The 53283-nt window shown below is 60.8% G+C and carries 50 protein-coding genes, 1 tRNA gene and 2 pseudogenes; 28 read left to right on the top strand and 25 right to left on the bottom strand.

Annotated elements, in window-relative coordinates; genetic code table 11:
* Positions 1-144: 144 nt before the first annotated feature.
* The 5 genes from QLG10_RS22270 to QLG10_RS22250 all read right to left on the bottom strand — a co-directional run bounded on the left by QLG10_RS22270 (position 145) and on the right by QLG10_RS22250 (position 5670).
* A complete protein-coding gene (locus QLG10_RS22270) occupies positions 145-1551 on the bottom strand; it encodes an ABC transporter substrate-binding protein (RefSeq protein WP_282488034.1) in 1407 nt (468 codons plus the stop codon).
* A 301-nt stretch (positions 1552-1852) separates the two neighbouring features.
* Positions 1853-2098, bottom strand: coding sequence for a ferredoxin family protein (locus QLG10_RS22265; RefSeq protein ID WP_008060065.1), 246 nt, complete (start codon positions 2096-2098; stop codon positions 1853-1855).
* 26 nt (positions 2099-2124) lie between these two features.
* On the bottom strand, positions 2125-3855 hold the full coding sequence (locus tag QLG10_RS22260) for a fumarate reductase/succinate dehydrogenase flavoprotein subunit (RefSeq protein WP_282488033.1): 1731 nt from the start codon (positions 3853-3855) through the stop codon (positions 2125-2127).
* A complete protein-coding gene (locus QLG10_RS22255; RefSeq protein WP_110753328.1) occupies positions 3852-4604 on the bottom strand; it encodes a GntR family transcriptional regulator in 753 nt (250 codons plus the stop codon). Before QLG10_RS22255 ends, QLG10_RS22260 begins: the two co-directional genes overlap by 4 nt.
* A 178-nt stretch (positions 4605-4782) precedes the next feature.
* The gene (locus QLG10_RS22250; protein ID WP_033042825.1) at positions 4783-5670 is read right to left on the bottom strand and encodes a Dyp-type peroxidase; all 888 of its coding nucleotides are present in this window, start codon (positions 5668-5670) and stop codon (positions 4783-4785) included.
* Between the two features lie 260 nt (positions 5671-5930).
* Here QLG10_RS22250 and QLG10_RS22245 point away from each other — a divergent pair, with 260 nt between their 5' ends.
* Entirely contained in the window at positions 5931-7556 is a 1626-nt protein-coding gene (locus QLG10_RS22245; protein ID WP_110753330.1) for an aldehyde dehydrogenase family protein, read from the top strand.
* Positions 7557-7660: 104 nt separating this feature from the next.
* Positions 7661-8623 carry an FUSC family protein gene (locus QLG10_RS22240; protein ID WP_110753332.1) on the top strand — a complete coding sequence of 321 codons (963 nt, stop codon included), beginning with the start codon at positions 7661-7663 and terminating at the stop codon, positions 8621-8623.
* A 6-nt stretch (positions 8624-8629) separates the two neighbouring features.
* Here QLG10_RS22240 and QLG10_RS22235 read toward each other — a convergent pair whose 3' ends face one another.
* Positions 8630-9523 carry a DMT family transporter gene (locus tag QLG10_RS22235; RefSeq protein WP_282488031.1) on the bottom strand — a complete coding sequence of 298 codons (894 nt, stop codon included), beginning with the start codon at positions 9521-9523 and terminating at the stop codon, positions 8630-8632.
* A 136-nt stretch (positions 9524-9659) separates the two neighbouring features.
* On the opposite strand from QLG10_RS22235, the gene QLG10_RS22230 reads away from it, so the two are divergent.
* Complete coding sequence (locus QLG10_RS22230) at positions 9660-10097, top strand: Lrp/AsnC family transcriptional regulator (protein ID WP_007987480.1); 438 nt, start codon at positions 9660-9662, stop codon at positions 10095-10097.
* Positions 10098-10162: 65 nt separating this feature from the next.
* On the opposite strand, the gene QLG10_RS22225 is transcribed toward QLG10_RS22230, so the two are convergent.
* Positions 10163-10834 carry a Bax inhibitor-1/YccA family protein gene (locus QLG10_RS22225; protein WP_110753333.1) on the bottom strand — a complete coding sequence of 224 codons (672 nt, stop codon included), beginning with the start codon at positions 10832-10834 and terminating at the stop codon, positions 10163-10165.
* 123 nt (positions 10835-10957) lie between these two features.
* Here QLG10_RS22225 and QLG10_RS22220 point away from each other — a divergent pair.
* The 4 genes from QLG10_RS22220 (at position 10958) to QLG10_RS22205 (ending at position 14344) form a co-directional block, all read left to right on the top strand.
* Positions 10958-11045: transfer RNA gene (locus QLG10_RS22220), tRNA-Ser, on the top strand.
* Between the two features lie 92 nt (positions 11046-11137).
* Complete coding sequence (locus QLG10_RS22215; RefSeq protein WP_282488030.1) at positions 11138-11803, top strand: DUF2807 domain-containing protein; 666 nt, start codon at positions 11138-11140, stop codon at positions 11801-11803.
* Between the two features lie 271 nt (positions 11804-12074).
* On the top strand, positions 12075-13934 hold the full coding sequence (locus QLG10_RS22210) for an ABC transporter ATP-binding protein (protein ID WP_110753426.1): 1860 nt from the start codon (positions 12075-12077) through the stop codon (positions 13932-13934).
* A 119-nt stretch (positions 13935-14053) separates the two neighbouring features.
* Positions 14054-14344 (top strand): hypothetical protein, encoded by a 291-nt coding sequence (locus QLG10_RS22205; protein WP_110753428.1) that lies wholly within the window; start codon positions 14054-14056, stop codon positions 14342-14344.
* A gap of 74 nt (positions 14345-14418) precedes the next feature.
* On the opposite strand, the gene QLG10_RS22200 is transcribed toward QLG10_RS22205, so the two are convergent.
* Positions 14419-14769 (bottom strand): stress protein, encoded by a 351-nt coding sequence (locus QLG10_RS22200; RefSeq protein WP_282488035.1) that lies wholly within the window; start codon positions 14767-14769, stop codon positions 14419-14421.
* A 260-nt stretch (positions 14770-15029) separates the two neighbouring features.
* Between QLG10_RS22200 and QLG10_RS22195 the strand changes: the two genes are divergently transcribed.
* From QLG10_RS22195 to QLG10_RS22170, 6 genes are all read left to right on the top strand, one after another.
* Complete coding sequence (locus QLG10_RS22195; protein WP_110753429.1) at positions 15030-15587, top strand: ATP-dependent Clp protease proteolytic subunit; 558 nt, start codon at positions 15030-15032, stop codon at positions 15585-15587.
* 81 nt (positions 15588-15668) lie between these two features.
* A complete protein-coding gene (locus QLG10_RS22190) occupies positions 15669-16016 on the top strand; it encodes a metalloregulator ArsR/SmtB family transcription factor (RefSeq protein WP_110753431.1) in 348 nt (115 codons plus the stop codon).
* A 23-nt stretch (positions 16017-16039) separates the two neighbouring features.
* Entirely contained in the window at positions 16040-17329 is a 1290-nt protein-coding gene (locus tag QLG10_RS22185) for an arsenic transporter (RefSeq protein WP_110753432.1), read from the top strand.
* 29 nt (positions 17330-17358) lie between these two features.
* Positions 17359-17829 carry an arsenate reductase ArsC gene (locus QLG10_RS22180; protein ID WP_282488029.1) on the top strand — a complete coding sequence of 157 codons (471 nt, stop codon included), beginning with the start codon at positions 17359-17361 and terminating at the stop codon, positions 17827-17829.
* 12 nt (positions 17830-17841) lie between these two features.
* Positions 17842-18543 (top strand): arsenical resistance protein ArsH, encoded by a 702-nt coding sequence (arsH, locus tag QLG10_RS22175; protein WP_282488028.1) that lies wholly within the window; start codon positions 17842-17844, stop codon positions 18541-18543.
* An 89-nt stretch (positions 18544-18632) separates the two neighbouring features.
* Positions 18633-19124, top strand: a complete 492-nt coding sequence (locus tag QLG10_RS22170; RefSeq protein ID WP_248678230.1) for a GNAT family N-acetyltransferase — start codon at positions 18633-18635, stop codon at positions 19122-19124.
* 12 nt (positions 19125-19136) lie between these two features.
* On the opposite strand, the pseudogene QLG10_RS22165 reads toward QLG10_RS22170, so the two are convergent.
* Positions 19137-19223: pseudogene (locus QLG10_RS22165) on the bottom strand (outer membrane lipoprotein carrier protein LolA); the annotation flags it as partial.
* Between the two features lie 528 nt (positions 19224-19751).
* On the opposite strand from QLG10_RS22165, the gene QLG10_RS22160 reads away from it, so the two are divergent.
* Positions 19752-20081 (top strand): hypothetical protein, encoded by a 330-nt coding sequence (locus tag QLG10_RS22160; protein ID WP_020800065.1) that lies wholly within the window; start codon positions 19752-19754, stop codon positions 20079-20081.
* Between the two features lie 58 nt (positions 20082-20139).
* Positions 20140-20793 (top strand): carbonic anhydrase, encoded by a 654-nt coding sequence (locus QLG10_RS22155; protein ID WP_282488027.1) that lies wholly within the window; start codon positions 20140-20142, stop codon positions 20791-20793.
* Positions 20794-20835: 42 nt separating this feature from the next.
* On the opposite strand, the gene QLG10_RS22150 is transcribed toward QLG10_RS22155, so the two are convergent.
* Positions 20836-22338, bottom strand: a complete 1503-nt coding sequence (locus QLG10_RS22150) for an aldehyde dehydrogenase family protein (protein ID WP_282488026.1) — start codon at positions 22336-22338, stop codon at positions 20836-20838.
* Between the two features lie 165 nt (positions 22339-22503).
* Between QLG10_RS22150 and QLG10_RS22145 the strand changes: the two genes are divergently transcribed.
* Positions 22504-23295 (top strand): N-acetylmuramidase domain-containing protein, encoded by a 792-nt coding sequence (locus QLG10_RS22145; protein ID WP_110753446.1) that lies wholly within the window; start codon positions 22504-22506, stop codon positions 23293-23295.
* A 213-nt stretch (positions 23296-23508) separates the two neighbouring features.
* Entirely contained in the window at positions 23509-24024 is a 516-nt protein-coding gene (locus QLG10_RS22140) for a DoxX family protein (RefSeq protein ID WP_110753447.1), read from the top strand.
* 48 nt (positions 24025-24072) lie between these two features.
* On the opposite strand, the gene QLG10_RS22135 is transcribed toward QLG10_RS22140, so the two are convergent.
* Together QLG10_RS22135 and QLG10_RS22130 are read right to left on the bottom strand one after the other, a co-directional pair.
* On the bottom strand, positions 24073-25035 hold the full coding sequence (locus QLG10_RS22135; RefSeq protein WP_110753449.1) for a Nit6803 family nitrilase: 963 nt from the start codon (positions 25033-25035) through the stop codon (positions 24073-24075).
* A gap of 94 nt (positions 25036-25129) precedes the next feature.
* On the bottom strand, positions 25130-26062 hold the full coding sequence (locus QLG10_RS22130; protein WP_248678233.1) for a GlxA family transcriptional regulator: 933 nt from the start codon (positions 26060-26062) through the stop codon (positions 25130-25132).
* Between the two features lie 203 nt (positions 26063-26265).
* On the opposite strand from QLG10_RS22130, the gene QLG10_RS22125 reads away from it, so the two are divergent.
* Positions 26266-29754, top strand: coding sequence for a hypothetical protein (locus tag QLG10_RS22125; RefSeq protein WP_188264939.1), 3489 nt, complete (start codon positions 26266-26268; stop codon positions 29752-29754).
* Positions 29755-30015: 261 nt separating this feature from the next.
* Here the strand turns inward: QLG10_RS22125 and QLG10_RS22120 are convergent, their stop codons facing one another.
* The 5 genes from QLG10_RS22120 to QLG10_RS22100 form a co-directional block, all read right to left on the bottom strand.
* Positions 30016-31551 (bottom strand): glycosyltransferase family 39 protein, encoded by a 1536-nt coding sequence (locus QLG10_RS22120; RefSeq protein ID WP_282488025.1) that lies wholly within the window; start codon positions 31549-31551, stop codon positions 30016-30018.
* Positions 31552-31554: 3 nt separating this feature from the next.
* Positions 31555-31833, bottom strand: a complete 279-nt coding sequence (locus QLG10_RS22115; protein ID WP_282488024.1) for a lipid-A-disaccharide synthase N-terminal domain-containing protein — start codon at positions 31831-31833, stop codon at positions 31555-31557.
* A complete protein-coding gene (locus tag QLG10_RS22110) occupies positions 31830-32570 on the bottom strand; it encodes a glycosyltransferase family 2 protein (RefSeq protein WP_282488023.1) in 741 nt (246 codons plus the stop codon). Before QLG10_RS22110 ends, QLG10_RS22115 begins: the two co-directional genes overlap by 4 nt.
* 46 nt (positions 32571-32616) lie before the next feature.
* A complete protein-coding gene (locus QLG10_RS22105; RefSeq protein ID WP_188264942.1) occupies positions 32617-33579 on the bottom strand; it encodes an NAD-dependent epimerase/dehydratase family protein in 963 nt (320 codons plus the stop codon).
* Between the two features lie 185 nt (positions 33580-33764).
* Positions 33765-34385 (bottom strand): cell wall hydrolase, encoded by a 621-nt coding sequence (locus QLG10_RS22100; protein WP_151142539.1) that lies wholly within the window; start codon positions 34383-34385, stop codon positions 33765-33767.
* A gap of 144 nt (positions 34386-34529) precedes the next feature.
* Here QLG10_RS22100 and QLG10_RS22095 point away from each other — a divergent pair, with 144 nt between their 5' ends.
* The 10 genes from QLG10_RS22095 to QLG10_RS22050 all read left to right on the top strand — a co-directional run bounded on the left by QLG10_RS22095 (position 34530) and on the right by QLG10_RS22050 (position 45665).
* Positions 34530-35381, top strand: a complete 852-nt coding sequence (locus tag QLG10_RS22095; protein WP_110753461.1) for a CAP domain-containing protein — start codon at positions 34530-34532, stop codon at positions 35379-35381.
* 184 nt (positions 35382-35565) lie between these two features.
* Entirely contained in the window at positions 35566-36465 is a 900-nt protein-coding gene (locus QLG10_RS22090; RefSeq protein ID WP_282488022.1) for a bestrophin family protein, read from the top strand.
* 78 nt (positions 36466-36543) lie between these two features.
* The gene (gene chrA / locus QLG10_RS22085; protein ID WP_110753465.1) at positions 36544-37896 is read left to right on the top strand and encodes a chromate efflux transporter; all 1353 of its coding nucleotides are present in this window, start codon (positions 36544-36546) and stop codon (positions 37894-37896) included.
* A 402-nt stretch (positions 37897-38298) separates the two neighbouring features.
* The gene (locus QLG10_RS22080; protein ID WP_110753467.1) at positions 38299-39663 is read left to right on the top strand and encodes a glutamine synthetase family protein; all 1365 of its coding nucleotides are present in this window, start codon (positions 38299-38301) and stop codon (positions 39661-39663) included.
* A 152-nt stretch (positions 39664-39815) separates the two neighbouring features.
* Positions 39816-41099, top strand: a complete 1284-nt coding sequence (locus QLG10_RS22075) for an FAD-binding oxidoreductase (RefSeq protein ID WP_282488021.1) — start codon at positions 39816-39818, stop codon at positions 41097-41099.
* Between the two features lie 501 nt (positions 41100-41600).
* The gene (napE, locus tag QLG10_RS22070; RefSeq protein WP_020799563.1) at positions 41601-41768 is read left to right on the top strand and encodes a periplasmic nitrate reductase, NapE protein; all 168 of its coding nucleotides are present in this window, start codon (positions 41601-41603) and stop codon (positions 41766-41768) included.
* Positions 41769-41800: 32 nt separating this feature from the next.
* A complete protein-coding gene (locus tag QLG10_RS22065; protein WP_110753470.1) occupies positions 41801-42061 on the top strand; it encodes a chaperone NapD in 261 nt (86 codons plus the stop codon).
* Positions 42058-44562, top strand: a complete 2505-nt coding sequence (gene napA / locus QLG10_RS22060) for a nitrate reductase catalytic subunit NapA (protein ID WP_188264944.1) — start codon at positions 42058-42060, stop codon at positions 44560-44562. The genes QLG10_RS22065 and napA overlap by 4 nt, the downstream gene beginning before the upstream one ends.
* Before the next feature lie 11 nt (positions 44563-44573).
* The gene (locus QLG10_RS22055) at positions 44574-45059 is read left to right on the top strand and encodes a nitrate reductase cytochrome c-type subunit (protein WP_020799566.1); all 486 of its coding nucleotides are present in this window, start codon (positions 44574-44576) and stop codon (positions 45057-45059) included.
* Between the two features lie 9 nt (positions 45060-45068).
* A complete protein-coding gene (locus QLG10_RS22050; protein WP_110753474.1) occupies positions 45069-45665 on the top strand; it encodes a cytochrome c3 family protein in 597 nt (198 codons plus the stop codon).
* 4 nt (positions 45666-45669) lie between these two features.
* Here QLG10_RS22050 and QLG10_RS22045 read toward each other — a convergent pair whose 3' ends face one another.
* The 8 genes and pseudogenes from QLG10_RS22045 to QLG10_RS22010 form a co-directional block, all read right to left on the bottom strand.
* Positions 45670-46338, bottom strand: coding sequence for an ATPase (locus QLG10_RS22045; RefSeq protein WP_110753476.1), 669 nt, complete (start codon positions 46336-46338; stop codon positions 45670-45672).
* Positions 46339-46446: 108 nt separating this feature from the next.
* Positions 46447-47634 (bottom strand): OmpA family protein, encoded by a 1188-nt coding sequence (locus QLG10_RS22040; RefSeq protein ID WP_282488020.1) that lies wholly within the window; start codon positions 47632-47634, stop codon positions 46447-46449.
* Positions 47635-47649: 15 nt separating this feature from the next.
* Positions 47650-48099 carry a type VI secretion system baseplate subunit TssE gene (gene tssE, locus QLG10_RS22035; protein ID WP_110753480.1) on the bottom strand — a complete coding sequence of 150 codons (450 nt, stop codon included), beginning with the start codon at positions 48097-48099 and terminating at the stop codon, positions 47650-47652.
* 3 nt (positions 48100-48102) lie between these two features.
* Positions 48103-48639: a type VI secretion system lipoprotein TssJ gene (tssJ, locus tag QLG10_RS22030; protein ID WP_282488019.1), complete on the bottom strand. Its 537-nt coding sequence runs from the start codon at positions 48637-48639 to the stop codon at positions 48103-48105.
* Positions 48620-49717, bottom strand: coding sequence for a type VI secretion system baseplate subunit TssG (gene tssG / locus QLG10_RS22025; protein ID WP_110753484.1), 1098 nt, complete (start codon positions 49715-49717; stop codon positions 48620-48622). Before tssG ends, tssJ begins: the two co-directional genes overlap by 20 nt.
* Positions 49681-51450 (bottom strand): type VI secretion system baseplate subunit TssF, encoded by a 1770-nt coding sequence (tssF, locus tag QLG10_RS22020; protein ID WP_110753486.1) that lies wholly within the window; start codon positions 51448-51450, stop codon positions 49681-49683. The genes tssG and tssF overlap by 37 nt, the downstream gene beginning before the upstream one ends.
* Positions 51451-51474: 24 nt before the next feature.
* Complete coding sequence (tssA, locus tag QLG10_RS22015) at positions 51475-53061, bottom strand: type VI secretion system protein TssA (RefSeq protein ID WP_110753488.1); 1587 nt, start codon at positions 53059-53061, stop codon at positions 51475-51477.
* Positions 53058-53283, bottom strand: a pseudogene (locus QLG10_RS22010) (hypothetical protein); the annotation flags it as partial. The gene tssA and the pseudogene QLG10_RS22010, both read right to left, overlap by 4 nt.

Raw genomic sequence — 53283 nt, 5'->3', positions numbered from 1 at the left:
CCTTGTCCCTCCTCCTCCCTTCAAGTCCTACCATACAAGCGAGCCTGCTCGCGAAAGCGGTGGGTCAGTCGACATCGATGGTGGATGTCAGTACGTATTCGCGAGCAGGCTCGCTCCCACAGGGGGATTGCGGGGCTCCAGAGGTTAGCGCGCGGCCACGGCTTGCGCCGTGGCATCGGTGAAATCGAACACCTTGCCGCCCTGGGCCGTGGCGAATTGCTGGGCCTGGCCCTTGAGCAGAAACGCGCTGAGGCGTCCTTTCGCATCGCTGGCAAACCACGCCTGGTCGGCCAGCAACTTGATCCCGCTGTCACTGGCCTGGGCATACACGGCGCGGATGTTCTTGCCTTCCTGCTTCAGCGCGGCCAGCGCGGTGAATGCCGCTTGCGCCGAGGCGTACTGACGGACTTTCGGCTCGCCGCGCACCCAGATCTCGGCCACCTGGCTGAAGTCGGTGATGGCCTGGCCACTGCCTGCATCGACGGCCTTGAGCGGCGTCTGCTCGTAATTCGCCAACTGCGCGCTGTAGTCCAGATTGGACGCCTTGAACGCGGCGCGAATGTATTGGTCGTCGATGAAGGTATTCAGGTCAAGACCGCGATCAGCCTTCTTCAATAGCTTGAGGGTGTCGATGGCGGTGCCGACGGCCTGGCGGTATTCCGGTTTCCAGGTCAGGTCGCGGGTCTGCACGCCGAGCGGGCCGTGGAACAGGTAGTTGACCTCGGCATCGACCCCGGTGACCTTGGCGATCAACTCGCTGTACTTCTCGGGCTCGGCGGCCAGCAGTTGGTTGGCTTCGATGCTCGCGCGCAGGTAGGCGACGACGATTTCCGGGTATTTTTTCGCATAGGCCTGGTCCACCAGCGCACCGTGGAAGGTCGGCGCGCCAGCCTGGGAACCGTCGTAGATCTTGCGTGCGAACCCCCGGCTCGGGAACAGTTCGGCGAACGGCACGAAGTCGGCATGGGCGTCGATCTTGCCGGCCTGCAACGCGGAACCGGCGACTTCCGGTGGCTGGGCAATGATGTTCACGTCCTTGAGCGGGTCCCAACCCTGGGCCGCCACAGCGCGCAGCAACATGCCATGGGCAGTGGACGCGAACGGAACGGAAATGGTCTTGCCCTTGAGCTCGGCCAGTGACTGCACGCCCGACGCGCTCGGCACCACGATGCCGTTGCCACTGCCCTGGGTGCTGCCCGACAGCACGCTGATGAACAGGCTGTGCTTGCCGGCGGTTTCAAACGCCACGCCGTTGAACGACCCGGGGAAATCGGCCATGGCGCCGAAGTCGAGCTTGCCGGCGACCATCTCATTGGTCAGCGGCGCGCCGCTGGTGAAGTTCTTCCACTGAACCTCGTACTTGGCGTCCTTGTACTGGCCATCGTGGGGCAGGTATTTGTCCAGCAGGCCCAGCTCGCGGATCAACAGGCCGCCCGCGGCGCAATTGATGGTGGTGTCCTGGGTGCCGATGGCGATGCGGATGGTTTCGGCTTGCGCCGACAAGGTGAATGAGGCCAGTACCAGACCGGCCAAAGCTGCGCGCAATATCATGAGTGTTTCCCCTCGAATCATTCATAGGATGTTCGTCTCCGCCACGATCAGGGCGTGGTGGGAAACGAGGGGTGTTTTTCAATTCAGCGTCCGGTGTTGCCGGATGGCATTTGGGTTGTCTTGGCAGGCCTCATCGCGGGCAAGCCCGGCTCCCACAGGTTTTCCGGTGTACAGAAGACTTGCGGCTGGCGTCGATCCACTGTAGGAGCCGGCTTGCTGGCGATGGCGGTCTGCCAGTCGATAAATCAGTTGCCTGATCCACCGCTATCGCCAGCAAGCCGGCTCCTACAGGTTCGGTGTTTCAGCGCAACAAATAGGGAATGTCTACTTTCACCGCCCCGGTCGGGCAATCCTTTTCGCACGGCATGCAGTACCAGCATTCATCGAAGGCCATGTAGGCTTTTTGCGTGGCCGGGTTGATCGCCAGCAAGTCCATCGGGCAGACGTCGACGCACACCGTGCAGCCCTTGTGGGCGATGCAAAGGTCCTCGTCGACGGTGACCGGTGCATTGGAGCGAAAGAATATTTCCTGGGGTTGGTAGGCCATTTCACGGTTTCTCTCTAGTGTCATGCTCAAGCCGCGTCGGCACCGACCCGCAACCGGTCGTAGGCCTGCATCTCGTCGGCGTCCAGCGGGATGATGTAAGGTTCGACGGCTTTCTTGAAACTGGTCATCACGCCGTTTTCGCCCTTCTTCAAGTGGCAATGGCAGAACCAGTCTCTGTCGTTGCGTTGCGGGTGGTCGACCCGATAGTGGTAAAGCCCCCAGCGACTTTCGGCGCGGAACAATGAAGCACGGGCAGCCATTTCGGCGCAGTCGCGAATCATGCTGACTTCCATGGCGCGCATCAGTTCGTGGGCGTTGTGGGCCTTGATCTGATCCAGGTCACGCTGGATGTCGCTGAAGCGTTGCAGGCCGATCTGCATCTTCTTCGTCACTTTCGGCGGCTGCAGGTAGTCGTTGACGAAGCGGCGCAGCTTGTACTCGACCTGGGCCGGTGGCAGGCCGTGTTCGCGGTCAAGGGGTGCGTAGACTCGCTGCTTTTCAATTGCGATCTGTTCGGCATCGAGCGCGGAAAACTCGCGTCCGGCGACAAAGTCCGCCGCGTTGGTGCCGGCAAACCAGCCATAGGTGAACGCACCGAGCATGTAGTTGTGCGGCACCGCGGCCATGTCACCGGCCGAATACAGGCCCTTGACCGAGGTCTCGGCCTTCTCGTTGACCCACACGCCCGACGCCGAGTGTCCGCTGCAAAAACCGATCTCGGAGATGTGCATCTCGACCATCTGCGTGCGGTAGTCGGTGCCGCGATTGGCGTGGAACTGACCGCGACTCGGGCGCTCGTTGCTGTGCAGGATCTCTTCGATGTTCTGGATGGTTTCTTCGGCCAGGTGATCAAGCTTGAGGAACACCGGGCCGTTGCCACTTTCCAGCTCCTGGTGGAACTCCCACATCATCTGGCCGCTCCAGTAGTCGCACTCGATGAAGCGCTCGCCCTTATTGTTGGCGGTGTAGCCACCCAAGGGACCGGTGACGTAGGCGCAGGCCGGGCCGTTGTAGTCCTTGATCAGCGGGTTGATCTGGAAGCATTCCAGGTTCGCCAGTTCGGCTCCGGCGTGGTAGGCCATGGCGTAACCGTCGCCGGCATTGGTCGGGTTTTCGTAGGTGCCCATCAGGTAACCCGAAGCCGGCAGGCCCAGGCGTCCGGCGGCACCGCAGGCGAGGATCACGGCCTTGGCCTTGATCACATGGAAGTCGGCCGTGCGGCAATCGAAGCCCATCACGCCGTTGACGGCGCCCTCTTCGTCCTTGAGCAAACGGGTGCAGACCAGGCGATTGGTAATGCTGACCCGCGCCCGCTTCAACTGGCGATACAGGACTTTCTTGATGTCGTGGCCTTCCGGCATCGGCAGCACGTAGGCGCCCATGTGGTGGACCTTTTTCACCGCGTAGTCGCCGGTCTCGTCTTTCTCGAACTTCACGCCCCAGCGGTCCAGCTGTGAGAGGGTCTCGAAACTGTGGGTCGCGTAGGCATACACCGCAGCCTGATTGACGATGCCGTCGTTGGCGATGGTGATTTCCTTGGTGTACTGCTCCGGCGTGGAGTGGCCGGGAATGATCGCGTTGTTGAGGCCGTCCATGCCCATGCTGATCGCGCCGCTGCGCTTGACGTTGGCCTTGTCGATCAACAATACCCGCAGATCGCGGTTGCGCTCCTTGGCCTTGATCGCCGCCATCGGCCCGGCCGTGCCGCCGCCGATCACCACGATGTCGTATTCCTGTTCGAGAGTCGTTCGGGTCATGCCTGCGCCCCTTTTTGCCGGTCGATCCGCAGGCGGTACTGGAAGGCATCGCCACGGTAGTAAAGGTGTTCGAAGTCCACTGGGCGGCCTTCGGCGTCGTGGGTCAGGCGCTCGATGCGCATGATCGGCGAGCCCGCCTCGACGTTCAGCGCCTGGGTCAGGTCGCTGTCGGCCAGTACTGCATCGATGGCCAGGTCGGCGTGACCGAGGGACAGTCCGCAGTCGTTTTCCAGGATCAGGAAAATGTCGCGGGTTACCAGATCGGCCTTCTCCAGACGCTCGCCAAGGGCTTTGGGCAGGTAAGTGATTTCCAGCGAAATCGGTTCGCGGTTGATCAGGCGAACCCGCTTGATCTGCGCCACGGTCTCGCCTTCGGCGACCTGCAAGCGATCGGCGACCAGCTTGTCGGCAGCGATGAACTTGAAGCTGCGCAGGCGGTTGATCACCTCATATCCGCGACCGGTCATGGACTCGGCCAGGCCTTGCAAGGTGCTGACGTTCTGGAAGGTTTTCGGCTTGGCGACGAAGGTGCCCTTGCCGTGGATCTTGAAGATCAGCCCTTCCTTCTGCAGATCGCCAAGGGCCTGGCGCACCGTGATGCGACTGACCTTGAACAGCGCACCGAGCTCGCTTTCGGAAGGCATCTGGCTGTCTTGCGGGTATTCACCGTCGAGGATGCGCGCACGCAACACATCGCGCAGTTGGGTGTGCAGCGGAACGCTACTAAGCGATAGAACGTTATCGGTCATGAAGATCACTTGTCATAACGAGTTATGACGTGATCTTAGAGTTCTAAGGAATGGCTGAGAAATACTGTTTGGGCATAAGGTTAGATGGAGATCAAAAGATCGCAGCCTTCGGCAGCTCCTACAGGTTTATGCGTTCCACCTGTAGGAGCTGCCGAAGGCTGCGATCTTTTGCTTTTACTCAGCCGATGCGCATGGCGCGCAGGTCCAAACGACCATCCTTCAGTGGCGGGCACCAGTAGTAGCCGCCGGTGATCGGCCGGCTGATGCGGTACAAGCCGTCAGTGATTCCGTCTTCCAGGCCGCTCATGCGGCGCAGCTGGACTTCGAAGGCGTCGAGGGAAAAACCGAAGGCCAGGAACATCAACCCGGCACGCTCGCCTTCGATCCACGGCATCGAGCGGCGAACCACGAACGCCTCAGGGGCAAAGCTCTCCTGGGCGGTGCGTTTGACGTGGGCCGAGATCGGTGCGTCGTCGAGTTCTTCGTTATCGCTCAGGCGACGGCCCATGATGTCATCCGTCTCATGGGACGCCATTGCACGAAAGCCCTTGAGGTCATGCTGCCATTGCTGGAGCGCGGCAAAGCTGCCGCCCACCATGCCTTCGGCGCCTTCACCCACCAGCGCGGCGGCCGCGGCAGCTTCGTCACGGGGGTTTTCAGTGCCGTCTTCGTAACCGGTCAGGTCATGGCCGTCACGGTGACGGAAACCCTCGGTCACTTGCACCAGGCGCAGGGCCGGGGCCAACGCTGCTTCGAAGGCGTGGCTGCGGTTGAGCAGTTCGCCACGGTCGGTACCGTGCAACCAGCACCAGAGCGCCTGTTGCGTCGACGGGTTGTCGACGCCGACACCGCTCAGCGCTGGAAACGCCCGCAAGCCTTCGACATGCCCGCCGAGGGCCTTGACCAGGGACTCACCGAAGCCGACCACCGCCGATTTGCCATCCACCAGTTGCGTCAGCTTGTCCAACGCAGCCGGCAGCGCCGCGGCCGATTCCAGGGCGAAGAACATGTGACGGGCGAGAGGCGGAACAGGGGTGGCAAGAATGCCCGGCTGGTAGTGACTCATGTGAACTCCTTATGAAAGAGCGCGGAGTTTAACCTCGGCACCAGCCATTGTGTGCTCCCAGGTCAAAAGATCGCGTTTCACCCCAACGCCGATTGCGGTCTACGCTTGAAGCACAATAATCACACCTTCACCCCTCTATTCTGCCCATCAGCGCTCGATTGCAGTTAAAAAAACTCATCAACAAGGCGTATAACCCTTGAACTGGATTCTTCAACGGCTAGCCATAAGCGCACGGCTGACATTACACACGGGGTAGCGACATGACGACCGCACAGATTCTTGGCAACCTGTTTCCCGACGCCGGCAGCATCCCGGAAAAATACCGTCTCGACGGCCAGACCGAACAACGCGAGTACCTGGTCGATGGCGTATTGAAAACCTGGCCAGGTCCACTCGCCCAGGTGCGCAGCCCGGTTTACCTGAGCGGCCCTGATGGCGATGAACAAGTCATCCTCGGCAGCACGCCGTTGCTGGATGCCGCCACCGCCTTGACCGCCCTCGACGCCGCCGTGCGTGCCTATGACCGCGGCCAGGGTTTGTGGCCGACCCTGCGCGTGGCCGAGCGCATCCAGCATGTCGAGACCTTCCTGGGGCGCATGCGTGAACAGCGCGAAGCGGTGGTGAAGCTGCTGATGTGGGAAATCGGCAAGAACCTCAAGGATTCGGAAAAAGAGTTCGACCGTACCTGCGATTACATCGTCGACACCATCAACGCCCTCAAGGAACTCGACCGCCGCTCCAGCCGCTTCGAACTGGAGCAGGACACTCTCGGTCAGATCCGTCGCGTACCGCTGGGCGTGGCGCTGTGCATGGGGCCCTACAACTACCCGCTGAACGAAACCTTCACCACGCTGATCCCGGCGCTGATCATGGGCAACACCGTAGTGTTCAAGCCGGCCAAGCTTGGCGTGCTGCTGATTCGCCCGTTGCTGGAGGCCTTCCGCGACAGCTTCCCGGCCGGGGTGATCAACGTGATCTACGGCAGCGGGCGTGAGACGGTCAGCGCGCTGATGGCCAGCGGTAACATCGATATCTTTGCCTTCATCGGCACCAACAAGGCCGCCAGCGACCTGAAGAAGTTGCACCCGCGCCCTCACCGCTTGCGCGCGGCATTGGGACTCGACGCGAAAAACCCCGGCATCGTCCTGCCGGAGGTGGACCTGGACAATGCGGTGACTGAAGCGCTCACCGGCTCCCTGTCATTCAACGGCCAGCGCTGCACCGCCCTGAAGATCCTGTTTGTCCACGAAGACGTGGTCGAGGCCTTCATCGAGAAATTCAACGCCAAACTGGCCACGCTCAAACCCGGCATGCCGTGGGACAGTGGCGTGGCGCTGACACCGTTGCCGGAGTCGGGCAAGGTCGATTACCTGCACTCGCTGGTGGCCGATGCCGTGGGCAAGGGCGCGAAAGTGGTCAACCCCAATGGCGGCGAGGCGCGCGCGTCGTTCTTCTACCCCGCCGTGCTGTACCCGGTGACGCCGCAGATGCGGGTCTACCAGGAAGAACAATTTGGCCCGGTGGTGCCGATCGTGCCCTATCGTCATCTGGACACGGTGATCGACTACGTCCTCGAATCGGACTTCGGCCAGCAACTGAGTATCTTCGGCACCAACCCGGTGGCGGTCGGTCGACTGGTCGACACCTTCGCCAACCAGGTCGGGCGCATCAACCTCAACGCCCAATGCCAGCGCGGCCCGGACACCTATCCGTTCAATGGCCGGAAAAACTCCGCCGAGGGCACGCTGTCGGTGCACGACGCCCTGCGGGTGTTTTCCATTCGCACGCTGGTGGCGACCAAATTCCAGGAGACCAACAAGGATCTCATCAGCGAGATCATCAGCGGCCGCAGTTCAAGCTTCCTGACCACTGACTACATCTTCTGAGGAGAGCCGACCTGAGCGCATCCACGGCTGTTCGCTTGCCACCGCTACTGCGCCAATTACTGCGTCCGCTATTGGACCCGTACCAGCGCTATCGCCACGCGCGGATGATCCATGCCGTGCGCGTGTCGCTCGGGTTGCTGGCGACGATCCTGCTGACCACCGGCATCCACCTGCCCCACGGCGAGTGGGCCTCGGTGACGATGCTGGTGGTGATCGGCGGCTTGCAGCACCATGGCAACATCGGCAAGAAAGCGGCCGAACGGGCCATCGGCACTCTGGTCGGGGCGGCTATCGGCCTGATCCTGGTGGTGCAACAGTCCTGGCTCGGGATGCCGTGGCTGACCTATTTCGCCATGGCGGTGGTGTGCGGATTCTTCTCGTACCATGCCATCGGCAAAGGCGGATACACTGCGTTGCTGGCTGGCATAACCGTATTCATCGTCGCCGGGCATGGTGACAATCCGGTCACTGACGGGTTGTGGCGTGGGGTGGATATCCTGATCGGTATTGCCCTGGCCCTGGCATTTTCCTTCGCCCTGCCGCTCTATGCGGTCTATTCCTGGCGGTACAACCTGGCAGATGCCCTGCGTGACTGCGCGGCGGTCTACGGTCGCATCATCACCGGCCAATCGGTGACTGGCGACGAACACCTAAGGCTGATGGGGCGACTGAACACCGTGATGGTACAACTGCGCTCCCTGATGCCATCGGTGTCCAAGGAGGTGAAGATTTCCATGAACGAGCTCGATGCCATTCAACGTCAGCTGCGCCTGTGTGTCAGCACCCTTGAGATACTGGGCAATACCCGACCGGATGCCAGCGACCTGCAATCGGCCTTGAAGGCAGAGCATCGACTGATTCGCGTGCAACTGATGGCCATGGCCCGGGCGCTGAAATCCGGTGGCACCCACCGGCTGGAGCGCCCCGTGGCGCTACCGATGGTCAGGCTCGATGTGCCGGTCTACAACGCCCTGGACGGTTACCGATTGTTGACTGAGCAACTGCTTGCCAACATTGGCGAGATGCGCCAGCGACTGGCCAGGACGGCGCCGCGCTGGAACATCTGAAACACCTTACGAGGTAACGGTGCGCCGCAACTTCAAGCTCCAGCCCTGCTGCATGCCGGCCGCGGCCAGCAGGATCGCGGCCACCCCGATCCATTGCAGCGGTTCCAGGCGATGGCCGAAGGCAAACCAGTCGACGAAAATCGCCGCGATCGGGTAGATGAACGACAGCGCGCCGGTCAATGCCGTCGGCAGTTTCTGGATCGCGCCGTACAACAGCACGTACATCACGCCAGTGTGCACGATGCCCAAGGTGACGAGGCTGCCCCAGGCACTCGGCTCCTGCGGCAGGGCCGAAAGGTGCGCGAATGGTGCTAGCAGCAATACGCCGGTGCTGACCTGGACCAATGCAATCAGATGGGGTGGCGTACCGGTCAGGCGCTTGATGATCAACGCGGCAATCGCATAGAGGAACGCGGCGCCCAAGGCCAGAACGATACCTATCAAGTACTCGTTACCGCTCTCGCCCTCCCCGCCATGTGCGCTGACGATCGCCAGCATGCCGAGAAACGAAACGCCCAGCCAGGCCAGTTTCTGCAGGGTGATTTTCTCGTTGAGAAACACCGCCGCCAGCCCCACCAGCATGAACGGCTGGACGTTATAGACCGCCGTACCGATGGCTATCGAGGCCCGGGAATAAGAGGCGAACAACAACACCCAGTTGCCGACGATCGCCACACCGCTGAGCACCGCCAACAGGAAAGTGGTACGGGTGAGGATACCAGGACGAAGAAAGCCGAACGCCGCACAAATCAGCAGCAGCGCACCGGCCCCGAACAGGCAGCGCCAGAACACCACGTCCAGCACCGGTTGCCCGGACACCAGCACGAACCAGCCGATGGTCCCGGAGATCAGCATGGCGGCGGTCATTTCGAACGAGCCGCGACGTATTGAGTTGTCCATCATCAGACTCCTGTGGTTGATGGGCAAAGTATGCCAATCGACCGGGGCGCTGCTCCAGCGCAAAAAGCAGGCTAAACTTCGAATTTGCCTTTTATGCGAAGGCGATTTTGCAAAACTGCCTAATAGAGGTTTCGCCATGACCGATGACATCGACCAGGTGCTGATCACCGCCTTGATGGAGGACTCACGACGTTCGCTCAAGGCCCTGGCGCAAATCAGCGGCCTGTCCTCACCCAGCGTTGCCGAGCGCCTGCGGCGTCTTGAAGAGCGCGGTGTGCTCAAGGGCTATACCGTGGAAATCGACCCGAAATGCTTCGGTTATCAGCTGCAGGCCATCGTGCGCATTCGCCCGCTGCCCGGCCAGTTGCAGGAAGTGGAACGGCAGATCATGGCGATTCCCGAGTTCACCGAGTGCGACAAGGTCACCGGTGACGACTGCTTCATCGCCCGCCTGCATGTACGCTCGATGGAACAACTGGACACCCTGCTCGACCGCCTCAACACCCACGCCGAAACCAACACCGCCATCGTCAAGAAAACCCCGGTCAAGCGGCGCCTGCCACCAATGGCCTAGCCGCCGGTACTGCGCCGGGCATAAAAAAACCCGCCGAAGCGGGTTTTTTCAATCATGGTAGGCGATCAATCATCGCGACCCATGATGCCAAACAGCTGCAACAAGCTGATGAACAGGTTGTAGATCGATACATACAGGCTGATGGTGGCCATGATGTAGTTGCGCTCGCCGCCGTGGATGATGGCGCTGGTCTGGAACAGGATGCAGACCGAGGAGAACAGCACGAAGCCCGCGCTGATCGCCAGTTGCAGGCCGCTGATCTGGAAGAAGAAGCTGGCAACCACCGCACCCAGCAACACGAAGAAACCCGCCGTGATGAAGCCACTGAGGAAACTCATGTCCTTGCGCGAGATCAGCACGTAGGCCGACAGGCCACCGAACACCAGGGCTGTCATGGCAAAGGCCGAGCTAACCACTTCGGCGCCGCCCTGCATGCCCAGGTAACGGTTGAGGATCGGGCCGAGCAGGAAACCCATGAAACCGGTCAGGGCAAAGGCCGATACCAGGCCCCAGGCGGAATCACGAAGCTTGTTGGTGAGGAAGAAAAGGCCGTAGAAGCCGATCAGCACCACGAAAATGTTCGGGTAGCCGACACGCATCTGCTGGGCAACGTAAGCCATCACACCACTGAAGGCCAGCGTCAGTGCCAGCAAGCCGTATGTGTTGCGCAGGACGCGGCTAACCTCTAGCTGCTCAGCCTGCACGCTGTTATTCACTGCGTAATCCTGTTCGCGCATGGCGACACTCCTGTTGGTTTGAAACGTTCAGTCGCAAAGATCATAACAGACGCCCTGTAACAAGCTATGCAGAGAGTTTGACAGTGTGTTTCATTCAGGTATTATGGCGCCCGCAACACAAACGGAGGTGTGGCCGAGTGGTTTAAGGCAACGGTCTTGAAAACCGTCGACTGTAACAGGTCCATGAGTTCGAATCCCATCGCCTCCGCCATCTTTATACGACAAAGCCCTGATTATTCAGGGCTTTGTCGTTTCCGGGATTTGGATTTCCCTTTCGGTGCTTCTGTGAAACAAGGAGGTTGCATGAACAACATGGACACGATAAAGCTGATGCTTGCGCTGCTGGCGATCACGACCAGTGGTGTTGTACTGGCCGCAGAAAAAACCTTTGCGCTGACCGCATTCAACAGCGTTGAGGCCCGACAGGGTGTGAACCTGTCGATCAAATGCGCTGCAGCGTCATCAATGGTGGTCTCAGGCTCTGCCGATACGCTGAACAAGCTTCAGGTGTCGACAGACAACAAGGCGTTATTGCTGGTGAATGACGCAGCGGAAAACGTTCGCGTCGTCTCCCCTACCCTGGATATCACGCTATATACCAGCGCGCCACTGACGGGGCTGACGGGAAAAGCAGGGGTTAAAATCGTGGCACCTGCCTGTGCCGTCGATCCGTCCAGGTTGACGGTGGCAGGCAGCAGGGGCACTGACATCCAGATCGAGGGCAAGACGGGTGAACTGGTCCTTGACCTGGCGATGGGCAGCACCTTTAACAAAAAACCGTTGCCCTTCACTGCGGATGTGGCGAATGTGCGCATGAGCATGGGGGCGGCCTCATCCCTGTGCCATATCCCCCGGATCAACAGTAGCCTGTCTGCCGGCGCACGGATGTCTGTCAGTCCATCGGCTCAGGTCGACAACAGCGCCGCAGGCGCCTACGCCAGCGAAATTTCAACCTCCGAGTGTATGTAAACGACAGGAATGAACAGGCCACTCTCCGCTTGATGGAAAACGGGACGAATTGTTCCGTTTGTGGCCCCCCTGCCTTTACCTCCTTTTACACTCCTTTACACCCTTCACAGCCTTACATCTGTAAAAGTTCAACCGAGCGCTTTGGACGCGGGCCCCCTGCATCCCCCGGCACCGTTAGTCTGGCGGTGGCGGATACGACGCCTGCCCGCAAACCCTCAAAGCAGCCACTCAATGGCAAAATCCGCTTACCCAGATCATTTCGGAGATCACAATGCTTCGCGTGTTTGAACGAAGGCTCGATCCATTCCCTCCCGACGAAGCACCGCCGCCGCCTGTCGGCCTGATGCGGTTCCTGTGGGCCTGCACGCGCGGCGCCCGCGGTTACATCCTTCTGCTTGCGCTGCTCAGCGCCAGTGTGTCGATCTACGAAGCCTGGTTGTTTTCCTTTCTTGGGCAGGTCGTGGACCTGCTCTCGACCTGGCAGGCCGGTGGCGATGCGAACGGGCAGGAAAGTTCTGTGCTGTGGGGTATCGCGATAGTGTTGCTCACCAGCATTGGGCTGGTGGCGCTTCGTACCATGGTGCAGCACCAGATATTGGCCATCAACCTGCCATTGCGGCTGCGCTGGGACTTCCATCGGCTGATGCTGCGGCAAAGCCTTTCGTTCTTTTCCGATGAGTTCTCCGGTCGGGTCACTACCAAGGTGATGCAGACTGCACTGGGCGTGCGCGAAGTCTTGTTCACCCTCATCGAAATCGCGCCCGGCATTGGCGTTTATTTCATTGCGATCATCGCACTGGCCGGCGGCTTCGCCCTGAAACTCATGCTGCCTTTTATTGCCTGGGTCGCGTTGTTCGGGCTGGCCATGCTGTACTTTGTGCCGCGCCTGGGGCGAGTCGGGCAGGAACAGGCCCATGCGCGATCGTCGATGACGGGGCGTATTTCAGATGCCTACAGCAACATCACCACCGTGAAACTGTTCTCGCACTCCAATCGTGAAGCACATTTTGCGCGCGCGGCGATGGAGGACTTCAAGCAAACCGGCTTCCGCCAGATGCGCCTGGTCAGCCAGTTCGAGATCGTCAACCAGGCGCTGGTGGTGATGTTGATCATGGCCGCTGGCGGCTATGCCCTGTGGCTCTGGCACCAGGGCGAGGTCGGCGCGGGAGCGGTGGCGGCAATCACGGCCATGGCGTTGCGGATCAATGGCATGTCGCACTGGATCATGTGGCAAATGGCTTCGCTGTTCGAAAGCATCGGCACCGTGCAGGATGGCATGGCAACCCTGACCCGTGGCCCCAAGGTGCAGGATGCACCGAACGCTGGCGTACTGGTGCCCTCTGGCGGCGCGGTGACCTTTGACAACGTGAGTTTCAACTACAACGGTGAACGCCAGGTGCTCGACGGATTGAGCCTGACCATCCACCCAGGCGAAAAAATCGGCCTGGTGGGCCGTTCCGGCGCAGGCAAATCGACGCTGATCAATCTGCTGCTGCGCTTCTATGACGTCGACAGCGGTGAGATTCGCATCGACGGGCAAAACATCGCTCAGGTGACACAAGACAGTCTGCGCGCCGCTATCGGCATGGTCACCCAGGACACGTCCCTGCTGCACCGCTCGATTCGCGACAACATCGCCTACGGTCGCCCGGACGCGACCGACGCCCAGGTGCGCAGTGCCGCGATCAATGCCCAAGCCGACGGGTTCATCAGCCAACTGAGCGATCGGCAAGGCCATAGTGGTTATGACACCCTGGTGGGTGAGCGCGGCATCAAGCTCTCGGGCGGCCAGCGCCAACGCATTGCCATCGCCCGGGTGATGCTCAAGAACGCCCCGATCCTGCTATTGGACGAGGCCACCAGTGCCCTGGACTCTGAAGTCGAGGTCGCCATCCAGGAAAGCCTCGATGAAATGATGCAGGGCAAGACCGTCATCGCCATCGCGCACCGGTTGTCGACGATTGCGGCCATGGATCGGCTCATCGTCATGGACGAGGGACGCATCATCGAGCAGGGTACCCATGCGCAATTGCTGGCAAAAAACGGCACCTACGCGCGGCTGTGGCAGCATCAAAGTGGCGGCTTCCTGGGAGAGGATCAGGGGGTGGCTGAGGCGATGGATCAGGCGTGAGAGTGAATGGCGAGAGCGAACGCCGCCGATGGTCGTAGCATCTCGCTTGCCAACGGCCCGTGGCTAAGCTTAATGAATCGGGGTGAATTGAAACCTGGGGGCTCCCAAAGGAGACGACCATGTATGCAGTGATAAGAACCTACCTGGGTACAGGAGCCAAGCAACTTTTCGACCTGTTGGAACAGCGCCAGACCGACGTTGAAGCGCTCCTGCGGACAGTGCCTGGCCTCGTCAGCTACACACTGCTCAATACGGGCGATGGAGGTACGTCAGTGACTGTTTGTACGGACAAGGCCGGCAGCGATGCGAGCTTGAAAGTTGCACGCGAATGGATTCAGCAAAATGCATCGAATATCCACGCGAACCCGCCGATCGTGACGGAAGGCCCGGTGATTGTTCAGATCAATTAGCGCGTCCTTGCGACTGATCTCAACCCTATCAAATCAAGCCCCGAAAAAATCGGGGCTTGATGAGTCAGACCGCATCAGGGTTTGCGTCCTCCACCACCGCTCATCCCGTCTTCCTTGCGTCCCATATCAGACTTATCGCGATCATCGGCAACATTGCCGCCGCGTCCGCTTCCTTGCCCGGTGCTGGAAGATTGGTCAGTCCTGTTGCCCTGTTGTCCACCTGAAGCCTGGCCACCTTTTTGGCCTGGCTTGGTCATGTTTTCCTTGTCGTCGGCAAATTCGCCGCCGCGATTGCCTTGCCCGCCTCCGGACATGCGATCGTTATCGCGCGATTGTTGCCCGCCGGAAGCCTGACCGCCTTTTTTATCGGCTTCATTGGTCTTGTCCCAGTCGCTGCCGGGATTTTTATTTCCTGTATTGGCCATTTTCATTCACCTCTGCATCGTTAGTACGAGCTTGGGCCCGTATACGTCGGAGGACTCACAAAACAGAAAGTTTGAATCGAATTATCGGACTTGCGACGAGTGGATCGGGGCATTTGGTTCAATCGCAATTGCGCTGATTCGATGGATGGCGAGCGTCGGATAGAGCGGCAGTCTGCGAGGGTTTCAAGATCAACTGCTTGATGTTTACTAGACTTGATAACGCGTGGAAGTCCTCCAGGCATCATCCAGGTAGTCTATCGATGACTGAACATATCGTGCATTTTCATTGCCAGATCGATCAGGGAACCACTGAGCGCTTCCGGGACTGTTGCCTCGAAGCCATCGATGAAGGCGCCACCTCCCTGCTCCTCAATCTGTCTACGAGCGGCGGTAGCACCAACTTCGGCTTCACCCTCTATACGTTCCTGAAGTCACTGCCGGTACCGCTGTGTGCAATCAACGCCGGCAACATCGAATCCATGGGCATCATCATGTTCCTGGCGGCAGGCCGGCGGATCACCTCCCCTCACTCACGCTTCCTGATCCACCCGATGAACTGGTACTTCAGCCAGAAATCGGTCGACCACCAGCGCCTGCGCGAATACCTGTCGAGCCTTGATAACGACCTTGCGCGTTACGTGCAGATTTTCTCCCTCGAAACGGCTGAGGCAGAGACCAAGCTCGACATTTTCCATTGCCTTTCGGCGGAAGAAAAAGTCATCGCTGCACACGAATCCCTGGCCTATGGCATTGCTCACGAGATGAAGCAGATGATGTTCGCTGACGATGTCAAACATTGGAAAGTCAGTGGTGGATGAAGCGGGTGCAATGGTTCTTAACTTGCTTAATACATACGGATATCCGTATATTTGATTATCCATATGTAATAGGCATGCCCGATGATCACACCTCCCGAGGTATTCAAGAGCCTGGCCGACGAGACGCGCGCCCGCGCCACCCTGCTGATCGCCCACCAGGGTGAACTGTGTGTCTGCGAGCTGATGTGCGCCCTGAACGACAGCCAGCCAAAGATCAGCCGCCATCTCGCGCAATTGCGCAGCAGCGGACTGCTGCTCGATCGCCGCCAGGGGCAGTGGGTTTATTACCGTCTCAATCCGCAACTTCCCCCCTGGGTGCACGAGATGTTGCAGGTCACCTTGCAGGCCAATTGCGATTGGCTCCAGAGCAACGCTTCGCGCCTGCAGAACATGGACGGGCGTCCCGTGCGCGATGCTGCCTGTTGCTGAACCCCTGATCGAGTGAGTTTTCAATGCTGGTCGCCGCTTCTGTTTTTGTCTTCACCCTCATTCTGGTCATCTGGCAACCCAAGGGGCTTGGCGTCGGCTGGAGTGCCTCTGCCGGTGCGCTGATCGCGTTGGCGGTGGGTGCAGTGTCGCTGCAGGATATTCCCACGGTGTGGGCCATCGTCTGGAACGCCACCGCTACCTTCATCGCCATCATCATTATCAGCCTGTTGCTAGATGAAGCCGGTTTCTTCAAATGGGCTGCTTTGCATGTGGCCCGCTGGGCGCAGGGCAATGGCTACCGGTTGTTCGCCTTTTGCGTGCTGTTGGGTGCGGCGGTCTCGGCGTTGTTTGCCAATGACGGCGCAGCGCTGATCCTGACGCCCATTGTCATGTCCATGCTGCTGGCGCTACGTTTTTCGCCCGCCGCGACCCTGGCCTTCGTGATGGCCGCCGGGTTCATCGCCGATACCGCCAGCCTGCCGTTGGTGGTGTCTAACCTTGTGAACATCGTTTCCGCCGATTACTTCAAGCTGGGCTTCGCCGAGTACGCCTGGGTGATGGTGCCGGTGAACCTGGTGAGCGTCGCCGCCACCTTGCTAATGCTTTTCCTGTACTTCCGTCGGGACTTGCCACCGCGCTATTCAGTCGAGGCATTGCAGACGCCGGCAACGGCGATTCACGATCCCGCCACCTTCTTCGTGGGTGGGTGGATTCTGCTTGTCCTGCTGGTCGGCCTGTTTGTGCTGGAGCCGCTGGGGATACCCATCAGCGCGGTCGCGGCGGCCTGTGCGGCGATCCTGTTCGCGGTGGCGGCGAAGGGTCACCGGATCTCCACCCGGCGCGTGTTGCGTGACGCACCCTGGCACGTCGTGGTGTTCTCGCTGGGCATGTACCTGGTGGTGTATGGCCTGAAGAACGCGGGGCTGACCGATTCACTGACCCATGTGCTCGACCGCCTGGCCGAACAGGGTCTGTGGAGCGCCACCCTGGGCACCGGCCTGCTGTCCGCATTGCTGTCCTCGGTGATGAACAACATGCCCAGCGTGCTGATCGGCGCCCTGTCGATCCAGGCCAGCGGCGCGGACGGGCTGATTCGCGAGGCGATGATTTACGCCAACATCATCGGCTGCGACCTCGGCCCGAAGATTACCCCCATCGGCAGTCTCGCCACCCTCCTCTGGCTGCACGTGCTCGAGCGCAAGGACATGCGCATCACGTGGGGCTACTACTTCAAGGTCGGTATCGTGCTGACCCTGCCGATTCTGTTGATCACCCTCTCTGCCCTGGCATTACGCCTGAGCCTGAGTCATTGATGTCCGCCCCGAGCGGCAGGAGCAATCCCATGCGAGTCCTGTTCATGTGCACGGCCAACAGCTGCCGCAGCATTCTCTCAGAAGCCATGTTCAATCACTTGGCGCCGGATGGATTCGAAGCGGTCAGTTCAGGAAGCTTCCCCAAGGGCCAGGTGCTGCCACGCAGTCTCGCCACCCTGCAGCAAGCGGGTATTTGCATCGACGGCTTGAGCAGCAAGGGCAATGACGCGTTCGAGGGCAACTTGCCGGATATCGTCATTACCGTGTGCGACAAGGCCGCGGGCGAATCCTGCCCGGTGTATTTCGGCCAGGCAGTGAAAGCTCACTGGGGCCTGGAGGATCCCTCCGATGTCGTGGGCGATGAAGCAGCCGTTGATGCCGCCTTCCGCGCCACCCTGGCGCGCATCGAGCAACGTTGCAAAGCCTTCCTCGCCCTGCCCTTCAATACCCTCGGCCGCGATGAACTCAAGCGCGAGCTGGATCGAATCGGCACTATTTGAGCAGGAGTACCTATGTCAGACCCACTTCCCAATCTTGATCACACACTGTTCGACGGTACGCAGATTCCGAACCGGCCCAGCTATCACAAGCCACGCATCCTGCTGTTGTACGGCTCGACCCGCGAACGCTCGTTCAGCCGCCTGCTGGTCGAAGAAGCCGCGCGCCTGCTGGAGCATTTCGGCGCAGAGACACGCATCTTCAATCCGTCCGGTTTGCCGCTGCCCGACGATGCTCCTGCCGCCCATCCCAAGGTCCAGGAGCTGCGCGAACTGATGCAGTGGTCCGAAGGCCAGGTCTGGTGTTCGCCGGAACGCCATGGCGCGATGTCGGCCGTGTTCAAGGCGCAGATCGACTGGGTTCCCCTGGAACTCGGTGCCGTTCGCCCCACCCAGGGCAAGACGCTTGCAGTGATGCAGGTGTGTGGCGGCTCGCAGTCGTTCAACGTGGTCAATCAGCTTCGTGTGCTGGGGCGATGGATGCGCATGTTCACCATTCCCAACCAGTCCTCGGTGCCGAAGGCCTTCACGGAGTTCGATGAGGCGGGAAGGATGAAGCCGTCGGCTTACTACGACCGAGTGGTCGACGTGATGGAAGAACTGGTGAAATTCACCCTGCTGCTGCGTGACCGTCAAGCGTTCCTGGTGGATCGCTACTCTGAACGCAAAGAGACCGCAGATCAGCTCATGGCTCGGGTCAATCAGCGCTCCCTCTGAGGTCGGCAGCGCCACCCCTTTGCCCGCTTAACTGAAAGGCTTCGGCCATAATGACCTGTCAGGCACAGCCATTGGCGGGAACCTTTCAGATGATCTCGATTGAACTGCACGCGGCCCAACGCGACGAACTGCAGACCATTGAAAACCTGATGCAGTTCTACACCTATGACTTCAGCGAGTGGGTGCCGCTGAAGCTGGGTGAGCATGGCTTTTTCAATATCCTGCCCCTCTCGGACTACTGGCGACAACCCGCGACCCAGGCATTTCTGATCCGGGTCGACGGGGAGTTGGCCGGGTTCGTCACCGTGGATGACGAAATCCACGTGCCCGATGCCCGCTTCAACATCGGTTATCTGTTCGTCAGTCGGGGTTTCCGTGGCCAGGGCGTCGCCAGGTTTGTCGTGTCCACCCTGTTGAACCGACTCCCCGGTCGATGGCAAATTTTCCATGTCGAGGCGAACCAGCCGGCACGGCTGTTCTGGGCTGCAGTGATTCCTGAGGTGACGCAAGACCGATTCAGCGCTCATCCACTGTACATCCAGGGGTTGCCGTGCACTGTTTACTGTTTTGAAAAAGCGTAAGGCCCCTGTCCCTGTAGGAGCGAGCATGCTCGCGAAAAACCTCAGGGCACCGCGGGGTGTCAGGCTCCCCGCGTCATCGTTGACCTCCATCGCGAGCATGCTCGCTCCTACACGGGGTAGACCCCGTCTAATTCCAAATCAGCTTTGTCAGACAATATGTAGTGACTATAAATATTCACTACAAAACCGTTGACGCCTTCGATTTGCCCTTGCATGATGCAGACATCTCCCCGATCGGGAGTACTGGCAACACGCTTGAGCAAGCTCGTCTGACCGCCGAGCTGTTTTTTCCGGATACACGCTGCCCACAAGGCAGATTGAAGAAGCTGACCTGGCCTGAACGTCCAGTACAAGGGCGAGAAGCGCTGGCGATCCATCCTCATGATGCTTGTGGCCGACCCTGAAAACGTCGGCAGGGGCCAAAGGTTATCGCCGCTTCTCTTCGTTGTGACGCTATTGCGTAGCAGTTATTCAACACGACTACATGCAACAGACGCGGGACCCCGTCGATTTCGACGGACGACTGCTGACGTCCTGGTTTCGGTGCCAGGGATCAACTAACCGATGGGCTACATGTATTAGCGAATCAACTTTGAAAGATCACCAAATGGTCAAGGGGGCTTTATCATGAATCTGAACAATCAACCGACTATCGAAGAACTGGCTCGCATGTTCGCGGCGCAAAAAGACAGCCATGACAGCCATATCCTGTGGATCAGCAAATCGGGCCAGGTGCATATCGACTGCCTGTCGCCACATGCCCATGAAGCGGAGTTCGACCAGAACAACCAGAACCTGCTGGCCCGACTGAAAATGTACCGTCGCGGCCATGGCTATGTTGGCAAGAAGGCCGCTGCCGACAAGGACTTCATCGGTAATGTCCTGCAAACGCTGAAACAGGCTTGGGACTCGCTGCAGGGCCAGAACGAAGTTCGGGTGATTGACCGGTTCTACTGATTAGTTAGAACCTCAATACAAGTAAGGGCCTGCTCCCGATAAGAGCAGGCCCTTTTTAATGCCCGGTATTCCAGATCACCATGGCACTAATGTAGTCTTTCCGCAACGCACCGACCTGTTCAAACACCTGGCCACCACGCAACATCCCGGCACCTTGTTCATCACCTGTTCCGACAGCCGCGTCGTACCGGAACTGCTGACCCAGCAAGAACCCGGTGAGCTGTTCGTCATCCGGAACGCCGGCAACATCGTGCCCTCCTACAGCCCTCATCCGGGCGGCGTGTCAGCCACGGTGGAGTACGCGGTCGCCGTGCTCGGCGTGACCGACATCGTGATCTGCGGGCATTCCGACTGCGGCGCGATGACAGCGGTGGCCAAGTGCAAATGCATGGACCACCTGCCCGCCGTCAGCGGCTGGTTGCAACACGCCGAGTCGGCAAAGGTGATCAACGAATCCCGGCCCCATGCGGATGAAGCGGCCAAGGTCAGTTCGATGGTGCGCGAGAACGTCATCGCGCAACTGGCGAACATCCAGACTCACCCGAGTGTGCGCCTGGCCCAGGAAAAAGGCCTGTTGAACCTGCATGGCTGGGTGTATGACATCGAGACCGGCTCGATCGATGCGCTGGATGCCGGTAGCCGCACGTTCGTGTCGCTGGCCGAGCACCCGACGACCTGCGCCGTGCATGGCAAAGCCGTCGATGCCGCCTGAGCTTGACCGCAGCGACCGCCCAGGCAGCCGCTGCGCCAGATGTCAGCGTTTGACCGACAGATCGACCTGGGTCATGCGACTGCGAATGGTAAACACGCCATCGCCCGAAAGAATTGCACTGCGCGCAAACAGCCGCCCGCTCTCCCAGTTCGACAGGCCCAGCTCCGGCTTGTTGAGTGCGTACTGACCATCGACCCAACGGGTGATTCCGTTGCCGACAAAAGGCGCGTTGACCGCGTTGTAGAAACGCTCCTGGGTCGCCGCTGTTTCACTGAGCAGCGACACGGTGAACTGCGGGCTGTAGCGATTGAACAAGGCGATGGCGCGGTCCAGGTCGTCGACGATCTTCAGGCTGACTTCCGGGGTTTCTTCCCACTCCCACTCGCGACCCAGCTGATCTTCCGGCAACGCTTCGGCCAGTGCTTCGGTGCGGTAGCCTTCGGCGCGGTAGACCTCGACGCTGGCGGTTTGCCAATCCGCCGGCAGGAACGCTTCGCTGCCTTCCACGATGTGCAACTTGCAGCCCTGCCCGCGTGCCTTGCCGGCCTGTTGCAGCGCATCGAGAAACAGCGGCACCAGGTCAGCGGCGCGGTCGCGCTGGATAAGGCAGACGTTCAGGGTGTTGCAGACCTTGCGGTCCAGGGAGTTGCGCACCACAGCAGCGAAGCGCGTGGCATCGGCGTCAATATCGGCGATCAACCAGGCACCACCGGTGCCATGGAGGCTGACGGCGGTGCCGGCCTGTTGCGCGATGCTGCCCAATTGACTGACGGCGCGCCCCGAACCACGCGCCACGGCCAGGGACAGACGGCGGTCGGCGAACATCGCCCACCCGGCGGCGTGATTGACGCTTTCCACCAACGACACCGCACCGGTTGGTAATCCGGTGGCGTTCAATGCCGGGTTCAATGCGTGAGTGACGATGGCCTGGGCCGTGCCCAACGCGTCGCTGCCAATGCGCAGCACCGCGGTGTTACCGGTACGCAACACACCGGCGGCATCGGCGAAGACATTCGGCCTGCCCTCGAAGACGAACGCGACGATGCCCAACGGCGAGACCACCTGTTCGACTTTCCAGCCGTCGTGCTCAACGCAACTGATCACTTTGCCGCGGGTGGCCGACGCATCGCGCCAGGCGCGCAGGCCGGCAATCATGTCGCGACGCATGCGCTCATCGGCCAGCAAACGCGTGGTCGAGCGGCCACGAGCCTTGGCCCGTTCGATGTCGGCCAGGTTTGCGGCCTCGATCAAGGCCCAGCATTCAGGCGTCTCCAGGCGTTGGGCAAACTCATCGAAAAAGGCGCTGATGGCCTGGTCCGACACTGTCGACAGCGCCTTGAACGCCGCTTCGGCACGTTCGATCGCCACCGCTGCCGCTTGCTGGTCAGCCACCGGAATCAGCAACAGTTCGCCGCTGACCTGCTCCACCAACAGGTGGTCACCGGGCGCAAAGCGTGCCGCCAGTTCGGGGCTGACCACAGTGACACGATTACCGGCAAAAGGGATCGGCGTGCCAGCGACTAGACGTTCGAGCGCAAGAGACATGAAGCGGTATCACCATGCAATGGGCGGGCAGAAAATGTATAGCAAAAGCCGCCAAGCGTCATCCGCCACAGCCCTGCGCCGATGATCGCAAACCCGCCGGTGCCGGATTGGCCCACCTACGCTTAAAGCGTACCCCCCGCGTTTGCTGTTTCGAAGGAGGCCGTCATGAGCAACGAATTCAGAAGCCATGGCGCAGCCCTTGACGACGAAGGTCTGGAAAATGCCCTGGACCTGGCCAAAGTCAGCGCTGCACAACTGTGGGCTGTTCTGGCAGTAGAAACCTCCGGCAACGGATTCTTTTCCGATCGCCGTCCGAAGATCCTTTTCGAGCGTCACGTCTTCAGCCGCTTGACCCACCAGGCGTTTGACGCACAACACCCCGAAATCAGCGGCAAAAGCCCTGGCAACTATGGTGCGTCGGGGGACCACCAGTACGACCGGCTCAACCAGGCGATCGAGCTTAACCGCAATGCGGCGTTGCAAAGCACGTCCTGGGGGCTGGGCCAGATCATGGGGTTCAACTTCGCCTCCACCGGTTCTGCAGACGTCGAGTCGATGGTCAAGCGCATGGTCCTGTCCGAGAACGAACAACTGTTGTGTACGGTCGGCACGTTGATCGGTGGCGGTTCCATCGCCGCGCTACGGGCCAAGGATTGGGCGAACTTCGCCCGTCGTTACAACGGCCCCAACTACGCCATCAACAACTACGATGTGCGGCTCAGTGCCGCGTATCAGAAGTTTTCTTACGGCGGAACGCCCGACCTGAGGATTCGCACCGCGCAAACCTACCTGACGTACCTGGGCTGGCACCCCGGCACGATTGACGGCATTGTCGGCAAACAGACCCGGGATGCGATGAACCTGTATCAGGCCAAAGAAGGCCTGGAGCTGACCACGGTGCTCAATGACGAGACGCTGGAGCATCTGCGCAGCCGGGTTCTGGCAATGCCGCTCTGACTTGATGCCCACAAAGGTCCCTGTGGGAGCAAGCCCGCTCCCACATTTAAATGCATTCGAACTGAACGTATCAAAGTGTGTACAGCCCCGCCCCTGACACACCAGGCCTTCAAATTCCCGTGCCAGCGACATACCGCAGATACACCCGGTTGATGACATACCTCTCAACGGACACACCCCGGTCCGACATCCCTGTCTTGAAGGAGATCAACCATGAACGCCACTATTTCATCGGCCGTGAAAGGCCTGCACCTGAACCTTGACCGTGCCGGCAGCTGGATCGCGCCATTGTCCTTGCGGGTGTTCCTCGCCTGGGAATTCTTCGAGTCGGGCCTGGAAAAATTCAATGGCGAAAACTGGTTCGCCGACATCCAGGACCGCTTCCTGTTCCCGTTCAACCACCTGCCGGCCACGCTGAATTGGGAACTGTCGATGTGGGTCGAGCTGATCTGCGCGCTCGCCCTGCTGGTGGGCCTGGCCACACGTTTCTCGGCGATCAGCCTGATCGTGGTGACCATCGTCGCGACCGCCGCGGTGCACTGGCCGGCAGACTGGTCGACCTTGAGCGAACTGGCCCAGGGTTACTCCATCAGCAACAAAGGCTTTGGTAACTTCAAGTTGCCGCTGATTTATCTCGCCGCCCTTGTGCCGTTGCTGCTTTGCGGACCGGGCAAGCTCAGTCTCGATGCCTTGCTGGCCCGGTTTTTCTGGCGCCGCAACCAGCACTGAAACAACGCCGTATTGCCTTACCGCCTTACTGTAGGAGCGAGCATGCTCCTACAGTGGATCTACCTTTTCCACTGTCTCCGGATGCGCACCGCGCTCATGCACATGGGCATGCGGGGTGCGGTCGATCAGCAGGCTGAGCAGTTCCGGACGGCTGTAGTGGCCACGCGAATCCATCATGCGCTTGCGCTTGTCGATCAGGCTCATGTCGAGGTCGACGATCACCTCGCCTTCACCCTCGGTCAACGCACCCAGTACCACGCCATCCGGGCTGATGATCGCGGTGTAGCAACCGCCGGAAATCGGCCCGATCGGGCAGCCGGTGTCAGCCATTATCTGCGCCTGTTGCTCAGGGCTGAGCCAGGCGGTGGAGTTGACCACGAAGCACGCCGCTTCCAGTGCATGCTGGCGGATGCTGACTTCCATTTGCGAGGTGAACAGGGGACCTGCAAACGAGCCGGGGTACATCGAGGCGTGGATCTGTTCGCCATCGGCCATCAAGGCGTAGCGGGCCAGCGGGTTGTAATGTTCCCAGCACGCCAGTTGGCCGATGCGCCCCACCGCGCTGTCGGTGGCGCGCAGGCCGGACCCGTCGCCCATGCCCCAGATCATGCGTTCATGGTAAGTCGGGGAGATCTTGCGGCGGCTCTGGATCAGTGAGCCGTCGGCGTCGAACAACAATTGAGTGTTGTACAACGTACCGCCATCCCGTTCGTTGACACCGATGGACACGACCATGCCGGCCTCTCGGGCGGCAGCGCCAATGGCATCGGTCGCCGCCGACGGCACCGTCACGGCCTGGTCCAGCAGCTTGAGATGTTCGGCGCCCATGGCAAAGGGCGCCTGGACGAACGAGAAATACGGGTAGTACGGCACGACGGTTTCGGGAAACACGGCGAACTGCACGCCCTGCTCACCCAGCTCGAGAATTTTCTCGACGACTTTGTTGACGGTGCCTTCACGGCTGTAGAGCACGGGGCTGATTTGTACGGCGGCGGCTTTGACAAAGGTCATGGCGGCGATCTCATTGAGGAAATGGGTTCAACGAGATAAATATTACGAAAATAATATTGTGACCTGAATGTCGTATACACCACCTTTTAGGACATCAACCCCGATTGGCCCGCTGAATCATCTGGGGCGGTTGCCCGAAAGCTCGCAGGAAAGCCCGGCGCATTCGCTCCCTGTCACCAAAGCCGGTTTCGGTCGCCACCACATCGATCGAGTGCCGGCCGGTTTCCATCATCAACCGCGCGGCCTCCACCCTCAAGCTTTCGATAGCCTTGGCCGGCGATTGCCCGGTTTCGGCATTGAATACTCGGCTGAATTGTCGCGGGCTGAGATTGGCGGCGTTGGCCAGTTCCTCAACCGACAAACCGGACTTCAGGTTCTGCTTGGCGTACGTCAATGCTGCCTGGATGCGATCGGTCCTGGGCTGCAACTCCAGCATGACCGAAAACTGCGACTGCCCGCCTGCCCGGCGGTGATACACCACCAACTGCCGGGCGACCCGTCGCGCGACTTCCGCGCCCAGATCGATTTCCACCAGGGCCAGTGCCAGATCGACACACGCGCTCATGCCGGCGGCGGTCCAGATATTTCCATCGTTGATAAAAATCCGGTCTTCCTCAACCTTCACCTTCGGAAACGCCCGCTGCAACGACGCCGCATGACACCAGTGGGTGGTTGCTCGCCGGCCGTCGAGCAAACCGGCTTCGGCCAGGGCAATGGCACCGGTGCAGATAGAACCCAGGCGGCGGGTGCCATGGCTGGCATGGCGCAAAAAGTCCACCAGCCCTTTCGACGGCGGGCGAATCAAGTTATCGCCCATGACCAACAGCGTATCGAACGAACACTGGTCAAACGGCTTGGTCTCCACAGCGAATCCTGCGGAGGTTTGCACCATGCCGCCGTGTTCGGACACCAGGACAATGCTGTACACCGGCTCATCGGTCGCACTGTTGGCCAGTTCGAATGTGGCACACATGGCCAGGCCCAGGACCTGGAAACCGGGGTAAACGATGAGTCCGACGTGATGCATGGTGTTCGTCCAGAATGACCTTAAATGAGGCATGACCGGTTATTCAGCCAGAGCACCGCACTGTACACCTGCCGCCGTAGTGCGGGTGAATAGCCGATCGGCGGCAATTCGGTCAGACAATCGTTCATTCAGGCCATGCCCCTTCATTTATCGGGTCTATAAATAACAGTACACGGTTGGCCGCAAACAAAGAGGCGCAGGCCATGGACAGCAAGGATTCGGGCACAAATCTGGCCTTCTGGTTGCCAGGCAGTGCAGTCATCCTGAGTCTGGTGGTATCGATGTTCGCCCTCACCCGCGAACCCTTCCTGGAGCCGCGCCCCGTCGGTGCCCAGTTCCAGGCACAACTGCCCATCGAGGCCCGGTTGTGGCAGGACCCTTTCGACGCGGTGGAGCGTTATCGAAAGAAGCTTGCCGACAGCAAGAACCCGGACGCCGAGAACGTTTGCAGCCCCGACCTCTCGCCCCTGAGCGCAGGACAATCGGCGCCCGACATCATGGTCGCGCTGGTCGAGGGGGGCCCCTATGCCGATGAAGTCGAACGACGCCGGCGCATTCGCTATGCCTTGCTGGCCGGGTTCAAGAATTCCCATCGGGTGCCGGATCAGGAGCAGTACATCCACTGCCTGAAGCTGGCCGCCAACTTGTCACTCGAGGCGCCGCAGAAAAACGCTTTCGTCGATACGCCCTACGAAGTGTTCGTGTCCAATCCGTTCGATCCACCGCAGGCGCTTGAAGGCAAGCCCGCACCGTCCGACCGAACGATCGTGTTCTGGCTGAAACAGGACGCGCTCGGCTCAATGCCGCTGCAACAGCTCGAAACGCTTCGTGACAGCCTGAACAGAAAAGTCGCCATGGCCTGCACGCCAGCACCTTGCATCGAACCCTCGGCCAATGCCGTCTTGAAGGTCATAGGCCCCTCGACCTCGACCGTGCTGCGCGACATGTTCCAGGACCAGGACATCGGCAAGGCCTCGCCGAACATCGAAATCTATTCGCCGCTGGCCACGGCCGACAACGAGACACTGGATCGCGGCTACCAGAAGCTGTCGCCACCGCTGGCCAACCGCGAGCCGATGAAGCTGCTGCGCACCGTCAGCGACGATGGCACCATGACCCAACTGATGCTTGAAGAACTGAAGCTGCGCCGCGTCGACCCGGCCGCCGGCGTGCGTTGCAGCGAAGGCAAACTGAGCCGGATCGGCTCACCCTGCACCGGCAATCTTCGCCGCAGCGCCAACCGCATCGCGTTGATTTCCGAATGGGACAGTTTCTACAGCCGCGCCCTGATCGAAAGCTTCAAGCTGCAGGTGGCCAGAGACGCCCGACTCGGCGACGGGGAAAACCATAAGGGTACCGTCGACCAGTGGATCTTGCGCTTCAGTTACTTGCGCGGGCTCGACGGGCGCCTGCCGGAAGAATCAGCGAGCACCGATAAAACCGCCAGCTCCGATGCCAGCAAAAACGTCCGCGGCGCATCCGCCATCGACCTCAGCCCGCTGGAGAAATCCGACGGCAACTCCCAGCTCGATTATCTGCGACGCCTCGCCGACCACATCGCCAGCGAAGACGCGGCCTATCGACGCGATGGCGAAAGCGGCATCGGCGCCATCGGCATCCTGGGTGTCGATGCCTACGACAAGCTATTGGTGCTGCAGGCCCTCAAGAGCCGAATGCCCTACAAACTGTACTTCTCCACCGACCTTGACGCGCGCATGCTGCAACGGGGCCAGGCGCAAACCACGCGCAACCTGATCCTCGCCGCACCCTATGGCCTGACGCTGACCCGCGCCCTGCAACAGGACGTGCCGCCATTTCGCGACAGCCTGCAAAGTGCCGTGTTCATCTCGGTACTGGCGGCCTTGGCGCCGCAATCCTTTGATGCCAAGCGCGCGAAATTCGACTATTCCAAATCGGAGCTGCTCTCGCCGGGCATCTACGAAGTGGGTATCAGTGGCTTCATTCCCCTGGCTACGCGACTGGGCGCCTCGCGCCCGACCAGTTGCCAGGCGCCCACCCAAGCCCAATCGGAGCGCGGTGTACTGCCCCACGATCTGATGGCGTTGCGCTGCCTGCAAGATCCCTCGCCGCCGCCCTACCCTGAGCCCTCCCAGGCACTGCGCGAGCGTTTCAAACACAGCCAATCGTTCTTTTGGGCCGGACCTTTGACACTCACCCTGCTGAGCATCGCTGCGTTCATCCTCTGGTGGCGCATCGAGGGCCCCCAGGACGAACACGACACGCGCCTGGCGTGGGTGCGCGGCGTACCTATTACGCTGTTCATGGTAGCGGCGGCCTGCGCCTTCATTGCCACGCGCTACTGGCATGCGGAATTCCTGTGGTTCACCTTCGTGCTGGTGCTGCTGGGCATCCTGTCGTCGAACCTGCTCCGTCGCTCCACGCGGCGATTGGCACTGACCCAGGACGCGACGTCAAGTGTGACCCCAGGTTCATATGATGCCTGGGCGTGGTACATCGTGGTCCCGCTGGTGGTGTTCATCCTCGCGTTGATGCTGGCGTACCAGATGCGCAGCACCTTGACCGACAACGGCCTGGGCGAGCCGATGTTCCTGCTCGAAGGCATCAGCGCCTGGCCGACCGTAGCATTGCGCCTGCTGGCCGTGCTGATCTCACTCTCGGCGTTGACCTGGGGGTGGCGCAAGCTGCGCATCAATCGCGCGGAGATCGAAAGCGCCTTCCATCTGCGCCTGCACATGCGCAAATACCAGACCACCCTGTGGGGCCAGGTACAGCGATTGATCCGCCGCGGTAAAGACTGGAGCCTGCGCCGCTGGTGCAATGAGCTGGGCCATTGGCTGCTGCTGATTTTCTTCCCGCTGATGAGTGCCAACGAAGACTGGTCGAAGTCCTGCGCGGCCGCCCAGGCCCGCTGCACGGACGGACGCAAGATGATCGTCATTGCGCGCTTCTGGGGTGAGCACTGCATCTGTGGTTCATTCGGTGCCCGCCTGTTGCGCGCGTTACTCGCTACCTGGGCCTACGTCGTGGTCACCAGCGTGTTGTTCGTGATCTGGCCGATGGAAGGCACGCCCGTGCGCGGTGCATCGGACTGGTGGATGTTGAACTGGCTGGTTCCGACGCTGACGTTCCAGGTGCTGGTGTTCTGGGTCATGGATGCCAACCTGTTGCTGACGCGCTTCATCCGTCATCTGAGCGAGCACCATGCGATCTGGCCAGGGACGTTGCAGGCCGAACACAAGAAAATATTCGGCATGCTCAAGCATCCCTGCATCGACGAGTGGGTGGATCTGCAACTGATCGCCAAGCGTACGTCGGCGGTCAATCGGCTGATCTACGCACCGACCGTGGTGCTGTTGATCCTGCTGGCCTCGCGCAGCAGCCTGTTCGACAACTGGCCAACGCCTCCGGGGCTGATGATTTCCTACCTGCTGACCGCGTTGCTGTTGCTCGGCTCTGCGCTCACCCTGCGCCGAGCCGCGGAAAAGGCCCGCACGGTGGCCTTGCAACGAATCGACGCCTATCTGCTGGAAACACCGGAATCGACGCCGGGCTATGCCAAGTTCAAGATGATCCGCGAACGGGTTGCCACGCTCAACACCGGCTCGTTCTCGCGCTACTCCGAGGATCCCTTGATTCGTTCACTGCTGCTGTCACTGACCGGTATCGGCGGCTCGGCGATTGTTGATGCGTTGAATTATGCGAAGTTCTAATCAGTTGCTGCGGTAACGGCCTCCTATGGTTTCGCCCTTCTGCAGGAGCGAGCATGCTCGCGAAAAACCTGGGGGCACCACGGGGTGTCAGGTGCACCGCGTCATCGTTGACGACCATCGCGACGGTGCGACGATTCGACAAGCTCGCCCCTACAGGGGTCGCCCAGAGCAAAAAACGAAAGCGCCTGATTCCAGCTGTGTCCGCGTCGTTGTGATCGTTCCCACGCTCTGCGTAGGAACGATCAATATGCAATAGCTTCGCTAGGGAACGGACACTTGCACAAGCCGGTCAGCCCAGGAAAACCGATACACCGTCGGCGCCTCCACCGGATGACACAACCCATTATCCGCATCCGCCCCGACAATCGACCATTGCGCCCGGGAGTTCTCCCCCAGTTCCCGCGCAGCCGAGGGCTTGAAGCAGCGGTCCAGCAGATCGTCCGGCACCAGTGCGTAATCCTTGGGGTGTTCGCGCAGCCATTGCGCAGCGTTTTCCACCGTGGAGTCGAGCATACCGAAGTGCACGATCGGTTGGCGGGCGAACAGCCAGTGCCCTTCGCTCCAGTTGACCAGGACCAGGTTCGAGCCATGGGTCATGCTGTTGGCTTGGGCCATGAGCGTTTGATTCGGATTGACCCCATCCCTGACCGGTTCGACAAAACCCCGGGCGAACCACAGCACGAACCAGGTCGCGACCAATGCCGGGAACATTCGTCGCAAGCGCGGGCGCTGGCGGAACCAACGCTGGAGCAACCAAGGCACCAGCGGCGCTGCCACCAGGACCAGCGCTGGCAATGCCGGGTAGATATACAACTTGCGCTTGCCGCTGCTGATACAGAAAAACAGCACCACCAGCGCCACCCAGCCGAGCAACACCAGCACCCGGCCATCGCGTTTTTGCAGCTGGCGGCGCCAGGCCGGCACCAGCCACGGCAACACCAATACCAATGGCAGCCAGTACTGTGGAATGACGTTGGTGAAGAAGTACCAGAAGGGTTCCCGGTGATGCCAGGCGGCGGCATAGCGTCCGGCGGTCTGGCGCAGGAGGATTTCCCGCGCATAAGCGATTTCCTCAGCGCTGCCATTAAGCGCGATGGACAAGGCCAGGGGCAGCAGCCAGATCGCAATCGCAGCCAGCATGAACAAAAACCCGAGCAGCCATCTGCGCGACTCGCCCGGCATCGCCACCACCCCCGGCCAGCCCTTGCGCACCGCATAGGCATAAGGGATCAACAGCAACACCGGCAGAAAACCCACGCCCTTGGTGATCACCCCGATGCCCATCGCCGCGCATCCCACGTAGAACCAGCGCCAAGCCGGCCCGAGCAGCAGGTGACGGGCCATGGCGTATAGGCCAAGGGTTGTGAACAGCACCAGGAAGCTGTCGATCTGCCCGGTGCGCAGGATGCTATAGGTCTGGTAGGTCGCCAGGTACAACAGTGCCGCGATGCGCCCAATACGCTGGCTCCAGAGCCGACGGCCCAGGTCATGAACCAGCGCCGTGACGGTTGCCGCCGACAACAGCCCGGGAATATACAGGGCGAGGTTGGGCAGGCCGGTCAGCCAGATGAAGAATGCCACCGTCCACATGAAGATCGGAGGCTTGTCGCCGTAGATCTCCCCGGCCCGATGCGGAATCAGCCACGAGCCGTTGTGCAGCATCTCCAGGGCCACACCGAGGAAGCGTTCCTCATCGACGTTCTGTGCCTGGCGCAAGCCCAGCCCGGCACCGATCAACAGCAAGGCGAGCAGCATCAGGACCAGGCATTCGACCCGGGGCGAGAGGTTTCGGCGCATGGTCTATTCCCTGGACTGTCGGTGTTTGGCAATCAATTGCAGGTTGCGCAAGTACACGATGGAGCCGAATGCCTGCCCGACAATGAACACCGGGTCCTGACGGTAGATGGCGTAGGCAAACAGCAAGGTGCTGCCGACAATGCTCAGGTACCAGAAACTCACCGGGATGACGCTGCGCTTTTTGTATTCGCTGTACAGCCACTGCAGGACGAACCGTCCGGTAAACGCGATCTGTCCGGCAAAACCGATCACCAGCCACAGGGTTTCGCGGGTCATGATCATCCTTCGAGCTCCTGGGCATGGGCGTTCAGCCGCGTGCGCTTGATCAGCCACCAGACACCGACCAGGTCAAGAATGCCCACCAGGGCACGGTCGAGGTTGCCGTATTTGGACACCCCTGCGGTGCGCGCTCGATGGTTGACCGGGTAATTGATCGTTCGGCCGTTGTGGCGCTGGATCAATGCCGGAATGAATCGGTGCATGTGGTCGAAATACGGCAGGCGCAGGAACGCCGCGCGCTCGATCAGCTTCAGGCCGCAGCCGGTGTCCGGCGTGGCATCCTTGAGCAGGCGCCGGCGCAGACCGTTGGCGAAACGCGAAGCCCAGCGCTTGCTCGCAGAATCGCGGCGGTTGGTACGGTGACCCGCCACCAGCTGCACATTGCCCCTGCCCTGCTCACCGCGCACCAGCGCCAACATGCCGGGGATGTCCGCCGGATCGTTCTGGCCGTCGCCGTCGAGGGTGGCCAGCCATTGCCCACGCGCTTCCCGTGCCGCGTGGTAGAGCGAGGTGCTTTGCCCCAGCGAGCGTGCATGATGCAGGATGCGCAAGGCGCTCAAACCGCTGTTCCTGATCTGGCGCAGCTCGTGCAAAGTGGCATCGGTACTGCCATCGTCGACCACGATGATTTCATACGCTTCGTTTGCCATTGCCTCGCGCACCTCCTCGAGCAGTGGCTTGAGGTTGTTCGCTTCGTTCTTTGCCGGAATCAGTACCGACACAAATATGTCTTGGCTCATGGAGTCCCCTCGCCCTATGGTTTTACCGTTATCAGCGGCGAACGATTCAGATCTGATAAAACTGCCGATACCACTGCACAAAGGCCCCGACCCCGGCTGCCACCGACACCTGCGGGCGAAAGTCGATCCACGCTTGCAGTGCCGAGACATCGGCCCAGGTCTTGACCACATCACCGTCCTGCATCGGCATGAAGTGACGCCGGGCTTCGGTGCCCAACGCCGACTCCAGGCAATCGATAAAATCCAGCAGCGCCATCGGTTCACCGCGACCGATGTTGAAGAGTCGATTGATCCCCTCGCCCGGCGGCCGAGTGCGCAGGCGAGCGATGCTTTCCACGATGTCATCGATGTAGGTGAAGTCCCGCGCCATCTCGCCCTGGTTGTAGACGTCGATGGGCTTGCCGTTGAGGATCGCCTCGGTGAATTTGAACGGTGCCATGTCGGGCCGGCCCCAAGGCCCGTAGACGGTGAAGAAGCGCAGACCGCTGGCCTTGAGGCCGTACAGATGGCAGTAACTGTGGGCGAGCAGTTCATTGGCACGCTTGGTGGCCGCGTACAACGAAACCGGTTGATCGACCGCGTCTTCGATGCTGAAAGGCATCTTGCAGTTGCTGCCGTAGACCGAACTGCTCGAGGCATAGATCAGGTGCCCGGGGCGATGGTGCCGACAGGCTTCCAGCACATTGAGGAAGCCCACCAGGTTCGATTGGGCGTACACATCCGGATGGTCCAGCGAATAACGCACGCCGGCCTGGGCGGCCAGGTGCACCACTTCGCTGAATCGGTACTCGCCGAACAAGTCCAGCAATGCCGGCTTGTCGACGATGTCCATTTTCCGGAAGCGAAAGCCCGGCAACGACTCAAGCGCCTTTAGCCGTGCCTGCTTGAGCGCTACGTCGTAATAGTCGTTGAGGTTGTCGATCCCCACGACTTCATGACCGTCCAGGCACAAGCGCCTGGCTGTATGAAAGCCGATGAAACCGGCGGCGCCGGTGACAAGAACCGTCACGAGGCGCAAACCGCAAAGGACGCACCTGGCGGTGCCGAATGACTGCTGAAAAACCACGCCTGCTTCATGTTCTGTTTCCACTCATGACATTTCTAACGCGTTGCTCCGTCATGAAGCTTGTAAAACAGAAATATTGCAGTTTCGCGGGCCTGGATAAATTTCAAGGGTTTTTCACGTAATTATGATTACTTCGCATCACCGCCCTGGGGTTTGTAAAACCTGAACAATCCGATGTCCGCCGTATGGGTGTACTCCTTGGCCCAGTCCGGCTTCACCGTGCGATCATGGAAATACAGTGCGCCTTTGGTGCGATCCGGCAATTGCTTGTTCAGCGCCTTGCGTGCGATTTCCTTGGCCATCGCGTAAGGCACCTCCTCCTGAACGGAGTCCGGGCGCCCATCGCACCACCAGGAAAACTGGCAGCTCCTGGTCTCCGAGCCCTGCTTGACTACAGCACACACGGTATCGGGAAAACCTTCATGGCCGAGGCGATTCATGACCACGTTGGCCACCGCTTCCATGTCGGCCGAGTCCTTGCCCTTGGCTTCCCAGTAGATCGAACGGGCGAGACAGGTGATGGCGTCATCGAGCGGCGCCTTGCCCGCCGGGTCCACGGCCTGGACCTCAGGCTGGGTAATGGCTTGAGACTTGGGCACTGCCGCGGGGCCGCTGTTTTCCGCGGCCTTGTGCTCCAGCACCTGGGCCTTGTCTTCGGCGACTTTCTGTTTTTGTTCCTGGTCAGTGGCGAATGCCGGGACAGCGAGCAGGGTCAGGGCAAGGCAGGTGGAGATCCAGGCGTGGCGCATGATCGGACACTACTCCGTAGGCAGTATCGCTTGAGTGTAGTAGTGAAATGATGGCGCGGAGGATGCAACAACCCGGAAAAAGGCATTGCGCTCAAGGGGGGCACTTCGCGCATCATGGGCGCAGTCAGCTCAAGGAGGATTTCCATGCCTTTCCTATCGTCCACCCTGCGCCTTGCCGGGGTTTCACTGGGACTTCTGTTTGCCGCCACCGCGCTGGCGAGCGACGAGTCGCAACTGATCGAATCGATCAACGTCTACCGCGCCCAGTTGCAGCGTTGCGCAGGCCAGGTGTCATCGGAACTGCCGCCGCTGTCGGCCGACCCGCGGCTGGTGCTGTCCGCCGCCAGCGTCGGCAACCTGCAACAGGCCATGGCCAGTGCAGGGTATCCGATGAAGAATGTGCAGGCGATCAGCCTGACCGGGCCGCGTGATGCGCCCTCGGCCATGAAGGCGATCCAGGAAAGTTTTTGCCAGATCGTGCTCGACCCGCAGTTCGTCGACGTCGGCGTCAGCCGCCAGGACCGCGAGTGGCGCATCGTACTGGCCCGGCCATTGTTGAGTGCACGCCTGGGCGATTGGCAGGCCGAAGGGCAAAAACTGCTCGCCGAACTCAACGTCGCGCGCAGCCGCCCCCGCCAATGTGGCGCCCAAACCTTCAACGCCACCACGCCGCTGGCCTGGAACGCCACCCTGGCGAGCGCCGCCGAAACCCAGGCACGCAGCATGGCCAACAACAATTACTTCGATCACAAGGACCGCGACGGCCGTACCCCCGGCGACCGCGCCGAGCTGGCGGGCTACGACTTCCAGCAGATCGGCGAGAACATCGCCGCCGGGCAGGACAGCGTACGCAAGGTGGTCGACGGTTGGCTGGCCAGCCCCGGCCATTGCGCCAACCTGATGAACCCGCAGTTCCGCGACTTGGGGGCGGCGTATGCGGTTGATCCGAAGAGCGATGCGGGGATTTACTGGACGGTGATGTTCGGGGCGCAATGAAGGACGACAGCCGCAGCGGTGCACGGTCGCTGCGCGCTTGAAAATCCTTCATAGACTCCGTCGATCACCCAGTCACTCATAGTGATTGGACGTACGGATTCGTTGCTCCTAGCCTGCGCCGCGTCATGCCCATGACCGGCGATTAAACGTCAGCTCCATCACTGTCCTTCCCAGGCGCACAACCATGATCGTAAGACCCAAACCCAACCTGATCGGCATCCTGACTTCGCTCAAAGGCTCGATCGCCAAGCGCATCGCCTGGCGCGCCCTGATGGTGACGCTGCTCGCATCGGTCATCGTGCTCGTCGAGATGTCGCACCCCAGCTATTTTTCCAAGGTCAGTGCGACGCCCTTCACCCTGTTGGGCCTGTCGCTGTCGATCTTCATGAGCTTTCGCAACAACGCCTGTTATGACCGCTGGTACGAAGCGCGCAAGGCCTGGGGCGACATGCTGGTGGAGATTCGCTCCATGGCGCGAGAAACCCAGGTCATCAAGGATGAATTCGAGCGCAACAGTCTGCTGCGCAAACTCTGTGGCTTCGCCCACGCGCTCAACGCCAGGTTGCGCCAGGAAGACGAACTGGCGGCCAGTGGGGCCTGGCTCGATCCGCTGCCCTTGGACAACGCAGGCGATCTCTGTGGGCGAATCCTGATGCAGGCCGGCCAACAATGCTCGACGCTGGCCGAGTCTGGCGTGATCAACGAGTGGCGCCACATGCTGATGGCCAACCACTTGACCCGCCTGACCCAGGTCCAGGCGGTCTGTGAACGGATCAAGAACACGCCGCTGCCCTTCCCCTACACCTTGTTGCTGCACCGCACCATCTACCTGTTCTGCATTTTGCTGCCATTCGCCATGGCCGAACCGTTGGGCTGGCTGACGCCGGTCTTCACCGCGATTGTCAGCTACACGTTCTTCGGCCTGGATGCGATTGCCGATGAACTGGAGGATCCGTTCGGTCGCGATGAAAACCAGCTGCCCATCGACGCATTGGTGCGCACCATCGAGCGCGATGTCCTGGCGGCCATGGGTGAGACGACATTGCCGCCGCCGCTCATGCCGGTGGACTACGTTTTGAGTTGACGCAGTGCCTGGCTATTCAAACCGCGTGCTCATGGTTAAAGTCGCGGGTCACAGAGTCCCTGCAAAAGGAATCGCCGTTTGAGCCCTGCCCCCGTCGAAGCACAGCAACCTGCGAAGCCCGCTGCAATCAGTCTGCGAGAAGCGTTCCGTTTCTGGCTCAAGCTCGGTTTCATAAGCTTCGGCGGGCCGGCCGGGCAGATCTCGATCATGCACCAGGAACTGGTCGAACGCCGGCGCTGGATCTCCGAGCGCCGCTTCCTGCATGCGCTCAACTATTGCATGTTGCTGCCCGGCCCCGAGGCCCAGCAATTGGCGACCTACATCGGCTGGCTGATGCACCGGACCTGGGGCGGCGTGATTGCCGGCGTGCTGTTCGTGCTGCCGTCGCTGTTTCTCCTGATAGCCTTGTCCTGGGTGTACGTCGCCTTCGGTGAGGTGCCGGTGGTGGTCGGGCTGTTCTACGGGATCAAGCCGGCGGTGACCGCCATTGTGCTGCAGGCGGCGCATCGGATCGGCTCCCGGGCCTTGAAAAACGCCTGGATGTGGGGCATCGCCGCCGCGTCATTCGTGGCCATCTTCGCGCTCAACGTACCGTTTCCCTTGATCGTTTTGGGGGCGGCAATCATCGGTTATTTCGGCGGACGCCTGGCCCCCGAAAAATTCCGTACCGGCGGCCACGGCGCCGCGCAAAAATCCTTCGGCGCCGCCGTCATCGACGACGACACACCCACGCCCGAGCATGCCCGTTTCAGCAGCTGGAAACTGCTGCGCCTGGCCCTGATCGGCGCGCTGTTGTGGGCGCTGCCGATGGCCTCCCTCACCACCCTGTTCGGCTGGGAAGGCACGCTGACCCAGATGGGCTGGTTTTTCACCAAGGCGGCGCTGCTGACCTTCGGCGGTGCCTACGCGGTGCTGCCGTATGTCTACCAGGGCGCGGTCGGCCACTATGGATGGCTGACGCCGACGCAAATGATCGATGGCCTGGCGCTCGGCGAAACCACACCCGGGCCATTGATCATGGTGGTCGCCTTCGTCGGTTTCATCGGCGGCTACGTGCATCAGGTGTTCGGTCCCGATCAGGCCTTCGTCGCCGGTGCCGTCGCCGCCATGCTGGTAACCTGGTTCACCTTCCTGCCTTCGTTCCTGTTCATTCTCGCCGGTGGCCCGCTGGTGGAATCGACGCACAACGAACTCAAGTTCACCGCGCCGCTGACCGCGATTACCGCGGCGGTGGTTGGCGTGATTGTCAATCTGGCGTGCTTCTTTGCTTATCATGTGCTGTGGCCTGAGGGCTTCGCCAATCGGCTGGACTGGCCGTCGCTGCTGATCGCCATTGCGGCCGCGATTGCCCTGCTGCGGTTCAAGCGAGGGGTCATCGAAGTATTGTCCGGTTGTGGGCTGATCGGGGTGGCCGTGCACCTTCTGCGCTGAAAACAGACGTTTACAGGTTGCGCTTTCACCCCTAGTATCCAGTCACGGCGGATAGCGTGTTATCCGCCACCGACGATTTCCCCTGCTGGAAACCTGAGTCATGAGCACCGCACCGTCAGAGCACCACTTGCTGGATGTCTCATTCCTGACCCCCTCTGCATGGGTCGTGGACGGCATTGCCTCATGAAGCGTATCGTCAACCTGCCCATGGCCCTGCGCCGCTCCAAACTGCGTCACTCCGCACGCCCGCCGGATAGCACCCTGCTCGCCTGATCGCGTCCACGACGCGTCGAGCCCCCTTACTTTTTCGCTATCGCTGCCAGAGCGCCGTGGATCTTTATCCGCCGTCGCGCCCTGGCCTGAATCCGTGCGTCCGCGGGACGCCACCGTGAGTGATGAACTATGAAATTCGCAGCCCTTGAAGACGCCCAACGCTTTTTGGCGAACAATCCCGATATCGACATGATCGAGCTGTTCATTCTCGATGCCAACGGCGTGCCGCGCGGCAAGCTGTTGCACCGCGAGGAACTGCTGGCGGTGTATGAAAGCGGTCGCCCGCTGCCCAGCACCATCCTCGGCCTGACCTTGCAAGGCGATGACGTCGAGAACTCCGGACTGGTCTGGGAGGTGGGTGACATCGACTGCCGTGCCTACCCGCTCGAAGGCAGCCTGGTGCGTTTGCCGTGGCGGCAAATTCCGACCGCGGCGGTGCAAGTCAGCATGCACCCGCAAGAAGGCATGCCGGCGAGCATCGCTGATCCACGTCACCTGCTGATCAAGGTCATCGAGCGGTTGCAAGCCGAGGGATACCACCCGGTGATGGCGTGCGAGCTGGAGTTCTATTTGCTGGACGCCAAGCGCGATCACAATGGTCGCCCGCAACCGGCGCTGGACGCTGACGGCGGTCGACCGCGACATACCCAGGTCTATGGCCTGCGTGAGCTGGAGCAGATCGAGCCTTTCCTCGCCGACCTCTATGCCGCGTGCAAACTCCATGGCATTCCGGCGCGCACAGCGATTTCCGAATACGCGCCGGGGCAGGTGGAAATCACCCTGGAACACGGCGATGCCTTGCAGGCGATGGATCAGGCGGTGCGTTACAAACGCCTGGTCAAAGCCGTGGCCCACAAGCACGGCATGCAGGCGACGTTCATGGCCAAACCCTTCGATCACCTGGCGGGTACCGGCATGCACATGCACGTCAGCATCGCCGATGCCGAAGGTCGCAACCTGTTCGCGTCCGAGGACCCGGCCGGCACCCCGCTGCTGCGCACCGCCATCGGCGGCATGCTGGCGTCGCTGCTCGATTCGCTGTTGCTGTTCTGCCCCAATGCCAACTCCTACCGGCGCTTCCAGGCCAACAGCTATGCGCCGCTGGCCCCGACCTGGGGCGTCGACAACCGCACCGTCAGCCTGCGGGTGCCCGGTGGTCCGGCCAACAGCCGTCACATCGAACATCGCATCTGCGGTGCCGATGCCAACCCGTACCTGGCAGCAGCGGCGATCCTGGCTGGCATCCATCGCGGCATCAGCGAGAACCTCGACCCGGGCGAACCGGTCCAAGGCAACGGCTACGCGCAGGCTACGCAATTGCTGCCGACCGACTGGCTGACATCACTGACGGCGCTGGAAAATTCGGTGTGGGCGCGGGATGCGTTGGGGCAGGAATTTCTGGGGGTGTACCTGGCGGTCAAGCGTGCGGAGTATCGGCAGTTCATGGCTGAAGTGGGTGAGCAGGATTGGCGTTGGTACTTGACTGAGGCGTAAACCGCCATCTGCCCCGCCCTGTGGGAGCGAGCCTGCTCGCGAAAGCGGTGTGTCAGTCACTACAAGTGCTGAATGTGTCGGCCGCTTCGCGAGCAGGCTCGCTCCCACAAGGATCGCGCTGTCTCTCGACCTCATTTCGCCTGGACAAAAACATGACCCAACGCACCAACTCCTACTACACCGCCACCCTCAACCACGAAACCGATTACCCAACCCTGCAAGGCCAGCACCGCGTCGACGTAGTCATCATCGGCGGCGGATTCACTGGCGTCGCCACGGCCGTCGAACTGGCGGAGAAAGGCCTGAAGGTCGCCATCGTCGAAAGCCACAAGATCGGCTGGGGCGCCACCGGACGCAACGGCGGCCAGGTCACCGGAAGCCTCTCGGGCGAGGAAGCCATGCGTAAACAGATGCGCCGCAGCATCGGCGATGAAGTCGACGATTTCATCTGGCACCTGCGCTGGCGCGGGCACCAGATCATCAAGCAACGGGTGGAGAAATACGGCATTGCCTGCGACCTCAAGCACGGCCACCTGCACGCGGCGTACAAACCTAGCCACATGGACGGTTTGCGCAAGGACTACGACGAAGCGCTGCGCCGTGGCATGGGTGACGACGTCAGCCTGCTCGACCGCAGCCAGGTACGCGACCTGCTGCAGAGCGACCTCTACCACGGCGCGATCAAGAACACCCGCAACATGCACCTGCATCCACTCAACCTGTGCATCGGCGAAGCCCGGGCGGCAGAAAGTCTCGGTGCGTTGATCTTCGAAAACAGCGAAGTGCTGGAAATCATTCACGGCGACCAACCAGGCGTGCGCACCGCCCAAGGTCGTATCGATGCCAATCAGGTGCTGCTGGCCGGTGACGTCTACCACAAACTGGAACCGGGCAAACTCAAGGGCAAGATCTTCCCGGCCATGGGCGGCATCGTCACCACTGCGCCGCTGGGCGACCTGGCCAAACAGATCAACCCTGAAGACCTCGCCGTCTACGATTGCCGCTTCGTGCTCGACTACTACCGCCTGACCGCCGACGGCCGCCTGTTGTTCGGCGGCGGCGCCAACTACAGCGGCAAGGATTCGCGCGACATCGCCGCCGAGTTACGCCCCTGCATCGAGCAGACGTTCCCGGCACTCAAAGGCGTGGCCATCGACTATCAATGGAGCTGCGCGATGGGCATCGTGATCAACCGCATCCCGCAAGTGGGCAAACTCTCGGACAACGTCTGGTACTGCCAGGGCTACTCCGGGCACGGCATCGCCACCACCCACATCATGGGCGAAATCATGGGCCGCGCGATCACCGGGCAGCTTGAGCAGTACGACACCTTCGCTGCCTGCCAGCATATCCGCGTGCCCATGGGCGACCTGCTTGGCAACCCGATGCTGGCGGCGGGCATGTGGTACTACCAGATGCTGGAGCGACTGCGCTGATAATGCGACAGCTAAAACCCGACTGTGGGAGCCTGCGCGCCCCCACAGTTTGTCTGCAGTGACTCGAGCCGCGACTCACGCGCCAGCTATCAATTCCTTCGATCTTTCAAATCACCAAGGCGAATTTTTTATTTGCGTCCGACCTGTTCAAGATGAGCGCCATCACCCCTGACTCGGATGGAAACGACATGAATCTAAATTTCGCCTTTGCCTGCATGATCGTGGTTTCATTCACCATCGCATTGGTGCACACCTGATTCGCAAGTCGAAGCCGAAGTGGTAAAGCACCGATCGATCGGCTAAACGAACAATTTTCAAACAAGAAACCCTATCAACTCGCTGCATATTGGTAACTCAGCGCTGTAACGATCCGCAGTGTTATAACTACATGTGGCAGACCAGTGAGTATCGGCCACCGCCTGTCGATAAAAGTCTTAGCAACACCCCCCCTTATAATTCCGTGATCTAGTCTGGAGTGCACGTTCGGCTGGAGCGCACTCCATGTCATTGACAGAAGAGCAAAAACCGCAACGACGCAAGGAAATGCGCCTGTTCCTGTTTCTTGTCATTTGCCTTTTCCCGTTACTTTCAGTCGCTATCGTCGGCAGTTACGGTTTCCTTATCTGGTTTTTCCAAATGCTCTACGGCCCTCCCGGACCGCCCAACTAAAAGCCCTTCAATAGAGCCTGTTGGAGTCAAACATGGACGAAATCCTGCATATCGCCAGCCTTGTGGTACTTGCCCGACCTGAACGGTTCGACGCCGTCAAAGCCAACCTGCGACGATTGGACGGCGTGGAATTGCATCAGGAAAGTGCCGCCGGGAAACTGGTGGTAGTCCTTGAGGCCGTACACGAAAACCAGATCCTGCAACGCATCGATCAAATCAACAATCTGCCGGGCGTACTCAACGCTGCGCTGATCTATCACGAAATTCTCGATCCCGCGGGAGACAGCCAATGAGCATGTCACGCCGAGCATTCGTCAAGGCCCAGGCCGCCGCCATTGCAGCCTCCGCGGCCGGCCTGCCGATATTCACCACTGCCAGCAACCTGGTGACCGAAGCGGACATGGTCACCCTGGACTGGAACAAGGCGCCCTGTCGTTTTTGCGGCACCGGTTGCAGCGTGATGGTCGCGACCCGGGACAACCGGGTAGTCGCCACCCATGGCGACGTCAAGGCCGAGGTCAATCGCGGCTTGAACTGCGTGAAGGGCTATTTTCTGTCCAAGATCATGTATGGCGTCGACCGCCTGACCCAGCCGCTGCTGCGCATGAAAAACGGCCGGTACGACAAGCAGGGCGAGTTCCAGGCGATCAGTTGGGACAAGGCCTTCGACATCATGGAAGAAAAATTCAAGCAGGCCTTGAAAACCAAGGGCCCCGAATCGGTCGGCATGTTCGGCTCGGGACAATGGACGGTGTGGGAAGGTTATGCCGCCAACAAGCTGATGAAGGCCGGCTTTCGCAGCAACAACATCGACCCCAATGCCCGCCATTGCATGGCCTCGGCGGTGATGGGTTTCATGCGCACCTTTGGCGCGGATGAGCCGATGGGTTGCTACGACGACATCGAAGCCACCGACGCCTTTGTGTTGTGGGGCTCGAACATGGCAGAGATGCATCCGATCCTGTGGAGCCGCGTCACCGACCGGCGCCTGAGCTATCCGCACGTGAAGGTCGCGGTGCTGTCGACTTTCGAACACCGCAGCTTCGAGCTGGCCGACATCCCCATGGTGTTCAAGCCACAAACCGACCTGTTGATCCTCAACTACATCGCCAACCACATCATTGAAAGTGGCGCGGTCAATCAGGATTTCATCAGCAAGCACACGCGCTTCGCCAAGGGCGCCGACGATATTGGCTACGGCTTGCGAGCCGATGATCCGCTGGAAAAACAGGCGAAGAATGCCGACAAGGCCAATACCTGGACAGACATGTCCTTCGAGCAGTTCGCCGAGTTCGTCAAACCCTACACCCTGGAACGCACGGCGAAAGAAACCGGGGTTGCGCCTGATCGCCTCAAGTCGTTGGCCGAACTCTATGCCGACCCCAACCGTAAAGTCGTGTCGTTCTGGACCATGGGTTTCAACCAGCACACCCGCGGAGTTTGGGCCAACAACCTGATCTACAACATCCATTTGCTCACGGGCAAGATCAGCGAGCCGGGCAACAGCCCCTTCTCGTTGACCGGCCAGCCATCGGCCTGTGGCACTGCCCGCGAGGTCGGGACTTTCTCCCACCGCCTGCCCGCCGACATGGTGGTGACCAACCCCAAGCACCGCGCCACCGCGGAAAAAATCTGGAAGCTGCCTGCCGGCACCATTCAGGAGAAAGTCGGCTTTCATGCGGTGCAACAAAGCCGCATGCTCAAGGACGGAGTGCTCAACGTGTACTGGACCCAGGCCAGCAACAACATGCAGGCCGGGCCCAACATCATGCAGGAAGTGTTGCCTGGCTGGCGCAACCCGGACAACTTCGTGATCGTCTCGGACGTCTACCCCACCGTTTCCGCCCAGGCGGCCGACCTGATCCTGCCCAGCGCGATGTGGGTGGAAAAGGAAGGCGCCTTCGGCAACGCCGAGCGCCGCACGCAGTTCTGGCATCAGTTGGTCAGCGCACCGGGAGACGCCAAGTCCGACCTGTGGCAGTTGGTGGAGTTTTCCAAACGCTTCAAAACCGATGAAACCTGGCCCGCGGAGTTGCTGGCCAAGGCCCCGGAGTACAAGGGCAAGACCCTGTTCGAAGTGTTGTTCAAGAACGGCCAGGTCGACGAGTTTCCCGTCGAGCAAATCGAGACCGGCTACAAGAACGATGAAGCCAAGGCCTTTGGTTTCTACCTGCAAAAGGGCCTGTTCGAAGAGTACGCGCAGTTTGGTCGCGGTCATGGCCATGACCTCGCGGCTTTCGATCGTTACCACAGCGAACGCGGCCTGCGCTGGCCGGTGGTCGACGGCAAGGAAACCCGCTGGCGCTACCGCGAGGGGCTCGACCCCTATGTGGAAACGGGCAGCGAAGTGCAGTTCTACGGCTACCCGGACAAGAAGGCGATCATCTTCGCCCTGCCCTACGAGCCACCGGCCGAAGCCCCGGACGCCGACTTCCCGTTCTGGCTGAGCACCGGCCGGGTCCTGGAGCATTGGCACACGGGCACCATGACCCAACGGGTGGAAGAACTGTACAAAGCCGTGCCCGACGCCCTGGTCTACATGCATCCCGAGGATGCCAAGGCCATGAACGCACGCCGTGGCAGCGAAGTGAAGCTGATCAGCCGCCGCGGGGAAATCCGCGCCCGCATCGAAACCCGCGGGCGCAACAAACCGCCGCGCGGCCTGGTGTTCGTGCCGTTTTTCGATGCCAACAAGCTGATCAACAAGGTCACGCTCGACGCCACCGACCCGATCTCCAAGCAGACCGACTACAAGAAATGCGCGATCCGCATCGAGTTGATCAGCGTGGCTTGAGGAGAACCGTCATGACTTTTCGCATCCTGCCGTTGTTCCTGCTCGCCGTGATGGGCGCGGTAATTGCCGCAGAAGTTGATTACCCCCTCGATGCACCAGGCCCGGACGGACGCCGGCCTGGCGGCACCCTGACGCAAAACGCGCCAGCGCCGCCCCTGGCCGACGACGAAAACAAGGACCTCAAGCGCGAGCGCAACTACCCTGACCAGCCACCGACCATCCCGCACAGCATTCGCGGCTATCAGATCGACAAGAACGGCAACAAGTGCCTGTCCTGCCACAGCCGGGCCAACAGTCCACGCAGCCAGGCGACGATGATCAGCATCACCCACTACATGGACCGCGACGGCCAGGCGCTGGCGGCTGTCTCACCGCGTCGCTACTTTTGCAACCAGTGCCATGTGCCGCAAAAAGATGTGCTGCCACTGGTGGGCAACAGCTTCGAGACCATCGACAAAATCCTGCAAGACGACGCCAACGCCGCGCAGAAACGATGAGGAGGCGCCATGAAAGCACTGTTCGCCCTGTTTAAGGACTACTGGGGCATCCTCTGTCGGCCGAGCGTTTATTTCAGCCTGGGATTCCTGACGCTGGGCGGTTTCATCGCCGGGATCATTTTCTGGGGTGGGTTCAACACGGCACTGGAGCTGACGAACACCGAGAAGTTCTGCATTTCCTGCCACGAAATGCGCGACAACGTGTTTGTCGAATTACAGGACACCATCCACTACACCAACCGCTCAGGCGTGCGCGCGAGCTGCCCGGATTGCCACGTACCCCATGAGTGGACCCACAAGATCGCGCGTAAAATGCAGGCTTCGAAGGAAGTCTGGGGCAAGCTTTTCGGCACCATCGACACCCGCGACAAATTCCTCAACCTGCGCCGTGAGCTGGCGGAACACGAATGGGCCAGGCTCAAGGCCAACGACTCGCGCGAATGCCGCAACTGCCACAACTTCGAATTCATGGACTTCACCCGCCAGGGCAAACGGGCAGCGGCCATGCATTCCACGTCATTGGCCAAGGGCGAGGCCACCTGCATCGACTGCCACAAGGGCATTGCGCACAAGCTGCCGGATATGAGCGGGGTCAAGGGCTGGTAGCGGTTCAGTTGCTTGCCACGTGATCCACCGGACCGGTGGTCACCAGTGCCTGCAACGACGCATCGAACTGTTTCAACGCGTTCACTTGCAACTCGGTCTGCTGATTGATTTGCGCGGCAATCTGCGGCGCGGCTTTGCCATGCACCCACACCGAGGGCATCTGCTCGGCACGTGAACCTTGCGCCTGGCCGATGTATTGCAGGTTCGAATCGTAGAACCTGGCCACAAACCGCGCCTCAACCTGACTGTTGCGTTTGGACACCAGGCGACTGAAAGTGTCGAGCATCACCACCACGTCCGGATGAGCCTGAAGCGCCGCATCGAGGTTGTCATAGACCGTCACCGCGGCGAACTCTTTCTGCAATGACGTCATCAACCAGCCAATCGCCCGCTGCGGGTCGGAGCTGTCGACGAACGCCTGGCTGATCCGCTTATCCAGCCCGGGGTTTTGCGCCCCCTTTACCGCCACAGCGTGATAGCTCTCGAGGTATTGCTGGGTGTTGAGCGTGTTTTCGCTGTAGAGCACCGCGACCTTTTGTGCGTGTTGCAATCGCACAGTGCTGTCGGCAATCGGCAGGAAACGGCAGGACGCATCGCCAGCCATTGCCGGTGCGGTTGCAGCCACACTGGCGCTGAACAGGGCGAAAAAAGCCAGCAGGGTCGAGATTCTCATCGCGCTTATTCCTTCAATGGCGAGATCGGTATGACGCTATCTTCCTCCCTTGGCGGAAAAACAGAACTTGCATTCCTTAATGATGGGTATCGAGCGAATGAATGGTTGCTATGACGCTGCCTTCTCGCCTGTTTTCCCGCAGGCTCCCGCCTGGGGCACCAGTTGGATATCGACACGCCGGTTGGTCGCGCGCCCGGCCTCGCTGTCGTTACTGGCGATCGGCTGGCTGTCGGCAAAGCCCTGAACCGCGAAGCAGCTGTCGGGGATGTCCCCCATCCGCTGCATCCAGCCGCGCACCGCCGAGGCGCGAGCGTGGGACAGCTGCAGGTTTTGTTCGGCATTGCCCTTGGCGTCGCTGTGCCCGGCAATGACGATCAACCAGTCAGGTTGGGCCTTGATGTCGACCAGGGCACTGATTAATACCTTGGTCGAGCCGGGCTTGAGTTCGGCGCTGCCGGGAGTGAATAGGGAGAGGCTGTCCAGGCGCACCGGCTCGGGCACCCTGGGTGGCGTCTCGAAAACGCTGGTCAGGCGGTTAATGCCCTCCTTGTCCGGGCTCGCCAGCCAGGTCGTCCAGGAGGCACCCGCGGCCAAGGTAATCGTCGCGGCGGCGGCGAACAGCCAGGAGCCAAGCCGGCGCGCCTGCTTTTGCTGACCGCCAGCCAACACGACAGGCATCGGCGGCGTCGGCAGGACCACTACCGGCATCACCGGGAGCGGTTGCGGCAGTCTTGCCGACAATGCCACCGCGTCGAACAACGAGTGGGTCTGCGTGTGGCTCTGCGCCAGCCTCTGTAGCAGACCTTCGACTTGCTGACGTAGCGCTTGCAATGTGCCCGGCGAATGCAGTGCCTGTCGATTCAGCCGTGCCTGCAAGCACTCCAGTGCCGCGCCCAGTTGAGCGATCACTGGCAGCCCCCAGGGTTGCAGCTCCAGGCTGCGCAACAGGGGCTGCAGACGCGCCAATAGCCAGGCCAGGATTTCGAGGCGCGCCGGCTCCATCGCCGGCCACAGTGTTGCCCATTCGCAGACCAGCGCCTCGATCAGCGCGATCCCCTGAACCATACCTTCCAGGCCGTGGAGGTGACTACGGGCAAGTACGAAAGCAGCGGCTGTTTGCAACTCCGCCCCGTTACGCTTGAACAGCACAAGGCACAATTGTTCCACCTTGACCCAATCCACATCGGGGCAGGCCGGATGGCTCAGCCTGGCCAACTCTTCACGCAGTGCCTTGAACTCACTGAAAGCGCTTGGGTCGCCGCCAAGCCTGATTCGCATCTCAAACATCGCTGTCATTGCGCATTCCTTTGGTTAATCAATTCCCGACATCGATAGATAGTGCTGTCGCTTCAAGTGACGCACCAGGACATGGCCACCTGGTGTGAGCGTGGTGCCGAAGGTCAGTCGACGGCCCCCCTTGAGTTGCACTTCGAGGCTGTACTCCAGATGACCCGGTCGGGTCTGGGGCAACAGTTCGATGCCAATCGTGGCCAGGCGCGGCTCGTACTTGGCCAGAGTGTCGGCCATGGCACTCATCAGTTCATGCGCCGTCCCCGGTAGACCCTGCAGAATCCGGCCCATGTCCGGCAAGCCATAATCGGGCAGATGGTCGAGCGCGCCGGCCCGGCTGTTTAAGATGCGACGCAGGTTGTCCAGCACCGACAGCGTGCATTGATCCTCATCGGCGACCAGATGCAGATCCAGTTCGCCGTCGAAATTCTGCAGGAGCGTCTCGTACAACGAGGGATTGAGGTCGCTCATCCGTCACTCCTTGGCCAGTGGGCGCAGGGTCAGTCTGTTGTCCCCCAGTTCGATCACCCGCACCCGGTCCGGGTCGAGGTCATCGCGTGCCAGGGTCAAGCGCCAGGTATCGGCTCGGTTATCGACCTCACGGAACAATGCGACCACGGCGATATAGCGTGCCTGCTTGTCCAGGGGGATGTTCAGTTGCGCGCCTTGGTCGGGCTTGACCACCAGGGTTCGTTTGTCCAGCAGGTCGGCACTCAACACGTGCTCGTCCTGGCTGAGCAAGCTGTCGTAGTTGGCCTTTTCCAGCGCCTTGCGGTCACGCAGCTGATAAACCCGCACCAGGGTCGGCACGGACAACGCGTTCATGTCGATCCCTGCAGTGTTCAGCGCTGCACGCCCGCTGAGGTCCAGGTGCAGGGTTTTCACCTGCTTGTAGAAGATCGCCTCGGTGGTCGAGGTCGTCGCGTCTGTCACGCTCTGGGTTACTCCGCAAGCGCTGAGCAATACACCGAACGCGGCGACCCCCAATGATTTAGCAACGGTACGCGACATGCTGTGTCTCCCTGACCTGGCGGTTTTTCTGCAGGCCTTGATAGCGGCCCAGATTGATCGTGATGATGGTGCTTTCGCAGGCCTGCCTGGCATCACTGCCCAGGCCCAGGACCGCGGTCATGCCCAGCGACACCTGTGCTCGTCCCAACAGCGGTGGCGGCAGGCTGTGCAGGGGCAACGATAACTGCAGCTTTACCGTGCAACGCCAGCCCAGGTACACGCGCAGCAATACCAAAAGATCGTTGTATAACTGGCCACCCGGCAGCCAGCCACGGGCCTCGTCCCGGTCTTCGGTGAACAGCGCCAGATGCAACTGACTGTTGGCGTCGTAGCCGACACCACCCAGGGGGGTGCCCTGGGACAAGCGCACCGGATGCTCGGCGGACAGGCTCGCCGGCTGCGCCAGCAGCACTTTCTGCGGCCAGTGTGGCGTTACCTGTATCCGGGTTTCGCGAGCCAGCAACTTCACCAGCGCAGCGATGCCTTCGGCGTTGCGAGTTGGCAGTCGCATCACGCTGAGCAAGGCGAGGAAGCGCGATATCGGCGTGGCAACCTGCCTGGCAGTTCCGGGAATACCCAGGCCGATCAGTCCCAGCAGACACTGCGAGGTTGCATCCGTACCACCGGCTTCGAAGGCGGCGGGATAGGAGTACTTGCGCCATATCCGGTAGAACTGGGTAAAGATCCGGTGGTTGAAAATGTCCAGGAACGCTTCGAGCGCCTCGTGTCCCTCGCGTCGCTGGGCGATATCGTCCAGAAAAGCCGTCGGCAATGGCGAGTCCACGCCATACAGACCCAACAGGCGCGTGCGCACCGTGGCCGGGCGCCAAGGATGCTTATCGTCGGTTTCAATGGCCTTCAGTTCTCCGGCAGGGAAGCCCATGCCCGGGTCTGGCCGAAAGCGGACCGGTTCATCCGCAGGTGATGTGGTGCTGCCCAGTGGCGGGTAATCGTGCAGCGTCTGTTCAAGCAACTGGCAGAAGCGATACAGATTCGCCTCGGCCACCTGCCCCTTCAGGGCTTCGAGTAAACCGCTGGCTTTCAGCCGGGAATTCGCTGACTGTGGTTCTCGTTCCATCGCAGGCACTTTCCAGTAGGTTGCAGGATCAGCGTGAGCTGGTTATAGAGGTGGATGTCGGCGTACAGGGCGAAGAAGCGATTGAGCATTTCGCCGAACAGACTGATGTCGCCCTCACCGCTGAAGCCGTTGGCATCCAGCGTGACTTCGATATCCACCCCGCGCAGCAGAAAGCCTCTTTCGAAGCGCTGGACCAGGTGGTGGCTGACCTCGACAATCGCCGCCAGGCGACGCCGGTTCAGCTCACTGCCCGTCCAGTCATACAACGCCAGCGTGCCGCGCAGCACTTCGGCATTGTCGAGCATCGGCAGGAAGTTCGACCCAAGATGACTGAGCACCCGCCAGTGGAAGCGGTCGCGGTTGGGCGGATAGCACGGCAAGGTCGGCGCACACAGGTTGCGCACCCGCAAGTCGACCTGAATCGATTGCACCGGCGTATCGAGCAAGGTGCCTTGCAGGGCCTTGCGCGGCAGTTGTCCGTGGGTGCCGGTCAAGCGCAGCGACAGACTTTCGCTGCTGTCCAGCCGATCCTGATCGAAACCTTCGCCACCCAGGATCAGCCAGGTGTCATGCAGGCCATTGGGGCCACGCTTGAGTCGCGTATGGAAATACCGCTCCGGTGCTTCGTCACGCAACATGCCTCCCTTGTGACGAAAGCTGGTGAATGGCACGTATTCATGGCGCACGGCGCTCTTTGAGCCGCTGACCCGATCCACCGAATAAATCTCCGTATGCCCGTCCTGCAAGCGCATGGGACGAAGCAGGTAATCTGTTTGCAGGGGCGCCAGGGTCATCGGGTCGGACTCCAGCGTGAACAGATTGATCACTGGCACGCAATGCAGGCGAATGTGCTCGGCGCTCGGAATGAACGCCTGGGGCAATGGCTCGCGCAGCACCACCTCGAGTTCGAACCAGGGGGTATTCGGTGGCAGCTCCAGGTGCTCGAGCCCGCAGAGGGTCACGAACATGAACTTCTCGCGAAAGGTGAAATACTCCAGCAGCAACTGATAGCCACTGAAGGCACTGTCGCCCTTGGGCCACAGGCGATCCTCGTCACCGAATCCCTTGGGCATGAAATAACCGTCCAGCCGCTCGCGCACATCCTGGCCCGGCAGACGCACATACAGTGCTTGGCTGTTCAGCGTCAGCGCCTGATGCAGCGCACTGGCCAGCGCCGCATCGGCATTGAGGTACAACGGCAGGCGGCTCAGGTCGATCTCGCTGGCGTTGGCCATTGCACCGCAGGCAAAACGCAGTCTCAGCAGCGAGCGACCGTCCGGTTCATGGGCCACCTGCACGCGCTCCAGGGCTAGCGGCTGCAATGTCAGGCCTTGGGTGGTGGTATAGCGGCAACGGGTGCGCAATGGTCCGATGGGTTGCGACAGCACTTCAAAACCGCTGCCGATGTGCTCGCTGCGCTTCATCTGCGCGAGCTCGGGCAGCAACTCGACAATCGAGAGCGACGGTATGGTGCGCAGGTAATGTGGCCAGAGCAGGCTGACCAGTCCTTCGGTCAGCTCCGGCAGGTCATCATCAAGCTTTTCACGCAACCGCCCCATCAGGAAGGCAAACCCTTCAAACAGCCGCTCCACATACGGGTCGCGCGCGCCCGACTTGTCCAGGTTCAGTTGGGCCGCCCGGTCTGGAAAAGCTTCGGCAAACTCTTTGCCGGCCTCGCGCAGGTAGCGCATTTCGGCGTCGAAATACTGCAGTGTCAGATTGTCGATGCTCAAAGAAAAAATCCTGATAAATGAAGTTCAGCCACAGAGCACTGCGGCACGTACCGGGTCGACTGCCACCAGCGCTGCCAGCAGCGCCTCCATGCGCCGGGTCAGCCCGGGTTTGTCCGCGTCATTGCGTTGAGCTTTCAGGCGCAACAGCTTGAGCAGGCGAGCCTTGACCTCGAAACTCAGCTCCGTTTCCCATTCGGCCAACCCATGACGTTGTCCACTGGCATCCAGTTCGCCGAGCAGGTGAATGGCCAGTTCGCTCTTGCCGTATTGCTCGGCCACCCGCGCCATCAGCAGGCGCAACAACCAGCGTTGGCGGCCGGTATGGATGCCCGGACGCGCGGCCAGCCAGGCCAATGAGTGCTCGACGCCATCGCTGTCGGCCTGGGCCAGGGCCTCACCTTCCAATGACAGGATCCCGGGGTCCTCGCCGGTTGCGGCAACGGTCGGCGCCGGTAGCCATTGCTGAGGCCGATTGCCACAGACGTGCTGGCTGATCCACTCGCGTGTCACCTCGTCCGCCAAGGGCGAGCCATCGTTCCAGCACAACGCCTCCAGCCCCGGCAAGCGCTCGAGGAACATGCCCAGGTCGCGCTTGGCAATGTCGGCCCAGCTGTCCTGTGGCGCGGGTTGTTTGCTCAGTGCCTGGTACAGGTACCACTGCAAATCCAGCCAGAAATGGTTCACACCCTCGGCGTAGATCCGCTCTACCAAATCCAACAGTTCACTGAAGTTTTGTTGCAGGTGCAGGCGCTTGAGTTGTGCGCGGTATTCGCCACGGGGGGGTGCCAGGCGCGTCTTGCCACTGGCGTCCTGCAGTGGTGCTGCATGCACGGTATCCCAGCGCAGGCTTTTCATCAGGCGATGAGCCGCCAACCAACCCTGGGATTGTTCGCGCAAATAACCTGCCAACGCTCGACCGTTATCCAGCAAGTCGCGCCCGGATCTGATGACCGTCGCGTCGGGGGCAGCCGCTCGCGTGTTCGTCTCGTGGCTGGCGCTGTTCTGCGGTACCAGCGCGTCTACCCCGCCCGATTGCGCCAGCCGCGCAGACAACGCGGCATATAGCGCGCCGAGGTCGGGACGCTGATCCTGGGGCCAGGCGGCCAACTCACGCTCCAGCCAGGCTAGCGCCGCCACCGTGCGCTCGGCTTCGTCCTTGACCACCTCGGGGTAGCGCGACAGGGTGTCGAGCACCTTGCTGCTCGCCAGCCACTCCAGCGCCATTTTCCGGCTGTGGGGACGCGCGGGCAGCACCAGGGCGGCATAGCGTTCCAGCAATGCGGCCAACAGGTTCAGGCCGTCGGCCAAGCCTGCTTCGCCATCCCTGTGCAAGCGTGCCCATATGTAATAAGTGACTACCCGCAGGTCCTTGGACGATCCGGCAAGCAGCGTCTGCGCCAGGTGAATGACCTGTTCGATATCGGCCCCGGACAGTTTGTTGACCTCCTCACGCATGCGTTGGAAGTCATCGTCACAGGCCGGGTCTTCGCCTACGGGCAAGTCCGCGCTGATGGGCTGCAACCAGGATTGCCAGTGCGCTGCCTGTGCTCGGGCAAGGCCCAAGGCATCGCGCGCTCCCAGGCAACGTTCGATCAATCGCTCCAGGCTCATTCAAACCTCCCGTTCATTGCATAGGGCACAGCTTTCTCGTCCTTGCCGAGAAAAATCTGCGTCGGCAACTTAAAGCCGCGCAACTTCAGCAACGCCATCGGCCCCGCCCCCAGCTCAGTGCGCAAATACCAGGTCAGGCCAATGCCATCCGGCGCCTTGAGCACCAGGCGAAAACGGCTGTCGCCATCGTCCAGCGGCGTGACCTGCGTCTGTTCCAGCAGG

This window comes from Pseudomonas sp. V98_8 (genome assembly GCF_029967975.1).
GTDB lineage: Bacteria > Pseudomonadota > Gammaproteobacteria > Pseudomonadales > Pseudomonadaceae > Aquipseudomonas > Aquipseudomonas umsongensis.
This window is presented reverse-complemented; position numbering and strand designations above follow the sequence as displayed.

Coding starts and splice junctions, on each gene's coding strand:
- tssG (WP_110753484.1), bottom strand. CDS start 49,717: ATGGAACGAGAACCACAGTCAGCGAATTCCCGGCTGAAAGCCAGCGGT.
- QLG10_RS22255 (WP_110753328.1), bottom strand. CDS start 4,604: ATGACCGATAACGTTCTATCGCTTAGTAGCGTTCCGCTGCACACCCAA.
- QLG10_RS22055 (WP_020799566.1), top strand. CDS start 44,574: ATGACTTTTCGCATCCTGCCGTTGTTCCTGCTCGCCGTGATGGGCGCG.
- QLG10_RS22230 (WP_007987480.1), top strand. CDS start 9,660: ATGACCGATGACATCGACCAGGTGCTGATCACCGCCTTGATGGAGGAC.
- QLG10_RS22195 (WP_110753429.1), top strand. CDS start 15,030: ATGACTGAACATATCGTGCATTTTCATTGCCAGATCGATCAGGGAACC.
- QLG10_RS22265 (WP_008060065.1), bottom strand. CDS start 2,098: ATGGCCTACCAACCCCAGGAAATATTCTTTCGCTCCAATGCACCGGTC.
- QLG10_RS22225 (WP_110753333.1), bottom strand. CDS start 10,834: ATGCGCGAACAGGATTACGCAGTGAATAACAGCGTGCAGGCTGAGCAG.
- QLG10_RS22100 (WP_151142539.1), bottom strand. CDS start 34,385: ATGCGCCACGCCTGGATCTCCACCTGCCTTGCCCTGACCCTGCTCGCT.
- tssA (WP_110753488.1), bottom strand. CDS start 53,061: ATGAGCCTGGAGCGATTGATCGAACGTTGCCTGGGAGCGCGCGATGCC.
- QLG10_RS22125 (WP_188264939.1), top strand. CDS start 26,266: ATGGACAGCAAGGATTCGGGCACAAATCTGGCCTTCTGGTTGCCAGGC.
- QLG10_RS22075 (WP_282488021.1), top strand. CDS start 39,816: ATGACCCAACGCACCAACTCCTACTACACCGCCACCCTCAACCACGAA.
- QLG10_RS22245 (WP_110753330.1), top strand. CDS start 5,931: ATGACGACCGCACAGATTCTTGGCAACCTGTTTCCCGACGCCGGCAGC.
- QLG10_RS22130 (WP_248678233.1), bottom strand. CDS start 26,062: ATGCATCACGTCGGACTCATCGTTTACCCCGGTTTCCAGGTCCTGGGC.
- QLG10_RS22050 (WP_110753474.1), top strand. CDS start 45,069: ATGAAAGCACTGTTCGCCCTGTTTAAGGACTACTGGGGCATCCTCTGT.
- QLG10_RS22200 (WP_282488035.1), bottom strand. CDS start 14,769: ATGGCCAATACAGGAAATAAAAATCCCGGCAGCGACTGGGACAAGACC.
- QLG10_RS22150 (WP_282488026.1), bottom strand. CDS start 22,338: ATGTCTCTTGCGCTCGAACGTCTAGTCGCTGGCACGCCGATCCCTTTT.
- QLG10_RS22110 (WP_282488023.1), bottom strand. CDS start 32,570: ATGAGCCAAGACATATTTGTGTCGGTACTGATTCCGGCAAAGAACGAA.
- QLG10_RS22135 (WP_110753449.1), bottom strand. CDS start 25,035: ATGACCTTTGTCAAAGCCGCCGCCGTACAAATCAGCCCCGTGCTCTAC.
- tssJ (WP_282488019.1), bottom strand. CDS start 48,639: ATGTCGCGTACCGTTGCTAAATCATTGGGGGTCGCCGCGTTCGGTGTA.
- QLG10_RS22240 (WP_110753332.1), top strand. CDS start 7,661: ATGATCCATGCCGTGCGCGTGTCGCTCGGGTTGCTGGCGACGATCCTG.
- QLG10_RS22095 (WP_110753461.1), top strand. CDS start 34,530: ATGCCTTTCCTATCGTCCACCCTGCGCCTTGCCGGGGTTTCACTGGGA.
- QLG10_RS22145 (WP_110753446.1), top strand. CDS start 22,504: ATGAGCAACGAATTCAGAAGCCATGGCGCAGCCCTTGACGACGAAGGT.
- QLG10_RS22160 (WP_020800065.1), top strand. CDS start 19,752: ATGAATCTGAACAATCAACCGACTATCGAAGAACTGGCTCGCATGTTC.
- QLG10_RS22045 (WP_110753476.1), bottom strand. CDS start 46,338: ATGAGAATCTCGACCCTGCTGGCTTTTTTCGCCCTGTTCAGCGCCAGT.
- QLG10_RS22215 (WP_282488030.1), top strand. CDS start 11,138: ATGAACAACATGGACACGATAAAGCTGATGCTTGCGCTGCTGGCGATC.
- QLG10_RS22210 (WP_110753426.1), top strand. CDS start 12,075: ATGCTTCGCGTGTTTGAACGAAGGCTCGATCCATTCCCTCCCGACGAA.
- QLG10_RS22170 (WP_248678230.1), top strand. CDS start 18,633: ATGATCTCGATTGAACTGCACGCGGCCCAACGCGACGAACTGCAGACC.
- QLG10_RS22090 (WP_282488022.1), top strand. CDS start 35,566: ATGATCGTAAGACCCAAACCCAACCTGATCGGCATCCTGACTTCGCTC.
- QLG10_RS22040 (WP_282488020.1), bottom strand. CDS start 47,634: ATGACAGCGATGTTTGAGATGCGAATCAGGCTTGGCGGCGACCCAAGC.
- tssE (WP_110753480.1), bottom strand. CDS start 48,099: ATGAGCGACCTCAATCCCTCGTTGTACGAGACGCTCCTGCAGAATTTC.
- QLG10_RS22205 (WP_110753428.1), top strand. CDS start 14,054: ATGTATGCAGTGATAAGAACCTACCTGGGTACAGGAGCCAAGCAACTT.
- QLG10_RS22115 (WP_282488024.1), bottom strand. CDS start 31,833: ATGATCATGACCCGCGAAACCCTGTGGCTGGTGATCGGTTTTGCCGGA.
- QLG10_RS22080 (WP_110753467.1), top strand. CDS start 38,299: ATGAAATTCGCAGCCCTTGAAGACGCCCAACGCTTTTTGGCGAACAAT.
- QLG10_RS22270 (WP_282488034.1), bottom strand. CDS start 1,551: ATGATATTGCGCGCAGCTTTGGCCGGTCTGGTACTGGCCTCATTCACC.
- QLG10_RS22140 (WP_110753447.1), top strand. CDS start 23,509: ATGAACGCCACTATTTCATCGGCCGTGAAAGGCCTGCACCTGAACCTT.
- QLG10_RS22260 (WP_282488033.1), bottom strand. CDS start 3,855: ATGACCCGAACGACTCTCGAACAGGAATACGACATCGTGGTGATCGGC.
- napA (WP_188264944.1), top strand. CDS start 42,058: ATGAGCATGTCACGCCGAGCATTCGTCAAGGCCCAGGCCGCCGCCATT.
- QLG10_RS22120 (WP_282488025.1), bottom strand. CDS start 31,551: ATGCGCCGAAACCTCTCGCCCCGGGTCGAATGCCTGGTCCTGATGCTG.
- QLG10_RS22190 (WP_110753431.1), top strand. CDS start 15,669: ATGATCACACCTCCCGAGGTATTCAAGAGCCTGGCCGACGAGACGCGC.
- napE (WP_020799563.1), top strand. CDS start 41,601: ATGTCATTGACAGAAGAGCAAAAACCGCAACGACGCAAGGAAATGCGC.
- QLG10_RS22180 (WP_282488029.1), top strand. CDS start 17,359: ATGCGAGTCCTGTTCATGTGCACGGCCAACAGCTGCCGCAGCATTCTC.
- QLG10_RS22155 (WP_282488027.1), top strand. CDS start 20,140: ATGCCCGGTATTCCAGATCACCATGGCACTAATGTAGTCTTTCCGCAA.
- QLG10_RS22235 (WP_282488031.1), bottom strand. CDS start 9,523: ATGGACAACTCAATACGTCGCGGCTCGTTCGAAATGACCGCCGCCATG.
- QLG10_RS22250 (WP_033042825.1), bottom strand. CDS start 5,670: ATGAGTCACTACCAGCCGGGCATTCTTGCCACCCCTGTTCCGCCTCTC.
- QLG10_RS22065 (WP_110753470.1), top strand. CDS start 41,801: ATGGACGAAATCCTGCATATCGCCAGCCTTGTGGTACTTGCCCGACCT.
- QLG10_RS22185 (WP_110753432.1), top strand. CDS start 16,040: ATGCTGGTCGCCGCTTCTGTTTTTGTCTTCACCCTCATTCTGGTCATC.
- arsH (WP_282488028.1), top strand. CDS start 17,842: ATGTCAGACCCACTTCCCAATCTTGATCACACACTGTTCGACGGTACG.